General features: G+C 64.7%; 36 protein-coding genes and 1 riboswitch. Of the genes, 13 read left to right on the forward strand and 23 right to left on the reverse strand.

Annotated features, from left to right (window positions below; genetic code table 11):
* Together AB7E35_RS03870 and AB7E35_RS03875 are read right to left on the reverse strand one after the other, a co-directional pair.
* On the reverse strand, window positions 1–1,000 hold a 1,000-nt coding region (locus tag AB7E35_RS03870; RefSeq protein ID WP_428167117.1), incomplete at its 3' end, for a DUF1631 family protein.
* Between the two features lie 106 nt (window positions 1,001–1,106).
* A complete protein-coding gene (locus AB7E35_RS03875; protein WP_428163252.1) occupies window positions 1,107–3,191 on the reverse strand; it encodes a sodium-translocating pyrophosphatase in 2,085 nt (694 codons plus the stop codon).
* Window positions 3,192–3,461: 270 nt separating this feature from the next.
* Here AB7E35_RS03875 and ppa point away from each other — a divergent pair, with 270 nt between their 5' ends.
* Together ppa and AB7E35_RS03885 are read left to right on the forward strand one after the other, a co-directional pair.
* Window positions 3,462–3,992 carry an inorganic diphosphatase gene (ppa, locus tag AB7E35_RS03880; RefSeq protein ID WP_428163251.1) on the forward strand — a complete coding sequence of 177 codons (531 nt, stop codon included), beginning with the start codon at window positions 3,462–3,464 and terminating at the stop codon, window positions 3,990–3,992.
* A gap of 124 nt (window positions 3,993–4,116) precedes the next feature.
* Window positions 4,117–4,629 (forward strand): chemotaxis protein CheW, encoded by a 513-nt coding sequence (locus tag AB7E35_RS03885; RefSeq protein ID WP_428163250.1) that lies wholly within the window; start codon window positions 4,117–4,119, stop codon window positions 4,627–4,629.
* Between the two features lie 66 nt (window positions 4,630–4,695).
* On the opposite strand, the gene AB7E35_RS03890 is transcribed toward AB7E35_RS03885, so the two are convergent.
* A complete protein-coding gene (locus tag AB7E35_RS03890) occupies window positions 4,696–5,925 on the reverse strand; it encodes a GNAT family N-acetyltransferase (protein WP_428163249.1) in 1,230 nt (409 codons plus the stop codon).
* 165 nt (window positions 5,926–6,090) lie between these two features.
* Between AB7E35_RS03890 and AB7E35_RS03895 the strand changes: the two genes are divergently transcribed.
* On the forward strand, window positions 6,091–7,767 hold the full coding sequence (locus AB7E35_RS03895; RefSeq protein ID WP_428163248.1) for an NAD+ synthase: 1,677 nt from the start codon (window positions 6,091–6,093) through the stop codon (window positions 7,765–7,767).
* Between the two features lie 59 nt (window positions 7,768–7,826).
* Window positions 7,827–8,165 (forward strand): P-II family nitrogen regulator, encoded by a 339-nt coding sequence (locus tag AB7E35_RS03900; RefSeq protein ID WP_428163247.1) that lies wholly within the window; start codon window positions 7,827–7,829, stop codon window positions 8,163–8,165.
* Between the two features lie 72 nt (window positions 8,166–8,237).
* Here the strand turns inward: AB7E35_RS03900 and AB7E35_RS03905 are convergent, their stop codons facing one another.
* The 6 genes from AB7E35_RS03905 to AB7E35_RS03930 form a co-directional block, all read right to left on the reverse strand.
* Entirely contained in the window at window positions 8,238–8,831 is a 594-nt protein-coding gene (locus AB7E35_RS03905) for a TIGR00730 family Rossman fold protein (RefSeq protein ID WP_428167118.1), read from the reverse strand.
* Window positions 8,824–9,219 carry a diacylglycerol kinase gene (locus AB7E35_RS03910; protein WP_428167119.1) on the reverse strand — a complete coding sequence of 132 codons (396 nt, stop codon included), beginning with the start codon at window positions 9,217–9,219 and terminating at the stop codon, window positions 8,824–8,826. The genes AB7E35_RS03905 and AB7E35_RS03910 overlap by 8 nt, the downstream gene beginning before the upstream one ends.
* Before the next feature lie 82 nt (window positions 9,220–9,301).
* Window positions 9,302–9,877: an RDD family protein gene (locus AB7E35_RS03915; protein ID WP_428167120.1), complete on the reverse strand. Its 576-nt coding sequence runs from the start codon at window positions 9,875–9,877 to the stop codon at window positions 9,302–9,304.
* Between the two features lie 31 nt (window positions 9,878–9,908).
* A complete protein-coding gene (locus tag AB7E35_RS03920; RefSeq protein WP_428163243.1) occupies window positions 9,909–10,736 on the reverse strand; it encodes a DUF3106 domain-containing protein in 828 nt (275 codons plus the stop codon).
* Window positions 10,737–10,759: 23 nt separating this feature from the next.
* Window positions 10,760–11,221 carry a DUF3619 family protein gene (locus AB7E35_RS03925; RefSeq protein WP_428163242.1) on the reverse strand — a complete coding sequence of 154 codons (462 nt, stop codon included), beginning with the start codon at window positions 11,219–11,221 and terminating at the stop codon, window positions 10,760–10,762.
* Window positions 11,218–11,787 carry an RNA polymerase sigma factor gene (locus tag AB7E35_RS03930; RefSeq protein ID WP_428163241.1) on the reverse strand — a complete coding sequence of 190 codons (570 nt, stop codon included), beginning with the start codon at window positions 11,785–11,787 and terminating at the stop codon, window positions 11,218–11,220. Before AB7E35_RS03930 ends, AB7E35_RS03925 begins: the two co-directional genes overlap by 4 nt.
* A gap of 289 nt (window positions 11,788–12,076) precedes the next feature.
* Between AB7E35_RS03930 and AB7E35_RS03935 the strand changes: the two genes are divergently transcribed.
* The 7 genes from AB7E35_RS03935 (at window position 12,077) to AB7E35_RS03965 (ending at window position 21,324) form a co-directional block, all read left to right on the forward strand.
* On the forward strand, window positions 12,077–13,870 hold the full coding sequence (locus tag AB7E35_RS03935) for an acetolactate synthase 3 catalytic subunit (RefSeq protein WP_428163240.1): 1,794 nt from the start codon (window positions 12,077–12,079) through the stop codon (window positions 13,868–13,870).
* Window positions 13,871–14,057: 187 nt separating this feature from the next.
* Entirely contained in the window at window positions 14,058–14,549 is a 492-nt protein-coding gene (ilvN, locus tag AB7E35_RS03940) for an acetolactate synthase small subunit (protein ID WP_428167121.1), read from the forward strand.
* A 53-nt stretch (window positions 14,550–14,602) separates the two neighbouring features.
* Window positions 14,603–15,619 (forward strand): ketol-acid reductoisomerase, encoded by a 1,017-nt coding sequence (gene ilvC / locus AB7E35_RS03945; protein ID WP_428163238.1) that lies wholly within the window; start codon window positions 14,603–14,605, stop codon window positions 15,617–15,619.
* A gap of 174 nt (window positions 15,620–15,793) precedes the next feature.
* Window positions 15,794–16,627 (forward strand): CDP-diacylglycerol--serine O-phosphatidyltransferase, encoded by an 834-nt coding sequence (pssA, locus tag AB7E35_RS03950; RefSeq protein WP_428163237.1) that lies wholly within the window; start codon window positions 15,794–15,796, stop codon window positions 16,625–16,627.
* Between the two features lie 225 nt (window positions 16,628–16,852).
* Window positions 16,853–18,526 carry a 2-isopropylmalate synthase gene (gene leuA, locus AB7E35_RS03955; RefSeq protein ID WP_428167127.1) on the forward strand — a complete coding sequence of 558 codons (1,674 nt, stop codon included), beginning with the start codon at window positions 16,853–16,855 and terminating at the stop codon, window positions 18,524–18,526.
* Window positions 18,527–18,579: 53 nt separating this feature from the next.
* Complete coding sequence (locus tag AB7E35_RS03960) at window positions 18,580–20,121, forward strand: 2-isopropylmalate synthase (protein ID WP_428163236.1); 1,542 nt, start codon at window positions 18,580–18,582, stop codon at window positions 20,119–20,121.
* Between the two features lie 114 nt (window positions 20,122–20,235).
* A complete protein-coding gene (locus AB7E35_RS03965; RefSeq protein ID WP_428163235.1) occupies window positions 20,236–21,324 on the forward strand; it encodes a D-alanyl-D-alanine carboxypeptidase family protein in 1,089 nt (362 codons plus the stop codon).
* A gap of 14 nt (window positions 21,325–21,338) precedes the next feature.
* Here AB7E35_RS03965 and AB7E35_RS03970 read toward each other — a convergent pair whose 3' ends face one another.
* Both AB7E35_RS03970 and AB7E35_RS03975 read right to left on the reverse strand, forming a co-directional pair.
* Window positions 21,339–22,151 carry an IclR family transcriptional regulator gene (locus AB7E35_RS03970; protein ID WP_428163234.1) on the reverse strand — a complete coding sequence of 271 codons (813 nt, stop codon included), beginning with the start codon at window positions 22,149–22,151 and terminating at the stop codon, window positions 21,339–21,341.
* Between the two features lie 265 nt (window positions 22,152–22,416).
* A complete protein-coding gene (locus AB7E35_RS03975; RefSeq protein WP_428163233.1) occupies window positions 22,417–23,937 on the reverse strand; it encodes a 3-hydroxyacyl-CoA dehydrogenase in 1,521 nt (506 codons plus the stop codon).
* Window positions 23,938–24,021: 84 nt separating this feature from the next.
* On the opposite strand from AB7E35_RS03975, the gene AB7E35_RS03980 reads away from it, so the two are divergent.
* Window positions 24,022–26,154 (forward strand): type IV pilus assembly protein FimV, encoded by a 2,133-nt coding sequence (locus tag AB7E35_RS03980; protein WP_428167122.1) that lies wholly within the window; start codon window positions 24,022–24,024, stop codon window positions 26,152–26,154.
* Window positions 26,155–26,344: 190 nt separating this feature from the next.
* On the opposite strand, the gene AB7E35_RS03985 is transcribed toward AB7E35_RS03980, so the two are convergent.
* The 4 genes from AB7E35_RS03985 to AB7E35_RS04000 are packed head-to-tail and all read right to left on the reverse strand — an operon-like array spanning window position 26,345 to window position 29,413.
* Complete coding sequence (locus tag AB7E35_RS03985; protein WP_428163231.1) at window positions 26,345–27,265, reverse strand: thiamine phosphate synthase; 921 nt, start codon at window positions 27,263–27,265, stop codon at window positions 26,345–26,347.
* Window positions 27,266–27,267: 2 nt separating this feature from the next.
* Window positions 27,268–28,080 carry a thiazole synthase gene (locus AB7E35_RS03990; protein ID WP_428163230.1) on the reverse strand — a complete coding sequence of 271 codons (813 nt, stop codon included), beginning with the start codon at window positions 28,078–28,080 and terminating at the stop codon, window positions 27,268–27,270.
* 14 nt (window positions 28,081–28,094) lie between these two features.
* On the reverse strand, window positions 28,095–28,292 hold the full coding sequence (gene thiS / locus AB7E35_RS03995) for a sulfur carrier protein ThiS (protein WP_428163229.1): 198 nt from the start codon (window positions 28,290–28,292) through the stop codon (window positions 28,095–28,097).
* Entirely contained in the window at window positions 28,289–29,413 is a 1,125-nt protein-coding gene (locus tag AB7E35_RS04000; RefSeq protein ID WP_428163228.1) for an FAD-dependent oxidoreductase, read from the reverse strand. The genes thiS and AB7E35_RS04000 overlap by 4 nt, the downstream gene beginning before the upstream one ends.
* Window positions 29,414–29,465: 52 nt before the next feature.
* Window positions 29,466–29,572, reverse strand: a riboswitch (TPP riboswitch).
* A 109-nt stretch (window positions 29,573–29,681) separates the two neighbouring features.
* On the opposite strand from AB7E35_RS04000, the gene thiD reads away from it, so the two are divergent.
* A complete protein-coding gene (gene thiD, locus AB7E35_RS04005) occupies window positions 29,682–30,530 on the forward strand; it encodes a bifunctional hydroxymethylpyrimidine kinase/phosphomethylpyrimidine kinase (RefSeq protein WP_428163227.1) in 849 nt (282 codons plus the stop codon).
* A gap of 69 nt (window positions 30,531–30,599) precedes the next feature.
* Here the strand turns inward: thiD and AB7E35_RS04010 are convergent, their stop codons facing one another.
* The 8 genes from AB7E35_RS04010 to AB7E35_RS04045 form a co-directional block, all read right to left on the reverse strand.
* Window positions 30,600–33,443 (reverse strand): bifunctional diguanylate cyclase/phosphodiesterase, encoded by a 2,844-nt coding sequence (locus AB7E35_RS04010; protein ID WP_428163226.1) that lies wholly within the window; start codon window positions 33,441–33,443, stop codon window positions 30,600–30,602.
* A 187-nt stretch (window positions 33,444–33,630) separates the two neighbouring features.
* Window positions 33,631–34,698, reverse strand: coding sequence for an NAD(P)/FAD-dependent oxidoreductase (locus AB7E35_RS04015; protein ID WP_428163225.1), 1,068 nt, complete (start codon window positions 34,696–34,698; stop codon window positions 33,631–33,633).
* Between the two features lie 30 nt (window positions 34,699–34,728).
* Window positions 34,729–35,052: a ferredoxin FdxA gene (gene fdxA / locus AB7E35_RS04020; RefSeq protein WP_428163224.1), complete on the reverse strand. Its 324-nt coding sequence runs from the start codon at window positions 35,050–35,052 to the stop codon at window positions 34,729–34,731.
* Window positions 35,053–35,154: 102 nt separating this feature from the next.
* On the reverse strand, window positions 35,155–36,561 hold the full coding sequence (locus AB7E35_RS04025; RefSeq protein WP_428163223.1) for a sulfate adenylyltransferase subunit 1: 1,407 nt from the start codon (window positions 36,559–36,561) through the stop codon (window positions 35,155–35,157).
* Complete coding sequence (cysD, locus tag AB7E35_RS04030) at window positions 36,561–37,493, reverse strand: sulfate adenylyltransferase subunit CysD (RefSeq protein WP_428163222.1); 933 nt, start codon at window positions 37,491–37,493, stop codon at window positions 36,561–36,563. The genes AB7E35_RS04025 and cysD overlap by 1 nt, the downstream gene beginning before the upstream one ends.
* A gap of 60 nt (window positions 37,494–37,553) precedes the next feature.
* The gene (locus AB7E35_RS04035) at window positions 37,554–38,195 is read right to left on the reverse strand and encodes a phosphoadenosine phosphosulfate reductase family protein (protein WP_428163221.1); all 642 of its coding nucleotides are present in this window, start codon (window positions 38,193–38,195) and stop codon (window positions 37,554–37,556) included.
* Window positions 38,192–38,623: a DUF934 domain-containing protein gene (locus tag AB7E35_RS04040; RefSeq protein ID WP_428163266.1), complete on the reverse strand. Its 432-nt coding sequence runs from the start codon at window positions 38,621–38,623 to the stop codon at window positions 38,192–38,194. The genes AB7E35_RS04035 and AB7E35_RS04040 overlap by 4 nt, the downstream gene beginning before the upstream one ends.
* A 42-nt stretch (window positions 38,624–38,665) precedes the next feature.
* The gene (locus AB7E35_RS04045; protein ID WP_428163220.1) at window positions 38,666–40,459 is read right to left on the reverse strand and encodes a nitrite/sulfite reductase; all 1,794 of its coding nucleotides are present in this window, start codon (window positions 40,457–40,459) and stop codon (window positions 38,666–38,668) included.
* Window positions 40,460–40,475: the final 16 nt, after the last annotated feature.

Below are 40,475 nucleotides of genomic sequence, written 5' to 3' on the forward strand. Positions count from 1 at the left end.
CGGGCAGATCGGGCAGATCGGGCAATTGAAGCGCGTCACCGGACTCGAAGTCGCGCGCGAACTGCTCGCCAAAACTGGCCGCAGGGGCTGGCGATGGGTGCGCGGTTGTGGTGTGGCCGAGCTCTCCGGTCAACAGGCGGCGCAGGCGATCGAGCGTCAGCAGCGAATCAAGCTGACTGGTTTGTGCGGGCTGCCGTGCGGGCTGACCCGCGCCGGTAGCGCTGAACTGCTGGCCGAGATGTCCGCTGGCCTGCGCCAGAGGGTCAGGCTCCATGCCCGGGCTGGCGCCGCTGTCCGGTGGCGGCAGGTAAACATAGCGTCCATTGGGCTGGCGCAGGGCGTAGCCCAGGGGCTGCACGCCGCTGTGCCTGAGCTGCTGCAGCAACGCCAGATACAGCTTGCGCAATTCGTCGCCCAGCGCAGGCGCCATGTGCGCCATCCAGTCGTTGCGCATCTGGTTGGTGAGCTGCATTTGTGACACCACTACCTGCAGCGCCTGCACGAAGGTGATGGGGCGAAGGGGGTTTTTCTCCGGCTGCACCTTGGATAAGCCCTGGACTGCGCCCATCATTGCGTCGAGCTCTGCCAGCGGCCCCTCCACAGCAGGGGCCAGCGCCTGCAAGGCGCGGGCGCGTTCGACACTTTCGCTGATCTGCGTCTCGTCCATCAGCTCCAGCTCGTCGAATTGCACGCTGGACAGCGCTCGCCTGGTCTGATTTGTGTCGGCTTCCTGGTGGATCGCCACACGCAGCGCCGCGGGGTAGCGCTCGGTTAGCACGTCGCCCAGCCGGGCCAGCTGCTGGCGCGCCTGCATCATCGCGTAGTGCTCGCCTGCCGTGCGCGCCTGGTCTTCCCGGGCCTTCAGGGACAGGCGCGTGGCCTCCAGCACCAGTTCCAGCAGGTGCCTGGAGTTGGCCAGCACGTCGTGGATGAGGCGCTGACCGAGCTTGGCGTAGTGTTGGCCTGGGTCTGTGGAGGTGGTGGGTTTCGCTGTAATCATCGGGTCAACATAAACCGGTGTGCCCGGCATGGTACGGCACACAGGTTCTTGCAGCGGCACACTGGCTCGCGCACCGGCGCGCCGGTGCGCGGGCGACGCAGGCGTGTCAGCCTGCGTGGAACTTGACCACCAGCGGCACGATGAGCAGCGCCACGATGTTGATGATCTTGATCAGCGGATTGACGGCCGGGCCGGCCGTGTCCTTGTAGGGGTCGCCCACGGTGTCGCCGGTGACGGCCGCCTTGTGCGCCTCTGAGCCTTTGCCGCCGTGGTGGCCGTCTTCGATGTATTTCTTGGCGTTGTCCCAGGCGCCGCCGCCGGTGCACATGCTGATGGCCACGAACAGGCCGGTGACGATGGTGCCCATCAGCAGCCCGCCCAGCGCCTTCGGGCCCAGTGCCAGGCCCACCACGATGGGCACCACGACGGGCAGCAGGCTGGGGATGATCATCTCCTTGATGGCAGCGCTGGTCAGCATGTCCACGGCGCGGCCGTATTCGGGCTTGGCCGTGCCTTCCATGATGCCGGGGATGTCGCGGAACTGGCGGCGCACCTCCACCACCACGGCGCCCGCCGCGCGGCCCACGGCTTCCATGGCCATGGCGCCGAACAGGTAGGGAATCAGCCCGCCAATGAACAGGCCCACGATCACCATCGGGTCTGACAGGTCAAACCGTATGGCCTGGCCGAAGCTCTCCAGCTTGTGGGTGTAGTCGGCAAACAGCACCAGCGCGGCAAGGCCGGCCGAGCCGATGGCGTAGCCCTTGGTCACGGCTTTGGTCGTGTTGCCCACGGCGTCCAGCGGGTCGGTGATGTCGCGCACGCTGCTGGGCAGCTCGGCCATTTCGGCAATGCCGCCGGCGTTGTCGGTAATGGGGCCGTACGCGTCCAGCGCCACCACGATGCCCGCCATGCTGAGCATGGACATAGCGGCCACGGCAATGCCATACAGGCCGGCCAGCGTGTACGACACGATGATCGCCGCGCACACGAACAGCACCGGCCAGGCCGTGGAGCGCATCGAGACGCCCAGCCCCGCGATGATGTTGGTGCCGTGGCCGGTGGTGGAGGCCTGGGCGATGTGGCGCACCGGCGAATACTGCGTGCCGGTATAAAACTCGGTGATCCACACCAGCGCCGCCGTCAGCACCAGGCCCGTGGCGCAGGCGCCAAACAACCTGGCCTGCGCACCAGTGCCACCCAGGGCGTTGTCGGGGATCACCCAGGCGGTCACGAACCAAAACGCAACCAGCGACAGCACACCCGCCACGGCCAGGCCGCGGTACAGCGCCGGCATCACGTTGCGCATGCCCGGCCCGGCCTGCACAAAAAAGCAGCCGATGATGGAGGCGATGATGGACACCGCCCCCAGCGCCAGCGGATAGGCCACCGCCGCCAGCGGCGCCGCACCCACCAGCAGCGCGCCCAGCACCATGGTGGCGATCAGCGTGACGGCGTAGGTCTCGAACAGGTCGGCCGCCATGCCGGCGCAGTCGCCCACGTTGTCGCCCACGTTGTCGGCAATCACGGCGGGGTTGCGCGGGTCGTCCTCGGGGATGCCGGCCTCCACCTTGCCCACCAGGTCGGCGCCCACGTCGGCGCCCTTGGTGAAGATGCCGCCGCCAAGGCGGGCAAAGATGGAAATCAGCGACGAGCCAAACGCAAAGCCGATCAGCGGGTTGAGCAGCGCCGACAGGTTGGCCGTGGGCGTGAGCTGGCCGTTGCCGATCAGAAACCAGGCGAAGGCCGTCACCCCCAGCAGGCCCAGGCCCACCACCAGCATGCCCGTGATGGCCCCGCCGCGAAACGCCACCTGCAGCGCCGGGCCCAGCCCCTGCGTGGCGGCCTGGGCCGTGCGCACGTTGGCGCGCACCGACACATTCATGCCGATGAAGCCGCAGGCACCGGAGAGCACCGCGCCGATGACAAAGCCCACGGCCGTGGTGCCGTCAAGAAACACGCCAATCAGCACTGCCAGCGCCACGCCGACGATAGTGATGGTCTTGTACTGCCGCGCCAGATAGGCGGCAGCGCCGGCCTGTATGGCACCGGCGATCTCCTGCATGCGGGCGTTGCCCGCGTCCTTCGACAGAATCCAGCTGCGCGCCCACAAACCGTAGGCCACGGCAATCAGTCCGCAAACCAGGGCCAGGATGGCGGGGGCAGTCAGCGCCGAGGTGGATGCATCCATTCGTAATCTCCGTCGGTTGTCAGTTGCACGGGGTGCAAGCGGGGCGCTTCGGGGCGCCTGTGCGTGCGGGGCGTTGCCTGCTCGTGCGTCCGGCGCTGCGGGAGCCGATGGGCCAACGTGGTCATTTAACGCGAAACACCCGGTTGCAAGCAAGCAGCAAGAAGCCTGCGCCTAAAATCACCGGCCGCACCGCATTGCACCGAACCCATGGCCATCACCAGGCTGGCGGGGTGGCAGTCGTGTCATACCAACCACTCAATTCCCAAAACCATGTCGCTGAACAACGTCAAGCCCGGCAAGAACATTCCTGAAACTTTCAACGTGGTGATCGAGATTCCTGCGGAATCCGACCCCGTCAAGTACGAGGTGGACAAGGAATCGGGCGCTGTCTTCGTGGATCGCTTTTTGACCACGGCCATGTATTACCCCTGCAACTACGGCTACGTGCCCCAGACCCTGTCGGGCGACGGCGACCCGGTGGACGTGCTGGTGATCACGCCTTACCCGCTGCACCCTGGCGTGGTGGTGCCTTGCCGCGCGCTGGGCATCCTGAAGATGGAAGACGAAGCCGGCGTTGATGGCAAGGTGCTGGCCGTGCCCACCACCAAGATCCTGAAAATGTACGAGCCTTGGAAGACGGTTGAGGACGTGAACCCGATGCGCCTGAAGGCCATCAGCCACTTCTTCGAGCATTACAAAGACCTGGAAGAGGGCAAGTGGGTCAAGGTGCTGGGCTGGGAGGGTATCGAGGCTGCCCACAAGGAAATCCTGGACGGCGTGGAAAACTTCAAAAACGCCTGACCTATTGTCAGAATTGGTAACGGCGCACTGCTATGCTGCGCCGCACGCGCACCGCACGCGCACCGCAGGTGGCCGGCAGGTATCGATTGCGGTGCCTGCACAGGCCCAAGCTCCAGGAGTATTCATGTCGTCCTTCTCTTTTCAGCGCCCCACAACCGGCGCAGCCGCTGCCGCCGCCAGCAACGCAGCGGAGTACTTGACTTTCCGCCTGGGTCAGGAGGAGTACGGCATCGACATCTTGCGCGTGCAGGAGATCCGCTCTTACGAGCAGCCCACGCGCATGGCGCACGCGCCCGAGTTCATCAAGGGCGTGATCGACCTGCGCGGCGTCATCGTGCCGATCGTGGATCTGCGCCTCAAGCTGGGTTGCAGTACCGCTGACTACACCGACTTCACTGTGGTCATCATTCTGAATGTGGGCGGCACGGTGCTGGGCGCCGTGGTGGATGCCGTGGCCGATGTGGTGGCGCTGCCGGCCGACTCCATCAAGCCGGCGCCGCAGTTCCAGAGCCAGCTGGATTCTGCTTTTGTGCGTGGCATCGCCACGGTGGGCGAGCGCATGCTGATTGTGGTGGACATCGAGTCTTTGCTCAGCAGCTCCGAGCTGGGCTTGGTACAGGCGGTAGCGGCCGGCTGACCTGGCTGTTTTCTTTGCTTGAAGATGTCTAACGCGCCCGTCCGGGCGCGTTTTCGTTGGTGTTGGTCACGGGTGTTTTTGCCTGAACGGGCTGCGGCCGCGCAGGTCTTCCAGATAGTGGGCCATGCCTTCGCCCTCGCGGGCCAGAAAGCGATCCACCGCGTCGGCGAAGGCCGGGTGGGCCAGCCAGTGGGCGCTGCTGGTCTGCACGGGCAGCAGGGCGCGGGCCATTTTGTGCTCGCCCTGCGCGCCGCCTTCAAAGCGCTGCACGCCCTGGGCGATGCACCAGGCGATCGGCTGGTAGTAACAGGCCTCAAAGTGCAGGCAGTCCACCCGTTCCAGCGCCCCCCAGTAGCGGCCATAGGCGATATGTTGAATGTTGTTTTGGCCTGTAGCGCAGTCAGGGCGAGCGCTAAGCGCTATCAAACTGCTAGCAACACGGCGCCCTTCACGCTCGGCCACGAACAGCACCCAGGCCTCGGGCATGTGTTGCTGCATCTGGGCGAAGAAGGCGCGGGTCAGATAAGGCGGGTTGCCGTGCTCCAGGTAGGTGCGCTCGTAGCAGCGATAGAAAAAGTCCCAGTCGTCGGTTGTGATCTCGCGGCCGCGCAGCACGCGAAACACCACACCCGCCTGCTGCACGCGGCGGCGCTCCTGGCGGATTTTCTTGCGCTTGTCTTGCGCCAGAGAGGCCAGAAAGTCGTCAAAGTCTGCAAACGGAGCTGCATCAGCCGGGCGTTGGTTGTGCCAATGAAACTGCACCGTGTGGCGCAGCATCAGCCCGGCCGCGCGCGCGGCGGCCAGGTCATCATCAGACGCGAACAGCAGGTGCAGCGACGACAGGCCTGCTGCGCCCGCCCAGCCGACCAGCGCCTGCAGCAGCGCAGCGCGGGCGGGTTCGTCGCACGCCAGTAGCCGCGTGCCGGGTACCGGCGTGAAAGGCACGGCCGCCACGGCTTTGGGGTAGTAGGCCAGGCCGTGGCGCTGGTAGGCGTCGGCCCAGGCCCAGTCAAAGACATATTCGCCGTACGAATGCGCCTTCACATACACCGCGCAGGCCGCACACAGCGTGTCGCCCTGCCATAGCGTGACAAAGCAGGGCGCCCAGCCCGTGTGCGGCGTGGCGCTGTCGCTGATGTGCAGCGCCGCCAGGTAGGCATGGCGCATGAACGGTGTGGGCTGAGACTGCCGGCGCAGCAGCGCGTCCCAGGCGGCGGGGTCGATCTGGTGCGGGGAGTCCAGCAGCCGCAATGTGTAGCTGGGAGGTGGGGGGGGAAACACGGGCGTGGCGCGCATGTGCAGGGCAGGGCTTGAGGCGGGCAAAACGAGAGTGATCGGGGGCGCAAGCCGGGACAAGTGCAGTGCCGGCACCCGGCAGGCGCTCATCATGGCGCCAAAAGCGTTACCCGGAGGGGCATGGGGGCTACGGGCATAATCAAATGACTCTTTTCTCCTTGCCCTATGCCATTTGTCATCAGCATTGCACAGCTCAATTTCACGGTGGGCGACGTGCCGGGCAATGCCCAAAAGATCATCCATGCGGCGCGCCAGGCCCATGCAGCCGGGGCACGACTGCTGCTGACGCCCGAGCTGGCACTGTGCGGTTACGCGGCCGAGGATCTGTTCCTGCGGTCGGCCTTCCTGTCGGCCTGCGAGCAGGCGCTGGCCGAGGTGGCAGCCGCCACCGCCGCGCTGCCCGGGCTGACCGTGGTGGTGGGCCACCCGCGGCGACTGAACCACCTGGCCGACGAGGCCGCAGATGAGGCTGGACATGGCCTGTGCCACAACGCCGCCAGTGTGCTGCGCGCGGGCCGCACCGAGCACACCTACGCCAAGCAGTATCTGCCCAACTACGGCGTGTTTGACGAGCGCCGCTACTTTCTGCCCGGCGAGGGCAGCTGCGTGTTCGAGGTCGAGGGCGTGCGCATCGGTCTGCTGATCTGCGAGGACGCCTGGTACCCCGGCCCCGCCCGCCGCGCGCAGCAGGCCGGCGCGCAGATGCTGGTCACCCTGAACGCGTCGCCCTATCACCTGGGCAAGGGCGCCGAGCGCGAGCAGGTCATGCGCGAGCGTGTGCTCGAGACCGGCCTGCCCCTGGTCTATGCGCACCTGGTGGGCGGGCAGGACGAGGTGGTTTTTGAAGGCCGGTCGTTCGCCTTGAACGCCGACGGCAGCGTGGCGGCGCGCGCCCCAGGTTTTGAAGAAAAAATGCTGCTAGCCCAGGTAAGTCAAGCGCAGTCAGCTATCACTATTGAAGCAGAAGTGGCGCCACGCGAGAGCTGGGAGGCTGAGCTGTGGTCTGCCCTGGTGCTGGGTGTGCGCGACTATGTGGGCAAGAACGGCTTTCCGGGTGTGCTGCTGGGACTGTCGGGGGGTATCGACTCGGCCCTGGTGCTGGCGATTGCGGTGGACGCACTGGGTGCGGACAAGGTGCGCACGGTGATGATGCCGTCGCCCTACACGGCCGACATCAGCTGGATTGACGCGCGCGACATGGCCGCTCGCCTGAAGGTGCGCTACGATGAGATCGCCATTGCACCGCAATTCGAGGCCTTCAAGACCGCGCTGGCGCCGCAGTTCGCAGGTTTGCCCGAGGACACAACCGAGGAAAACCTGCAGGCGCGTATCCGCGGCACATTGCTGATGGCGCTGTCCAACAAGTTTGGCAGCCTGGTGCTGACCACCGGCAACAAAAGCGAGATGGCCACCGGCTATTGCACTTTGTATGGCGACATGGCCGGCGGATTTGCGGTCATCAAGGACGTGGTCAAGACCCGTGTGTTTGCACTGGCGCGCTGGCGCAACGCGCATGACCCCTTTGGCACCGGTGCCGGTCCCATTCCGGAACGCATCATCACGCGCCCGCCCAGCGCAGAGCTGCGGCCCGACCAGACCGATCAGGACAGTCTGCCGCCCTACGAGGTGCTGGACGCCATCGTCGAGCGCTACATGGAAAACGATGAGCCCGTGGGCGACATCGTGCGCGCCGGTTTTGCGCAGTCCGACGTGGAGGGCGTGACCCGGCTCATTCGCATCAACGAGTACAAGCGCCGCCAGGCACCGATCGGTGTGCGCGTCACGCGCCGCAGCTTTGGCAAGGACTGGCGCTATCCGATCACCAATAAATTCAAGGGCTGAGCCGCAATGTCCGTCCCGGCCGCGCCCGCAGTTTCATCCATATTCCAGGAGTCCACGTCATGCAAATGATCACCGCCGTCATCAAGCCCTTCAAGCTGGAGGAAGTCCGCGAGGCGTTGGCCGAGTGTGGCGTGACCGGGCTGACGGTGACCGAAGTCAAGGGCTTCGGCCGCCAAAAGGGCCACACCGAGCTCTACCGAGGCGCGGAATATGTGGTGGATTTTCTGCCCAAGGTCAAAATTGAGGTGGTGGTGCGCAGCCAGGATGTGGATCGCTGCGTGGATGCCATCGTGGCCGCGGCGCGCACCGGCAAGATTGGCGATGGCAAGATTTTTGTGACCGCCGTGGAGCGCGTGGTACGCATCCGCACCGGAGATCTGGACGACGCCGCCATTTGAGCGCTCTACTCCAGACGCCGTACCGGCTTGCGCGCCGGTACGTTCAGCGGTGCGTTGAATTCAGCGATGCGTTCAGATCACACTGCGCAGTGTGATCGTTTCGGCATTGACGCCAGCATCCTGCACCAGCGAGGCAAGCAGGGCGTGGGGCTCTGCGCCGGTGCGAATCAGATCCATCTGCCAGTCGCTCATGAGGCCGTTGTGCACGGCATGCTGCAAAAAGCCCAGCATGCTGCTGTAGTAGCCATCGATGTCCAGCAGGCCGATGGGCTTGTCGTGATAGCCCAGCTGGCGCCAGGTCCAGACCTCGAACAGCTCCTCCAGCGTGCCTATGCCGCCCGGCAGGGCGATGAAGGCGTCGCAACGCTCGGCCATCATGGCCTTGCGCTCGTGCATGGTGTTGACGATGTGCAGCTCGTCGCACAGATGATTGGCCAGTTCTTTGTCCACCAGCGCCTGTGGAATCACGCCCACCACACGCCCGCCAGCCTGGCGCGTGGCCTCGGCCACCGTGCCCATGAGGCCGCTGAGCCCACCGCCATACACCAGCTGTCCGCCGCGCTGTCCTATCCAGCGGCCCACGGCCACTGCGGCTTCGGTGAACAAAGGGTTGTTGCCCGGACGCGAGCCCAGGTAAACGCAGATTGAAAAGGCGACATCAGCCATGTGCAAACCTCTGGTAAATCGCAGCGGCCCACACGCCGGCGCATAGCAGTAGGCTCAGCAGCACGGCCGCGCTGCCCAGGTCTTTGGCGCGCTTGGACAGTTCGTGCAGTTCCGGACCGATGCGGTCGGTGGCTGCTTCGATTCCCGAGTTGAGCAGTTCGACCACCATCACCAGCACTACAGCCCCTGCCAGCACCGCCGTTTCTACCCAACTGCGGCCCAGCCAGAACGACAGGGGCAACAGTACCACTGCGGCCCAGACTTCCTGGCGGAACGCCTCTTCACTCCAGCCGAACCGCAAACCCTCCAGTGAGTAGCCGATCGCATGCCACAGCCGGCTCAGGCCGGTGCGCTGCTTGTGGGGGTGAGGAGTGGGCTGATTGGGCATGTGGCAAAGGTTTTCGGGGCAACCCGGTTGCAGGGCTGCGGGATTCGCGGTGGGGGTGTTCGCCTCGGACAGGCGATGTGGCTCATTTCTTTTTTTGCTGGCGCGGTGGCGGCTCGTGGTGTACCAGTCGGGTGCCCGCCAGAGCATCGTGCCAGAACTGGCCTTGCGGGTGAAAGCGGCTCAGCAACGCCCAGATGACCACCCAGCCCATGACCATCGCCGCCGCGCCGCTGCCGGACTGTTCCAGCACACGCACCAACGCCAGCGGCGGCAAAAACCAAAGCCAGCAAAGCACATAACGCAGCAGCGCGCGCGGCTGACTGAGAGGGCGGCCTTGCCGATCCACCACACGGATGTGCCAGGTTTTCATGGCCAGGGTGTGCCCGTGGGACCAGAACCAGACGAAATAAATGCCAAAAACAACGAACAGAAAAGCCTGAAGGGCGTGGCGGTTGTCCAGCGCGTGGCGTGTCTGCGTCAAGGTGCTGAAGAGGTAGGCGGCAACGAACACCACGCCGAACATCAGCATGCCCTCATAAAGCCAGCAGGCCATGCGTCGGCGCAACGCGGGCGCCAAGCCTTTTGCAGCAGCCACCGTGGGTGCGGACACGACTGAGTCGGTAGGCTGGCGAGGGTGTGGCGGGCTCGAGACGGGCATGCAAAAAAGTCGCGGTTGCAGTGCGCCGAGTTTACTGGGACGGGTACCCCGGCGTTGCCTGATCCTGGGTGGGGGCAGCCCAGGGTTCGGGCTCGGAGGCTGGTCGTAGCGGAGGCAGCGACGCAGCTACCGCAGAAGGCATGGAAACGGGAGCCGTCTCTACAACGGTGGGTGGCGCAACCGGTAGCGCCTGCGGGATGTGCGAAGGCTCAGGCACGACGATCTTGGGCGGATTGGGTACCGCTGGCGGGGTGTTGATGGCGGCCGGCACGCGCGCCAACTTCTTGGGGGATACGGGCCGAACCGCCGTTGCTGCGCCGGCAGGCTTGGGCGCCGCCTTGGCTGCCAGTCGTTTTTTCTCTTCGGCGCTAAGAGCCTGGTAGGCCTCCCACTGGGCACGTTTGCTTTCAGCGGGCAGCTTGGCCGCTGCGGCAAAGTTCAGTCGCGCCTGGCTGCGCTGCTGAGCGCTCAGGCTCGCCCAATCGGTGATGCGCTCGAGCATCTTCGTTTGTTCTTCGGGGGAGAGAGCATGAAAGCCAGCCGCAAGATGAAGCCAATTGCGCTTTTGCACCTCGCTGAGCAGGCTCCAGCGATTGGCTAGCGGATACAGGGCTTCCTTCTGAGGCGTGCTCAGCTCACTCCAGAGGGGCGAAGCCTCGGGCTGTGGCGTTAGCTGAGACTTGCCCAGGGCCCGGTGCGTGCCAGTACCCAGGGCCTGCAGTGGCACAGGAGTACTGGGCGCTACACGTGTGTACGCAGCAACCCACCAGCCCGCCAGTGCCAGCGTGCCCAACAATACAAAAGCCAGCACAAATGCTGGCATTGCGTGGCGTGGGGCTGGGGCGGATGTTGCGTGCATGCGGGCGTTGGCAGGAGCTGGGCTTATTGCGCCTGGTTCGCTGTTTTCAGGAACTGAAGAAAGCCCGGGTCAGCATAGGCGGAAGGAGGCAGGTCGTCCGTGAGCAATGCGGAGTCCACTTCCGCGATCTCGTTGGCCACGGTTTCGTCTTGCACCAGGTTCACGAACACCAAGCCCACGGCCAGTGCCGTCAGCGGTATGGCCGAAACCAAGGCGCGCCACCAGTTGCCGCCCTCGCTGCCCCAGCCTCCCAAAGTGGCGGTGGAGCCGCTCGAGTGCACTTGCTTGGCCACTGATGCGCGGCGCGCCGGTTGCGCCGCGGGCCGCTTGCGCCTGGCCAGCGCCTGGGTGCGCGCGGCGCGCAGGCGCTCGGTGATGTCGTACGGCAGGTCGGCGTTGCTCAGGGTGAGGCACGAGGCAATGCGGCGCGCATAAGCATCAGCAGCCTGAATGGTCTCTGTGGGGAGTTCTGGGGGTCGGTTCATAGCACGATTCCTTTGGCCTTCAGTGCCTTGCTGAGGGTTTGGATGGCGCGAAAGCAGTGTGTCTTGACACTGCCTTCAGAGCAACCCATGGCGGCTGCCGTCTCCGCGACGTCCATTTCTTCCCAGTAACGCATCAGGAATGCCTCTCGTTGACGCGCTGGCAATTGCTGGATCTCCAACTCGATGTCGCGCAGCACCTGTGATCGCCGCACGAGATCTTCGGTGCTTTGTACCGTCTCGCCCGCAGGCGTGCCGGAATGGACTTCGAGAAAATCGAAGTCTGCGCCATCTTCGTTCGGGCCCTCAAAGTCGCTCAGGCTGGAAAACAGCGCGTTGCGGGTTTTCTGGCGGCGAAACCAGTCCAGCGTGGAGTTGGACAGGATGCGGTGAAACAGCATGGGCAATTCGCCCGGCGGCTTGTCGCCATAGTGTTCGGCGAGCTTGAGCATGCTGTCCTGAACGATGTCCAGGGCTGCTTCCTCGTTGCGGACATGGTACAGCGTGCGCTTGAAAGCGCGCTTTTCCACGCTCTTGAGGAATTCGGAAAGCTCTTGTTCGGTTGCCAAAAGAAATAGGCCTGTGATGGACCGGCAAAAGTGCTGCGGCGAGACGGGCTCATGGCGCAAACTTCAAACAGCGGATTATGGCATTCAGATTGAATTTTTACGCTTGTGCCCGAAACACGGTGTTGCGGTGCAATAATCCGTGCTGCAATTCAAAAAGGCAAACGGGTCTCGATCCGGCGTAGCACTCCTAGCGCCTATGGTCGAGGCCTCAAGTCCCGAGTCGGCTTCACGAGAGCACGTTCGAGGGGCACCCAAGGTTTTTCGTTAGAGAAATTCGCAAAGGTTGATCATGGAAATCTCCAAAGCCGAACTCACTTCGGCCGCTGCCGCGACTCACGGCACTCCCTCACACGCAACAGGCCCTCAGGATCTGATGGGCGCTGAAATCCTTGTCAAGGCCCTGCAGGCCGAGAACGTCCAGTACATGTGGGGCTATCCCGGCGGGGCCGTGCTTTACATCTACGACGCGCTGTACAAGCAAGACACCATCCAGCACGTTCTGGTGCGCCATGAACAGGCGGCCGTGCACGCCGCCGATGGCTACGCGCGTGCCACAGGCGAAGTGGGTGTGGCGCTGGTGACTTCCGGCCCCGGGCTGACGAATGCCGTCACCGGTATCGCCACGGCCTACATGGATTCGATCCCCATGGTGATCATCTCCGGCCAGGTGCCCACTGCCGCCATCGGGCTGGATGCCTTCCAGGAGTGCGACACGGTGGGCATCACGCGCCCCATTGTCAAGCACAACTTCCTGGTCAAGGACGTGCGCGACCTTGCGTTGACGCTGAAAAAAGCCTTCCACATCGCGCGCACCGGTCGCCCCGGCCCCGTGGTGGTGGATATCCCGAAGGACGTTTCTTTCAAGAAGACCGCCTTTCACGGCTACCCCGCAAGTGTGGAGATGCGCTCCTACAACCCCGTCAGGAAGGGGCATGGCGGCCAGATCCGCAAGGCGCTGCAACTGCTGCTGACGGCCAAGCGTCCTTACATCTACACCGGCGGCGGCGTGCTGCTGGGTAATGCCACTGCCGAGCTGCGCACGCTGGTGGACATGCTGGGTTACCCGGTTACCAACACGCTGATGGGCCTGGGTGCCTACCCGGCGACTGATCGCAAGTTCCTGGGCATGCTGGGCATGCACGGCACCATCGAGGCCAACAACGCCATGCAAAACTGCGACGTGCTGCTGGCCGTGGGCGCGCGCTTCGACGACCGTGTGATCGGCAATCCCAGGCACTTCGCGCAAAACGATCGCAAGATCATCCACATCGACATCGATCCGTCGAGCATCTCCAAGCGCGTCAAGGTCGACATCCCCATCGTGGGCGATGTGAAAGAGGTGCTGACAGAGCTGATCGCCATGATCCGCGAAGCCTCGACACGCCCCGATGCCGGCGCCTTGTCGTCCTGGTGGGATCAGATCGAGGCCTGGCGCGGGCGCGACTGCCTCAAGTATGACCGTGGCAACACCGAGGTCATCAAGCCCCAGTACGTGATCGAGACGCTGTGGAACATGACCCGCGACGCGGATACCTACATCACCTCCGACGTGGGGCAGCACCAGATGTGGGCCGCGCAGTTCTACAAATTTGACGAGCCGCGCCGCTGGATCAACTCGGGTGGCCTGGGCACCATGGGCGTGGGCATTCCCTACGCCATGGGCATCAAGCTGGCCAAGCCGCAGGCCGAGGTGTTCTGCATCACCGGCGAAGGCTCGGTGCAGATGAACATCCAGGAACTGTCAACCTGTCTGCAGTACAACACGCCGATCAAGGTTGTGTCGCTCAACAACCGCTACCTGGGCATGGTGCGCCAGTGGCAGGAGATCGAGTACTCCGGCCGCTACAGCCACAGCTACATGGATGCGTTGCCCAACTTCGTCAAGCTGGCCGAGGCCTATGGCCATGTGGGCATGCTGATCGAACACCCCAAAGATGTGGAGCCAGCGCTGCGCGAGGCGCGCAAGCTCAAGGATCGCACCGTGTTCATGGACTTTCGCACCGACCCCACCGAGAACGTGTTCCCGATGGTGCAGGCTGGCAAGGGCATCACCGAGATGTTGCTGGGGTCGGAAGACCTTTAAGTGCAAAAAAGGCCTGTAGCCCTTGATTGTCGGGCGCTACAAGCTATCAATTAAATAGCATATTGACGAATCTATTGCCTGCCAAACCCGGGCATTACCGTGTGCGGGCGAGGGCAGCGAAAAACGGTGGTTTTCTGCGATCGTTCTTTGGATCGTGCTGCCGTCGCAAAAAGAGGAATCTGGACTTATGAAACACATCATTGCTGTCTTGCTGGAAAACGAACCCGGCGCGCTGTCGCGCGTGGTTGGCCTGTTTTCCGCCCGTGGCTACAACATCGAGTCGCTGACCGTGGCGCCGACGGAAGATCCGTCCCTGTCGCGCATGACCATCCAGACGCATGGCTCTGAAGACGTAATCGAGCAGATCACCAAGCACCTCAATCGCCTCATCGAGGTGGTGAAGGTGGTGGACCTGACCGAAGGCGCCTACACCGAGCGTGAGCTGATGATGGTGAAGGTGCGGGCCGTGGGCAAGGAGCGCGAGGAGATGAAGCGCATGGCCGACATCTTCCGCGGCCGCATCATCGACGTGACCGACAAGAGCTACACCATCGAGCTGACCGGCGACCAGACCAAGAACGACGCCTTTTTGCAAGCCATCGACCGCACGGCCATCCTGGAGACCGTGCGCACCGGCGCCAGCGGTATCGGCCGGGGCGAGCGCATCCTGCGCGTGTAAGACAATCCACCGCTTTTCAATCAACCAAACACACAATTTCAACCGGAGCGACCATGAAAGTTTTCTACGACAAAGACTGTGACCTGAGCCTGATCAAGGGCAAGACCGTGGCCATCATCGGCTACGGCTCGCAGGGCCACGCCCATGCACAAAACCTGAACGACAGCGGCGTCAAGGTCGTCGTTGGCCTGCGCAAGGGCGGTGCCTCTTGGGACAAGGTCGGCAAAGCCGGTCTGACGGTCAAGGAAGTGAACGACGCGGTCAAGGAAGCCGATGTGGTCATGATCCTGCTGCCCGACGAGCAGATCGCAGAGGTGTACAAGAACAACGTCGAGCCCAACATCAAGCAGGGCGCTTCGCTGGCCTTTGCCCACGGTTTCAACGTGCACTACAACCAGGTCGTGCCTCGCGCCGACCTGGACGTGTGGATGGTGGCCCCCAAGGCCCCGGGTCACACCGTGCGCAACACCTACACCCAGGGCGGTGGCGTGCCCCACCTGGTCGCAGTGCACCAGGACAAGAGCGGCAAGGCGCGTGACCTGGCGCTGTCGTACGCCATGGCCAACGGTGGCGGCAAGGCCGGCATCATCGAGACCAACTTCAAGGAAGAGACCGAGACCGACCTGTTCGGCGAGCAGGCCGTGCTGTGTGGCGGCGCTGTCGAGCTGATCAAGATGGGTTACGAGACCCTGGTCGAAGCCGGTTACGCCCCTGAGATGGCCTACTTCGAGTGTCTGCACGAGCTGAAATTGATCGTGGACCTGATCTACGAAGGCGGCATCGCCAACATGAACTACTCGATCTCGAACAATGCCGAGTTCGGTGAGTATGTGACCGGTCCCGAAGTCATCAACGAAGAGTCGCGCAAAGCCATGCGCAACGCCCTGAAGCGCATCCAGAACGGCGACTACGCCAAGATGTTCATCCAGGAAGGCCGCCTGAACTACCCGAGCATGACGGCCCGCCGCCGCAACACCGCCGACCACAGCATCGAAGTGGTGGGTGCCCAGCTGCGCGCCATGATGCCCTGGATTGCCAAGAACAAGCTGGTCGATCAGACCCGTAACTGATCTGCCTGCGCAGCCAGTGCACGCCAAGGCCACTTCGGTGGCCTTTTTTGCGTGGGGTGGCGCGGCTACACTGCCAGCTTTTTTTGCGCGCTGGCGCGCTGTCCGGCACGCTGTCGGTTACTATTTTTTTGATAGCTGCTTGCGCTTTACTTACGGGCGCTGGAGGTCGATTTAATGCATGATGGAAATGGCGACGCCGTAAACCCTGTCGCGGTGGTACACAAGCGGCGCAAGGGCATTTACGTCTTGCCCAACCTGATCACGCTGGCGGCTTTGTTTGGCGGGTTTTATGCCATTGTCATGGCCATGAACGGCCGCTTCGACTTGGCTGCGGCGGGCGTCTTCTGCGCCATGGTGCTCGATAGCCTGGACGGCCGTGTGGCGCGCATGACCAACACCCAGAGCGCGTTTGGCGAGCAGATGGACTCGCTGTCAGACATGGTGTCGTTTGGCGTGGCGCCGGCCCTGATTGCCTATGAGTGGGCGCTCAGCAGTCTGGGGCGCTGGGGCTGGATTGCGGCGTTTGTCTATTGCTCGTGTGCGGCGTTGCGCCTGGCGCGCTTCAATGTCAACACAGGGACTGTGGACAGACGCTGGTTTCAGGGCCTGCCGTCGCCCGCCGCCGCAGCGCTGGTCACCGGCTTCATCTGGCTGCTGTCCGATGCCGGGCTGGAGCAGGGCCAGGACGGGCTGCTGAGCTGGCTCCAGCTGACCTGGGTGATGTTTGCGCTGACGCTGTATGCCGGCCTCACCATGGTGACCAATGCCCCGTTTTACAGCTTCAAGGACTTGCGCCTGAAGAAAAGCGTGCCGTTTGCATCCATTGTGCTCATCGTGCTGGCGATCGCCATCATCAACATTCATGCGCCCACCGTATTGTTCTGCCTCTTTGTGATCTACGGCACCAGCGGCTACGGCGTGTACGCTTGGCGGCGCGCCAAGGGGTACCGTGCCAGCGTGATCAGCACCTCCACGGACGAACCTGAAGAGCGCGGGCTGCATGAGTGATCCCGCGTTGCAGTGCCCGGTGATCCTTTTGTGCTAGAGTCGTTTACATGAAATTTATGTCGCTAGCACTACTATCCTTTTTGTCCAACGGGCAGGCTTAGTAGCGCACGCGTACACACACCTACTTCCACGGCCCGTGAGCACCAGCGACGGGCCGTTTTTGTTTTGGGGGTTGCTGGGCACTGGCCACGTTCATTGACCTGTCTCACGAAAGAAAGAACCATGATGCTGCGCAACCCCTCTGTCAAATACCGTCCCTTTGCCCCCGTGCGTCTGAGCGACCGCACCTGGCCCGATGCAGTGATCGAAAAACCTCCTGTGTGGTGCAGCGTGGATCTGCGCGACGGCAATCAGGCGCTGATCGAGCCCATGGACATCGAACGCAAGATGCGCATGTTCGAGCAATTGGTGAAGATCGGCTTCAAGGAGATCGAGGTCGGGTTTCCGTCGGCTTCGCAGGTCGAGTTTGACTTTGTGCGCAAGCTCATCGAGGAAGACCGCATTCCTGATGATGTGACCATTCAGGTGCTGACGCAGGCGCGCGAGCCTTTGATTCGCAGCACCTTCGAGGCCTTGGCCGGTGCGCCCCGGGCCATCGTGCACCTGTACAACGCCACCGCGCCGGTGATGCGCCGCGTGGTGCTGGGCATGAGCGAGGATGAAATCGTGGAGCTGGCCACCAGCCACGCGCGCATGTTCAAGGAGATCGCTGCCCAGTATCCGCGCACCGACTGGACGTTCCAGTACTCGCCCGAGATGTATTCGGACACCGAGCTGCAGTTTTCCCTGCGCGTGATCGATGCGGTGACAGAGGTGTGGCAGCCCACGCCCGAGAAGAAATGCATCATCAACCTGCCCACCACGGTCGAGCATTCCACGCCCAACCTGTTTGCCGACATGGTCGAGTGGACGCATCGCCACCTGCAGCGCAGGGACGGCATCGTGCTGTCCGTGCATCCGCACAACGACCGCGGCACCGGCACGGCGGCGGCAGAGTTGGCCTTGATGGCTGGCGCCGATCGTCTTGAAGGTTGCCTCTTTGGCAACGGCGAGCGCACGGGCAACCTCGATGTGGTGAACGTGGCGCTCAACATGTACATCCAGGGCGTGCATCCGGGGCTGGATTTTTCTGACATCGACAGCATCCGCAGCACGGTGGAGCACTGCAACCAGTTGTCAGTGCATCCGCGCCATCCTTACGTCGGGGACCTGGTTTACACCTCGTTTTCGGGCTCGCACCAGGACGCCATCAAGAAGGCCTTTGCCGCGCGCCGCGAGGGCGACATCTGGGACATGCCCTACCTGCCCATCGATCCCAAGGATCTGGGGCGCAGTTACGAGGCTGTTATCCGCGTCAACAGCCAGTCTGGCAAGGGTGGCATCTCGTACCTGCTGGAAAGCGAATACGGCCTGCAGCTGCCGCGGCGCCTGCAGATCGAGTTCAGCCAGGCCGTGCAGCGCGAGATGGACGCCAGCGGCAAAGAACTGACAGCGGCAGACCTGTGGAGCCTGTTCGAGCGCGAGTACCGCGTCGAATCGGCCATCACGCCGACCTATCAGATGCACAGCGATAGCGGCGCAGTGTCGCTTAGCGCCGATCTGCAGTGGCAGGGCGCCAGCTTGCAGATTGAGGGCGAAGGCACGGGGCCTATCGACGCTTTTGTGCAGGCCGTGTCTGCAGCGCTTGACCGCCAGGTGCGTGTGCTCGACTACAACGAGCACGCCATCAGCGAAGGCGCCAGCGCCAAGGCCGTGGCCTATGTGGAGATGCGTGTGGACGAGCAGCACACGGTGTACGGCGTCGGCATGGACGGCAACATCGTCTCCGCATCGATCCGCGCCATTGTCTCGGGCCTGCAGCGCGCGCCACAGACACGGGAGCAGGCCGTCATGGCTTGAGCCCTTGGATCGTCAACACGCTCTCGCACACACTCCAACGACAGAGGCAAACCATGACTACCGACAAGCTCATCATCTTCGACACTACTTTGCGCGACGGCGAGCAGTCGCCCGGCGCTTCGATGACGCGCGACGAGAAGCTGCGCATTGCGCGCCAGCTCGAACGCTTGCGGGTGGACGTGATCGAGGCCGGTTTTGCCGCCAGCTCCAACGGCGACTTTGAGGCGGTGCAGGCGATTGCCCGTGCCGTCAGGGACTCCACCATCTGCTCGCTGGCCCGCGCCAATGATCGCGACATTGCCCGTGCGGCAGAGGCGTTGCAAGATGCCAACCGCGCGCGCATCCATACCTTCATTGCGACCAGCGAGCTGCACATGGAGAAAAAGCTGCGCATGACGCCTGACCAGGTCCTGGAGCAGGCCAGGCAGGCAGTGCGTTTTGCGCGCAATCTGGTGGATGACATCGAGTTCAGCCCCGAAGACGGCTACCGCAGCGACCCGGACTTTCTGTGCCGGGTGATCGAGACGGTGATTGCCGAGGGTGCCACCACCATCAACGTGCCCGATACGGTGGGTTACGCCGTTCCCGAGCTGTACGGCAATTTCATCAAGAACCTGCGCGAGCGCATCCCCAACAGCGACAAGGCCATCTGGTCCGTGCACTGCCACAACGACCTGGGCATGGCGGTAGCCAACTCGCTGGCGGGTGTGAAGATTGGCGGCGCGCGCCAGGTGGAATGCACGATCAACGGCCTGGGCGAGCGCGCGGGCAATTGCTCCCTGGAAGAAATCGTCATGGCCGTGAAAACGCGGCGCGATTACTTTGGGCTGGACGTCGGCATCGACACCCGGCAGATCGTGCCGGCCAGCCGCATGGTCAGCCAGACCACCGGCTTCGTCGTGCAGCCCAATAAGGCCGTGGTAGGGGCCAATGCGTTTGCGCACGCCTCGGGCATCCACCAGGACGGCGTGCTGAAGGCACGCGACACCTACGAGATCATGCGCGCCGAAGACGTGGGCTGGAGCGCCAACAAGATCGTGCTGGGCAAGCTCAGCGGGCGCAATGCGTTCAAGCAGCGCCTGCAAGATCTGGGCGTGCAGCTGGAAAGTGAAGGCGAGATCAATGTGGCCTTCGCCCGGTTCAAGGAACTGGCCGACCGCAAGAGCGAGATTTTTGACGAGGACATCCTGGCGCTGGTCAACGACGAGAGCGTCACTAGCGAAAAAGAGCACTTCGGCTTCGTGTCCCTGGCGCAGCACAGCGAAACCGGCGAGAGCCCCGAGGCCACCATCGTTTTCACCGTGGGCGGTAAAGAGGTCAAAAGTACCTCTGAGGGCAATGGCCCGGTGGATGCATCGCTCAAGGCCATTGAAGGCCGGGTGCAAAGCGGTGCCGAGATGGTGCTGTATTCGGTCAATGCCATCAGCGGGTCAACCGAAAGCCAGGGAGAGGTCACAGTGCGGCTGCAAAGCGCAGGTCGGGTGGTCAATGGCGTGGGGGCAGACCCCGACATCGTCGTCGCATCCGCCAAGGCCTATCTGAATGCGCTCAACAAGTTACAGAGTAAAGCCGAACGGGTGGCAGCGCAGGGCTGAGCACGCAAACTACAATTAAGACAGTTTTTAAAAGAGTCGTGCAAGATATTGATCTTGCGCGACTTTTTTGGGTTCTATACACTGTCACACAGTTTTTGCTGCTTGGAGCAATTGATGCACATGCGTTTTCGCATCGTCTCCCGTATTTCTTATGCCATGGCCGTGATGGCCGTTGGCTTTGCCTTGGCGTCGCCCGGTTTACATGCTGCCGAGCGCAAGCAGGTCGCAAGCAAAAAACAGGCGGCCTCTGCCGTCGCCAAGCGCACAGAAGCCAAATCGGCACAGAGGGCTTCCCGCAAAGCGGCGCCTGCCAAGGCGACCCGCATGGCCGCGCGCAGTGCCCGCGCTCCCGTGCGCGCTGCGGCTGCACCGGCGCGGTTGTCGTTCGGCCAGCTGGCGGGGCTGCACGAGGTGAGCGATCCGCTGGATCTCAAATCCAGCGTCGCCCTGGTGATCGACCAGGACACCAAAGAGGTTCTGCTCAGCAAGAATGACCACGCCGTGCTGCCGATTGCGTCGCTGACCAAACTCATGACCGGCCTGATCATCTCCGAGGCACGCCTGGACATGAACGAGAGCATCACCATCACCCAGGACGATGTGGACACTGAAAAAGGTAGTAGTTCGCGCCTGAGGGTGGGCGCCACGCTGACGCGCGGCGAACTGCTGCACCTGGCGCTGATGTCCAGCGAAAACCGTGCGGCCCATGCACTGGGGCGCACCTTTCCCGGCGGCATGGATGCTTTTGTGCAGCGCATGAATTTCAAGGCCAAGGTGCTCGGCATGACCGACACCAGGTACGTTGAACCCACCGGCCTGTCCAGCAGCAATCAGTCCAGCGCCCACGATCTGGCCACCCTGGTCAACGTGGCGCACGCCGATCCGCTGCTGCGCGAGCTTTCCACCTCGCCCAGCCATGAGGTGGCAGTAGGTGAAAGGGTGCTTCAGTACAACAACACCAATAGGCTCGTCAAAAGCCCCGCATGGGATATCGGCCTGCAAAAGACAGGCTACATCTCCGAGGCCGGCCGTTGCCTGGTGATGCAGGCCGAGGTGGCTGGGCGCAAGCTGATCATGGTGTTTCTGGACTCTGCCGGCAAATTCAGCCGTCTGGCCGATGCGGAGCGCGTGCGTTCCTGGGTGGAGCGACTGCCGTCAGGGGGTAGCGCATTGTTGCCATCCGGCGGGCGGCCCCGTAGCTGACGGCCTTGTGATGGCTAGGCTTTCTCCGGCCCGTTGAGTGCCGTGCGCAGGCCGGTCGAATAGCCTAGTGCCAGCGATATCTCATTGGCGGCTGCCTGCAGTTTGGGCAGCCAGCCGTCGTCGAGGCGATCGGCTGGTGCCGAGATGGACAGCCCGGCCACCAACTGCCCCTGGTCATCAAACACCCCGGCAGCCATGCAGCGCACGCCTAGCTCGAGTTCTTCGTTGTCGCGCGCCACTCCGTATTGCCGCGCCTTGCCCAGTTCACGCTCCAGGATGGGCAGTTGCGTGATGCTGTTGCGTGTGTGCCCCGGCAATCCGGTGCGTGTGGCGTAGGCACGTACGCGCTGCGGATCATCTGCTGCCAGGAACAGCTTGCCGGTCGATGTCAGATGCAGCGGCGCATGCCCGCCGATGGCGCGCACCACCTGCATGCCCGAACGCTCGCTGTAGGCGCGCTCGACATACACGATCTCGTCACCCTGGCGAACGCTGAGATTGACCGGCTGCTGGATCAGCTTGTGCAACTGGCGCATGGGCGCAATGGCGGCGTCGCGTACGGACAGGCGTGCCTTGACCAGGTTGCCCAGCTCCAGCAGTCGCATACCCAGGCGGTAGCTGCCGGCCTCAGGGCGATCCACGAAACGGCCAATGGTCAGGTCGTTGAGGATACGGTGTGCGGTGGACGGATGCAGGCCGGTTCTCTCGCTGATTTCCTTGAGAGAGATGGATTCTTCCCGCGAGGCCAGCACGTCGATCAGCTGGAACATGCGCTCCAGCACCTGAACGCTGGGCTTGGCGGGGGCATCCTGATGGCTTTTCTTCATGGCGATGGGAGGGCTTCCTCAAAACTCTGCATTTTAGGTAACGAAAATTTCCGGCGCAGTACGGTCGGCGGACGGGCGGAGACCGTCGCCGTCGACTGCACATGGGCCGTAGCGCACCGAGTCTTGCCAGTTTTTGACCCGATTGCAGGGTGGGGTCGCGAGTGCTGGCAACCCCGTCGGGGCGGGCCGGAGAGACGTTGCTGATGTTTCGGACAGCACGGAACACTGCGCCCGGGTGATGACGCGCTGGCGCGGTCACCCGCTCTCAGTCCTCCCGGTGCGTCAAGCTCAGGCCGATGGCGCCGCGCCGGCGCAGCCAGGGGCTGGGGCGGTAGCGCGTGTCGCCGTACACGGTCTGCATGTTGAACAGCACTTCCAGAATGTTGGTCGGCCCCCAGCGGTCGCCCATGGCCAGCGGGCCCAGAGGGTAACCCAGGCCCAGTGTGACGGCGGTCTCAAGATCCTTGGGGCTGCAGATGCCTTGCTGGCAGATGTCGGCCGCGATGTTGACGATGGTGGCCACCACGCGTTGCGTGACAAAGCCGCCTGAGTCGCGGATCACGCTCACGGCCTTGCCGTCGCGCGCGAACAGCGCGTGCGCGGCATCGCGCATGTCGGCTCGCGTGGCGGGGTTGGTAGCCAGCACGCGCCGGCGCGTGGCAGCGTCGTCTATCAGCATGTCGATGCCGATGGTGCGCGCGGGATCCAGGCGTTCCACCACGGCGACGGTGGTCACGTCAAAACCCAGCGGGGCGACCAGCGTGAGCGCATTGGCCGAGGCAGAGGTGCCTGTTTCGATGGTTGCGCCCAGGTTTTTCAGCAGCTGGTACAGCTCTGCACGCCGCGCGGCTCGCGTGGACACCCACACCGGGGGCAGGCTGGAGACTTCGGGCACCGGCGGCTCTGGCGCCACCTGGGCCGCACCATCCACGTAGCGGTAAAAGCCCTCGCCCGACTTGCGGCCCAGCAGACCGCCGGCCAGGCGTTGCGCGGTGATGACGTTGGGGCGAAAGCGCGGCTCGTCGTAATACTGGCGGTAAATGGACTCCATCACCGGGTGCGACACATCCAGCCCCGTCAGATCCAGCAGTTCGAAAGGCCCAAGCTTGAAACCCACCTGGTCGCGCAGGATGCGATCCACGGTGGCGAAGTCGGCCACGCCCTCGCTGACGATGCGCAGGGCCTCGGTGCCAAAGCCTCTGCCCGCGTGGTTGACGATGAAACCCGGAGTGTCCTGCGCCATGACGGGGGTGTGGCCCATGGCGCGGGCATAGTCGGCCAGCACATTGCAGACGCGGGCGTCGGTGCGCAGCCCGGCTACCACCTCCACCACCTTCATGAGCGGAACAGGGTTGAAAAAATGAAAGCCTGCCACGCGCTGCGGGTGCTGCAGCGGCGCAGCCACCGCCGTGATCGACAGCGACGAGGTATTGCTGGCCAGTACCGCCTGGGGTGAAACGATGGATTCGAGCTGCCGCAACAGATCCTGCTTGGCATCCAGCTGCTCGACGATGGCCTCCACCACCATGTCGCAGTGCGCCAGCTCATGCAGCGATGCCACCGGCACCAGCCGGTCGTGCAAGCCGGGCACCAGCGAAGCATCAAGGCGGCCTTTGTCTGCCAGCCGCTGCCATTGGTGGTGGATATGAGACTTTGCCGCATCAGCAGCGCCGCCGTGCGTGTCGAATAAATGGACTTTGCTGCCGGCTTGCGCTGCGATCTGTGCAATGCCACGGCCCATGGCGCCTGTGCCGACGACGCCTATCGATGTAAATACTTGATTCATGGCGAAATTATCCCTGTATCGTTTGCCGTGGGACTACGGAATGTTTATGTCAGAATTAATAAACAAGCTGAAATGGTTGTGAATATGCGTAACGTACTTCTGGGCATCTGGCTCGGTGCGGCGACCTGCGGCGCGCAGGCGGTGTCGCTGGGCGCGAGCCACGGCACGGTGGTACTGGGGTCCACCATTGATCTCGCTTTCGAGGTGCGTCCCGACGCCGATACCAGCTTGTCGGCTTCTTGCATTTCGGTGAGTCTGGTCTCCGGGGCTACGCCGATTTCTGATACCCGCGTTCATGTCACTCCCATGGAGAGCGGGCGGACGCCCCTGATACGCGTGCAGGCCTTCGTGCCGGTCGATGAGCCCATTTTGACCGCCACCGTGGCCGTCGGCTGCACCGGGCGCGTCTCTCGTGTTTACACCTTCCTCGCCGACCTGCCGACGGCGGTGCCTGCTCAAACGCAGTCTCCCATCGATGTGTCTCGCCTCGGCGCCAGCAACCTGCCCAGCCGCGATGACCGGGCATTGGCCCTTGATGCAGTTGCCGGCGCGGCTGCGGGCGGCACAGTGCCCGATGCTCGAGCACGCCAGCGCCGTGCATCCGCGCGCGCTATTGCCTCCGCCGTCGATTCGGGGCAGGCGGCCGCGCCCCGCAACACCAGGCCCGTTGCCGTGCCGCGCAAGCCGCGCACGGTCGATGCGGCTGCTGCTGGGCGCAACAAGGCGTCCGCGTCCGCCTCCGCAACGCCAATCGCAGCAAAAACTGCGGCAGCAGACACTTCCAGCCCGCGCCTGGTCATGGAGCCGCTGGATTTGTGGGGCGATGCACCAACCCAATTGCAACTGACGCGCGAACAGCCGCAGATGTCGGTGCGTCCCTCCGATGCCCAGCGTGCCGAATCGGCTGCGCTGTGGCAGGCACTCAACATGCCTGTTGCGGATGTGCAGCAATTTGAAGAACGTCTGAAAAAGCTGGAGACCGATGCGCAAGACCAGCGCAGGCAGCTCGATGCCGAGCGCGCGGTGGCGGCCGAATTGCGCCAGAAGCTGGAACAAGTGCAAGCAAGCAGCTTTTCTGCCACTTTGGTGTATGCGCTGGCGGGGCTGCTGCTGTCGGCGCTGGCGGGTATTGCCTGGCTGCTGCTGCGTACGCGCAATGAGGCGGCAGAGGCGTGGCGCAACTCGGTTGCGCTCACCGCCGAGCCTCACAGCACTGGTGCCGCACCGCAGCACTCGGGCGATGTGCATGACTGGCTGGCCGAGCCCGACGCGCCAGCCCCGTCACAGCCTGCCGATGCGGCAATCTCTGGTGCGCCTGCTTCATCGACCTCGGCGGCACCTTTTGCTGAAACCTCTGCAGGTTTTGCCGAAACCTTTCCTGCGCAGACGCCGGATGTGTTCGCGCGACAGGCAGTTAACTCTGGCGCAGTAGATTGGGGTGCAGGCGCCAAGGCGCTGCAGATATTGCCGGCCGAGGCCATGTTCGACATTCAGCAGCAGGCAGAGTTTTTCACCTCGATCGGTGAGCATGAGCAGGCCATTGCGGTGCTGCGCAAGTGCATCGCCGAGAAGGGCGAGGCCGCGCCTTTGGCTTACCGAGACCTTCTGCACCTTTTTTATGTGCTGGGCCGCACCGACAGCTTCAACCAGCTGCGCGACGAGGTTCACGCACTGTTCAACACCCGCGTGCCGGAATTTTCCAGGTTTCACCAGTGGGGGCACGGTCTGGAGGACTACCCCGAGGCGCTGGCGCAGATCGAAGCCTTATGGACGTCGCCCGAGGTTCTGGACTTGCTCGACGGCTTTCTGTTTCTGCGTGGCAAGGCCCCCGACGTGGCGCGTTTCGATCCGGCCGCCATCGACGACTTGCTATTGCTGCAGTCCATTGCACAGACCACGCCTGCACACCAGCGCGGCGCGCCGCCTCCACGGGCGCGCACCACGCCGCGGGCGCAAACAGTGCAACAACCAGCCCCAGCCATGGCAGCGCCCGAGTTCGATCTTGGCCCGCTGGACTTGCAGTTGCCTGTGGACGAGCCGGCGCGGCGGCCCGCAGCAAATCAGGCACCGCAAGACACACTCGACCTGGATTTGTCCGACCCCCAGCACCGGTTGACCGTTGACCTTTCAATTGCACCCGCCACGGCACCAGATGCTGCGGATGCCTCGGTGGCTCTGGACTTGGAACTGCAGCAGATCGACAAGAAGCGGCCGTAATCCGAATTGACCGGCAGGTGCGGTTTCGGTGCGTCGATTTTTGCCACTCTTCGTCGCATTTCGTCAGCGTTTTGCGCGGCTCCATCGACTCAAAACTGCCTCGCAACTGTCCTGGCTTCTGCCCAAGCCCGGATGGGTATTCCGGGTTCAACCCGAACGGCTGCGGCGCGGGTTGGGTTCCGGGATGCGGTTATGGCTTCAAGGCAGCCATCAGTTGTGCCGCTGCGGCCTCGGGCTGCTTGTCATTGACCAGGGCTCGCACCACGGCAATCGATCCCACGCCTGTGGAGAGTACCTGGGCAAACTGTGGCAGGCCGATGCCGCCTATGGCCACCAGCGGGTAGCCGCGCATCAGCCGCGTGTAGGCCGCCAGCCGTGCCACGCCCTGGGGTACCGTGGCCATTTTCTTGAGCGTTGTGGGGAACACCGCACCCATTGCGATGTAGCTGGGGCAGGCGGCATCGGCGCGCACCATTTCGGCATAGCCATGCGTGCTCACACCCAGGCGCAGGCCGCACGCGCGCAGGGCGTGCAAATCTTCGGGGTGCAGCGCGTCCAGGTCTTCCTGCCCCAGGTGCACGCCGTAGGCGCCGGCGTCGATGGCCTCGCGCCAATGGTCGTTGATGAACAGTAGCGCGGGTGTGCCTCGCACTGCCTGAACCGCCGCGCGTACCTCGCGTGCGATGGCGCCGGGGTCGTCGCTTTTGAAACGCAGCTGCACCGTAGGCACGCCGGCACGCGCCATGCGGCCCACCCATTGGGCATCGGGCAGCACCGCGTAAAGCCCAAGGCGGCTGGGGCAGGGCGCGAAGGGCCGTGCATGGGGCCTTGGCTGCAGTCCAAAGTCCGCCGGTTCGTCCGGCCAGTGCGCGGGGTCGAATCGGCCCAAGCGCAGCGTCTGCGCGGCCCATGCACGGGCCAGGCAATCGGCGTCATGGGCGATGAACCCCAGGGCGCTGCAGGCGGCCAGCGCCGCGCGGTACACCGGGTCTGCCGAGTCCGTGGTCGGCACCAGCTGGGCGGGAAAGTCGGCAAATGCTGCCGCATGGTGGTGGCGGATGGCGTGCTCCATATCGGCCGGTCCGGGCAAGGGCGCTGCGATGTGCGTCATGCTCAGTCCTGCGCGTGGTGCCAGAAGGGCGTGCCCAGCACGGGCGTGCTGGGCTGCGCTGCTTCTTGCGGCGTCATGGCTCCCGCCACGCGGGCGGCGCGGCCAGCGGCCACCGCATCGGCAAAGGCACCGGCCATCTGCACGGGGTCGGTCGCCAGGGCCACGGCGGTGTTGAGCAGCACGCCGTCATAACCCCATTCCATGACCTGGCAGGCATGCGACGGCAGGCCCAGTCCTGCGTCCACCAGCAGCGGTACATCCAGACGCTCGCGCAGCAGCTGCAGGCCGTAGGGGTTGACGGGGCCGCGGCCGGTGCCGATGGGCGCCGCCCAGGGCATGACGGCCTGGCAGCCCACGTCCACCAGGCGCTGGCACAGCACCAGGTCTTCGGTGCAATAGGGCAGTACGTAAAAGCCTTCGCGTATCAGTTGCTCGGCGCCCTGTACCAGGTTCAGCGTGTCGGGCTGCAGCGTGTAGTCGTCGCCGATCAGCTCCAGCTTGATCCAGGGCGTGCCGAACACCTCGCGCGCCATGTGGGCGGTGGTGATGGCTTCTTGCAGGCTGTGGCAACCCGCGGTGTTGGGCAGCACGGGCACCTGCAGGCGCTTGAGCAGCTCCCAGAAGCTGCTGCCCGACTCGGCCGGGTTGCTGCCCTGGCGGCGCAGCGACGCGGTGACCATGGCAGGGCGGGCGCGTTGCACTGCGGCTTCGAGCACGGCGGGCGAGGGATAGCGGGCGGTGCCCAGCAGCAGGCGGCTTTGGAAGGCCTGGCCGTAGAGCACCAGTGTGTCGGACGGGGATGCAAGACTGTTCATGGGCAAACTCGGGGTCAGCCGCCGGTGACCGGCGCAATGATTTCGATCTGGTCGCCGGGCTGCAGCGCGTGCGCTGCGTAGCGGGCGTTGGGCACAAATTGCAGGTTGACGGCCACGGCGAATGGGGGCTTGGGCGCCAGATGGGCCACGGCGTCGGCGACGGTGGCGCCCTCGGGCAAGTCCACGGCTTTCTGGTTGATGGATACGTTCATGGTTGTGGCGCAGCTTCGCGCTCGAGCTGCAGCAAAAGGTCGAACTGTGGGGCGAGCGCGGATTGTCCGGTGTTCAGCACCTGCATCACCACATCGAGCATGGCCGGCGCGATCATGAAGCCGTGGCGGTACAGGCCGTTGACCTCCAGCACGCGCTCGTGCACCAGGCGCACGGCGGGCAGGTTGTCGGGCAGGGTGGGGCGGCACTGCACGGCAATCTCCAGGATGCGCGCCTCGCCAAAACCGGGATGCACGGCGTAGGCAGCGCTCAGCAGCTCCAGGGTGGAGCGCACGCTGGCGGGCGACATGTCGTCGGACTCGATCTCGGTGGCGCCAATGACGAACACATGGTTTTCCTTGGGCGCGATGTAGATCGGGTAGCGCGGGTGCACCAGCCGCGTGGGGCGCTGCAGCGTCACGTCGGGGGCATGCAGGCGCACCACCTCGCCGCGCAGCCCGCGCAGCTGCGGCCATTGGCCGCGCGCGCCCAGGCCGCGGCAGTCCAGCACCCAGTCAGGCTGGCTGGGGCTGCCGGGGGCAAAGTCGGCCGGCGCGCGCGCGCTGTTCCAGTGCGTGACCACGCCCAGCTGCTGCATGCTGCTGGCCAGCACGGCCAGCAGCTGGCGGTTGTCCAGCTGACCCTCGCCCGGCAGGTACAGGCCCTGGTGAAAGCGCTGCGCCACGGCGGGCTCCAGGGTGGCGACACCGGCGCTGTCCAGGGCCTGCATGTGCGGCAAGTCCGGTATCCGCTCTTGCGTCTGCTCCAGCTTCAGGCGCAGGCGCGCGGCTTCGGGCGCGTCCTGACGGTGCCACAGGATCAGCGTGCCGTTGTGCTGCAGGTACACGGGCGCGGCCAGTTGCGCGATCAGCTGGGGCCAGCGGGTCAGGGAATGCATGCCCATGCGCACCACGCCGGGCTCGGTCACCGCGGACTCGGCCAGCGGCGCCAGCATGGCCGCGGCCACCCTGGCGGCGGCGCTTTCTGCATCGGGGCTGCCGGCTTCAAACACCTCGACCTTGTGGCCCAGGCGCGCAAGCTCCACGGCCAGCAGGCGCCCCATGAGGCCCGCGCCGAGGATGGTGATGTGGGAGGGTGAGCGAAGGGTGGGAAAGGAATGCATCGTGTATCAAAGCCCCGGCAAGCCAAACAAGAAGGACAAAACCGGGGCGTGACACCACTGTGCAGAAACTCCCCACGCCAGCATGACCTGGATCGGGTGCAGAGGGTATTTCTCAGTCGCCCGCCTTGATTTGCAGCGGGGACACCCCTGTTTCGTCCGTGGCGGGCATTACAGCACAAGGGCCGAGCCCCTGTTGTTGACGTGGCGCAGGCTCCCGCATGGTTGGCGTGCCGGCGGCCCGCAGGCATGTTGGCCGATAATTTTTGCCATGAACCAACACACACCTATGCCCGGCGGCACCCGGCGTTACGCGCGCGTGCTGACCATTGCGGGCTCGGACAGCGGCGGCGGCGCCGGCATTCAGGCCGACCTGAAAACCTTCTGCGCGCTGGGCTGCTACGGCATGACGGCCATCACCGCCATCACGGCGCAAAACACGCGCGGCGTGACCGGCATCCATGGCATACCACCCGACATGCTGCGTGCGCAGATCGATGCCGTGGTCGAGGACATTGGCGTGGATGCCGTCAAGATCGGCATGCTGCACTCGCCCGAGGTGGTGCAGGTGGTGGCCGATGCGATTCGCCGCTACAGCCTGCCCCATGTGGTGCTGGACCCGGTCATGGTGGCGACCAGCGGCGACCGGCTGATTGCCCAGGAGACTGTCGGCACGCTGGTGCGCGATTTATTTCCGCTCGCCTTGGTGGTCACCCCCAATCTGGATGAGGCGGGCTGGCTGCTGGGCCGCACGATTGCCGACGAAGGCGCGCTGGACGCGGCCGCGTCCGACCTGCTGGCGCTGGGCGCGCGCGCCGTGTTGCTCAAGGGAGGCCATCTGCCGGGCGACCGCGTGGTGGATGCGCTGGCGCTGCCCGGCGGTGAGCGCCACCATCTGCAGTCGGCACGTATCGCCACCCGCAACGGCCACGGCACGGGCTGCACCCTGTCATCGGCCATTGCGGCGCACCTGGCGCTGGGTCAGCCGCTGGTGCGGGCAGTGCAACTGGCGCGCCAGTACATCCTGGGCGCCATTGCCGCCGGGGCCGACGTGCGCACTGGCCACGGCCCCGGGCCGCTCAACCATGGCTATGCTCCGGTGGTGCAGCGGGTCTTTTAGGGGCTGGAATGTTTTTTGGGCTTCAGCCCTTTACGAGTATGCGCTGGCAGCTATTATTTCAGTAGCGTATCAGCGCATCCATTCTTCCATCGGCACGGGACGCCCAAACAGGTAGCCCTGGAAGCTGTGGCAGCCGCCGCGCGCCAGGTGCTCGCGCTGTTCATGCGTTTCCACGCCTTCGGCAATTACGCCCATGTCCAGGTTGTCCGCCAGCGTGACGATGGTGCGCACGATGGCCGCGGCACGCGGGTCCGTCACCAGGTTGTGCACAAAGCTCTGGTCGATCTTCAGCTGGCCCAGCGGCAACTGGCGCAGCAGCGCCAGCGAGGAGTAGCCCGTGCCGAAGTCGTCTAGCGAGAAGCCCACGCCGTGCTCCTTGAGGGCCTTCATTTTGCTGATGGCGTCTTCTGGGTGTTCCAGCAGCATGCTTTCGGTCAGCTCCAGCTTGAGCCGGTGCGCCGGCGCGCCGGTGTGCGCCAGCGTCTGCAGTACCTGGGTGACAAAGTCCTTTTGGTGCAGTTGCCGGCCGCTGACGTTGACGGCCAGTGTGAGGTGTTCGCGCCCGGGCTCTCGCGCCCAGCGCGCCAGCTGCTCGCAGGCCGTATGCAGCACCCACTGGCCCAGGGGCAGGATCAGTCCGCATTCTTCGGCCAGCGGGATGAATTCGCCGGGCGAGATCATGCCGCGCTCGGGGTGCAGCCAGCGCGCCAGCGACTCGGCGCCGATGACCTGGCCTTGTTCGTTCACCTGCGGCTGGTAGAACAGGCGCAGCTGGCCGTCTTGCATGGCGGTGCGCAGATCCTGCTCCAGGGCCATGCGCTTGACCACGGCGGCATGCATCTCGGGGTCAAAAAAACGCACTGCGTTGCGTCCTGACTCTTTGGCCTGGTACATGGCCAGGTCTGCGTGCTTCATCAGGTCTTCAGGGCGCGTGCTGTCGCCATTGAAAAGCACCACGCCGATGCTGCAGGAGATTTGAATCTCCTGGTCGTCCAGCATCAGGGCCGATGCCAGGGACTGAAGCATTTTCTCGGCCACTGTCTCGGCCTGTCGCGCGGCCACGGTGTCTTCGGGGTTGAGGTCTTCCAGCACCACCACGAACTCGTCGCCGCCCAGGCGCGCCACGGTATCGCCCTGGCGTACGGTTGCCACCAGGCGCCGGCCCATCTCCTGCAGCAGCAGGTCGCCCCGGTCGTGGCCCATGCTGTCGTTGACCAGCTTGAAGTTGTCCAGGTCGATGAACATCAGCGCGCCCCGGTGCTGCGTGCGCCGGCAGGTAAGCAAGGCATGGCGCAGGCGGTCGAGCAGCAGGCGCCGGTTGGGCAGGCGGGTGAGCGGGTCGTAGAACGCGAGGTGGCGGATTTCTTCTTCGGCCGCCTTGCGCAAAGTGATGTCGGTCAGGGTGCTGACGTAGTGCGTGACCTCGCCCGCGTCGTTCTTGACGGCGGTAACCGTCAGCCACTCGGGGAAGATCGTGCCGTCCTTGCGGCGGTTCCAGATCTCGCCCGACCATTGCCCGGTGGCCTCCAGGGCAGAGCGCATGGCGCCATAAAAGTCCGGGCCGTGGCGGCCGGATTTCAGCAGCGCCGGGGTCTGGCCGATGACCTCGTCAGCGCTGTAGCCGGTGATGTGGGTGAATGAACCGTTCACGCGCAGGATCTTGCCGGTCACATCGGTGACGAAGATGCCCTCTTGCGACTCGAAGGCGGTGGCGGCAATGCGCAGGTCTTGATGGGCGCGATCAAGCTCGCGGCGATAGCGGGTGAACAGGCGGCGCGACCAGCGCGAGAAACCGAACGAGCCAGCCAGGCCCAGTGCGAGGGCCGCAGCCAGCATCAGCGCCAGCTCGATGCGCCGCCGGGCCTGCCCCTGCTGTTCGGCCTCGGTCAGCGTGTGCAGGGTGGATCGCAGCTCGTCGTTGAACATCGTCACCACCAGTGACCATCCCCAGGGCGCGTAGGTGCTGACCAGGGCAGTTTTGCGGCCCGGCGGCGCATTCGCGTGCTCGCCCGACCGGGGCCATTCGTATTCGACGATGCCCCCGCCAGCCTGCGCTGTAGCCCGTATTTTTTCCAGGGCCTGCCGCTGCACCCGCGGCACGTCGGCGGGCAGCAGTCCCTGCAGGGCGGCGTCGTTCGGGCTGAGCAGCAAGCGGCCGTCGCTGTCCATCACACCGATGGCGCCACTGGCGCCGAAGCGCAGCGCGCGCAGGCGCTGCAGGGCCATGTTTTGCTGCAGCCTCTCCCATTCGTACAGGTAGTCGCCCGCGCCGATCAGCCAGTCGAACGGCGCGAAATACCGCACGTAGGCAATCTTGTCGGCCATCACCGAGGGCATATCCGGGCGGTACCAGCGGTAGCGGTGAAAACCCGTGCCCTGGGGCTGGCGCGCGGCGTCGATCAGGCCGCGCATGATGTAGGTGCCTTGGTCGTCGCGGTTGTCCAGGACGGTGCGCCCTTCCCATTCGGGGCCGATGGGCAGCAGCACAAAGCGGCCCTGCATGTCGTCGATGAAGAAATAGCCCCGGTCGTCAAAGAAGCGAACCGGGCGCAGGGTCTCGATGATGAGTTTTTGCACCTGCTTGGGCGGGTGGCGGCTGCTTTCGTGGTCGTAGATGGCCTGGGCCACCTGCAGGGCCGAATCGACTTGCTCGACCGCATTGCGGCGCAGCGCCTCTTCGGTGCGCAGCCGCAAGAATTCGAGATAGTCCATCGCCGACTGCATCTCGGCGCCAAGCCGCTCATTTTGCTGGCGCGTGATGACGCTTTCGATGCGCTCGAAGGCGCTGCGCTGCTCGCGCTCGTTTTGCCACGAATAAAACCCCGCCATGGCCAGCGTGACCACCAGCACCAGCGCCAGGGTGCCGATCAGATGCAGCCGCGGCATGGTGGCTTCGTTGGCGGTGAGGTGCATCTGATTTGTACCTTTTTGTTATGAATGTTACGAAAACAATTTTATGCCTCTGGCTTCTCTGGTCGCGCCATGTGTGGCGCAATCTCCATGGGCGTTTTCCCACGGCGCAGCGACGGCCCGGCGGCGGTAACCGCGGCGCTCAAAAAGGGGGGAGGCAATCGGGCGAGTGCTGGAGTTTCCGTGCGTTTCAAGCCTGGGGTCGCACGCCCAGGCGCTGCTGCTGCAGTGCGCTGCTGGTGGTGTATTCCAGAGGAAGCCTGTGCCCCGCCAGCCGCTCGGCACAGGCCCAGGCGGCCAGCGTGGCTTCGTGAAAGCCGCTCACGATGAGCTTGCGCTTGCCGGGGTAGGTGACGGCGTCGCCCACTGCGTGGATGCCGGGCACGCTGGTGGCGAAGGTGGCCGTGTCCACCACCAGCTGCTTGCGCTCGAGCTGCAGGCCCCATTCGGTGATGGGCCCCAGGCGCGGCACCAGGCCCAGGCGCACCAGCAGCAAGTCCAGCGGCAGGGAGAGCGGCTGGCCATCGGGCGCGGTCAGCTCCAGGGTTGTCAGGCGGCCCTGTTCTTCGGCGATGCCGCTGGGCACGCCGATGGCGATCTGGATGCGGCCTGCCGTGCGCAGGGCTTGCAGCTCTTGCAGCAGGGCGGGCGGCGCGTCAAACACGTCGCGGCGGTGCTGCAGCGTGGTGCTTGCGGGGCGCAGCGGCTCGGGGGCTGTGGCGCAGGCAATGGCCTGCTGCACGGCAGCCTCGCCCCCGCCATGCACCACCACGCGCTGGCCGGCCAGGCTGGCGCCTTCTTCAAGGTGGTAGCGCAACTGACCGCCCTCAAAAGCCTGCAGGCCGGGCAAGTTGAGCGCACGCGGCACGAATGCGCCCACGCCACTGGCGATGAACACGGCGCAGGCCTGCAATTGCGTGCCGTGTGCGGTGCCCACCATCAAGCCGCCGCCGGGCAGCGGCTGCACGGCGTCCACTTGCTGGCCCAGGTGGAACCGGGGGGCAAAAGGTTCGATCTGCGCGCACAGGCGCTGCACCAGCTCATGCCCGGTGCAGGCCTTCAGGGCCGGAATGTCGTAGATGGGTTTGTCGCCGTACAGCTCGGCGCACTGGCCGCCCACATGGGGCAGGGCGTCGATCACATGCGCCGCAATGCCCTGCAGTCCCAGCTGAAACACCTGGAACAAACCCACCGGCCCCGCGCCGATCACGACGGCGTGCGCGGCCTGCGGCGGGCGATCGCTGGACGGTGCGGGCATGCGGGGTGTGCCTGGGCAGCCGCTTGGCTGTCAGCGCTCCAGGTGCTGCAGTTTGCCGGGCTTGCCGTTCCACTCGTCGGCGTCGGGCAGCGCGGCCTTGCGCTTGGTGATGCTCTTGAACTTGGGCGTCAGCTCAGCGTTGAGCTTGATGAAAGCCAGCTGATCGCTGGGCAGGTCTTCCTCGGCAAAGATGGCGTTGGCCGGGCATTCGGGGATGCACACGGCGCAGTCGATGCACTCGTCGGGGTCGATCACGAGGAAGTTGGGGCCTTCGCGGAAGCAGTCCACGGGGCACACATCCACGCAATCGGTGTATTTGCACTTGATGCAGTTTTCGGTGACGACGTGAGTCATGAGAGGTGATGTTCTGATTTGCGGTAAGCCCGCGATTTTAGGCCGGCCGCCGTACCCGCAGGCCGGCCAACCCTGCCTGCGGCGCGGAAACACGGGCGTTGATCAAGCCGCGCGCACGGGTGCGTCGGGCGCATTCGGTGTGTTCACCAGCACGGCGCCTGCCGTGGCGTGGCTGGCCGTGTCCACCAGGATCAGCGAGCCGAGCACGCGCGCCTGGGCGAACGGCGCGGTCGGCAGGGGCTCTTGCAGCAGCAGCTCGATGTGGCCGATGGCGTTGGGCTCGAGCTGGCTGGCGTCTTCCTCGGCCAGGGTGTTGATGTCCAGGCGGTGCACCACGCGGCGCACCTTGGCCTTGACCCAGCGGTGGCCGTGCAGCGCCCAGTACGCACGCCCGGCCACCAGCGGCTCGTTGTCCATCCAGGCAACGGTGGCGCTGATCTCGCGCTGGCCGGGCCAGGCGGGTTGGGCCGCAGGGGTGTCGAAGTCGTCGTCGGCGGGCGCGCCGGGCACCGGTGCCGCCACGATCCAGTCGCCGCGCGACACATCCACCTCGCGGTCGAGGACGATGCCTGCACTCTGTCCTGTGTCCACGTCCACGGGGCGGCGCGTGTGATCGAGCACCTGGGCCACGCCGGCCAGCTGGCCGCTGGGGAAGATCTGCACCGGCATGCCCGGCTGCACGCTGCCCGCAGCCACGCGGCCCCAGAACACGCGGCGACCCTGCGAGGTGTCGCTGGATGCCGAGAATTTCTCCACCCATTGCACCGGAAAGGCCAGGGGCAGGCCGGTGTCGGCGGGGGTGTTGGGCAGCAGCTCCAGAATTTGCAGCAGGCTCGGGCCGGCGTAGCCGCACCAGCCGGGTTGGGCATCCACCACGTTCCACCCCTTGAGGGCCGACACCGGCACCGTGGCGGCCACCTGGATGCCAGCGTCTTGCGCAAAGCGCGCCAGCGCGGCTGCGATGTGCGCGAAGGCGCGTTGCGGGTCGGGCACGGCGTCGAGCTTGTTCACGGCAAACACCAGCGAATGCACGCGCAGCAAATGCACCAGCAGGCTGTGGCGGCGCGTTTGCGGCAGCAGTTGCAACTGCGGGTTTTGCCAGTCGAGCTTGGTGGCATCCACCAGCACCACGGCGGCGTCGGCCTGCGAGGCGGCGGTGACCATGTTGCGTGTGTACTGCTCGTGGCCGGGCGCGTCGCCGATGATGAACTTGCGCTCCTCGGTCGCGAAGTAGCGATAGGCCACGTCGATGGTGATGCCCTGTTCGCGCTCGGCAGACAGGCCGTCTGTCAGCAGGGCGAGGTCGGTTTCGCCCTGGCGCTGCACTCCTGCCAGGTGGTCTTGCAACACGGCTTTGCTATCGACCAGCAGGCGACCAATCAGCGTGCTCTTGCCGTCGTCCACGCTGCCGCAGGTGATGAATTTCAGTGCAGAATAATGATCGTTTTTGCCTGAATTCATTGCTGGATAAGCGCTGGAAGCTATTGAATTGATAGTGTTGGTAGTCATCAGAAGTACCCATCTTTCTTGCGCTTTTCCATCGACGCGTCGCTTGTCTTGTCATCCATGCGCGTGGCGCCGCGCTCGCTCACGTTGGCGGCCAGGGTCTCGATCACGATGTCGGCAGCCGTGGCGGCGGGGCTCTCCACCGGGCAGGTGCAGGTGATGTCGCCCACGGTGCGAAAGCGCACCTGGCGCGTTTGCACCACTTCGCCGTCCTTGGGCGGCGTCAGCGGCGTGACGGGCACCAGCAGGCCTTTGCGCTCCACCACCTGGCGCGGGTGCGCGTAATACAGGCGGGGCAGGGCGATGGCCTCGCGGTCGATGTACTGCCACACGTCCAGCTCGGTCCAGTTGCTGATGGGGAACACGCGAAAGTGCTCGCCCGGCTGCAGGCGGGTGTTGAACAACGTCCACAACTCGGGCCGCTGCGCCTTGGGCTGCCATTGGCCAAAGCTGTCGCGGTGGCTGAAGATGCGTTCCTTGGCGCGGGCTTTTTCTTCGTCGCGGCGCGCGCCGCCGATCAGCGCGTCAAAGCGCAATTCCTCGATGGCCTCCAGCAGCGTGACCGACTGGTGCACGTTGCGGCTCTCGCCGGGGTGCGCCAGGCGCACGGTGCCGCGCGCCATGCTGTCCTCGACGCTGCGCACGATGAGTTCTGCGCCCAGTTCCCTGGCGCGCTGGTCCCGGAAGTCCGTCACTTCCGGGAAGTTGTGCCCGGTGTCGATCATCAATAGCGGGTAGGGAAGGCGGCCTGCGCCAAAGGCCTTTTCAGCGCACTTGAGCATGACCAGCGAGTCCTTGCCGCCCGAGAACAGCAGCGCGGGGCGCTCGAAGGCGGCGGCCACTTCGCGCAGGATGAAGATGGTTTCTTCTTCCAGCGCATCGAGGTGGCGGTTGCTGAGGTGGCTGAGCACTTGGGTGTCAACTCGGGCGTTCATGGGGGGGTCCAGTCAAATTCGGCTCCAGCCCTTATTTAATAAGCGCTGGCAGCTATCGTTTTAGTGAGTCAGGTGCAGACCGCATTCGCGGTTGTCTTCGCCCTTGGTGGGGTCCACGTAGTCGAAGTTGTTGGGCAGGCCGTGCTGTTGACAGTAGTCGTGCAACTGCTTGGATGACCAGTGCAGCAGCGGCGCCACCTTGATCAGCCCGTCGGGGTTGATGCTGACGGGCTCCATCTGCGCGCGCACGGCGGTGTCGGTGGCGCGCAGCGCGGTGAACCACACGCGGGGCGCGGTCTCGCGCAGGGCGCGGGCGAAGGGCTCGAGCTTCACCTCTTCGGTGAAGGCCGCGTGGCGCGGATCATGAAGCGCGGGCGTCGGGCCTTCCACGGCCTCGCGGTGGGCGCGCGAGCGGCGCGGCAGGTAGATCTTCAGGTTGAGGCCCAGCTGGCGGGTCACCGCGTCGGCAAAGCGGTAGGTGGCTGGCGTGTTGTAGCCGTTGTCCATCCAGACCACGGGCACGTTGGGTTGCACGCGCGTGACCAGGTGCAGGATCACGGCCTCGAAAGGCCGGAAGTTGGTGGTGACGATGGCTCGCTGACCCAGCCCCAGCGCCCAAGACACCAGGGCGGCGGCATCGTGGCCGTGCTCGGCGTTGACGCGGGCAAGGTCGGCGGCGCTGACGGCGTGGGCGGCGCTCATGCGGCCTCCGGGGGCGTTTGGTGGGCGGTGTCGCGGTCGGTGTCGCGGGCGAACAGCGGGCGCGGCTGCAGCGCGTCGCCCTGGTAGAACGCGCTGTAGCGGTCCAGCTGGCGCTGCGCTGTCACGGGGTTCTGGCCATCGGCCAGCACGGCGCTGGTGAAGCCGCTGCGCTGCATTTGCACCAGCTGGTCAATCAGCACGTCGCCCGTGGCGCGGATGTCGCCAGTAAAGCCGTAGCGCCGGCGCAGCAGCACGGCCTGGCTGAAGGCGCGCCCATCGGTGAACTTGGGAAAGTGCAGCTCGATGCGTTCGGCGCCCTGCAGCGCCCCGCTGGCGGCCAGGTCGGCCAGATCGGCGTCGTTGGCGATTTGCAGCAATTTTTGGGCATCAGCGCTTGTATTGACTGCGCTAGCAGCTATTATTTTCATAGTAATTTCGCGGGTTTTCATGGCGGCCGGGTGGTTGGCGGCTTATTCGGTGAGGGCTTCTTCCAGGGCCTGCCTGGCGTGGCGTGCGGCATTGGCGGCGGCCTTGAACGGGTCGTGGCCCACGCGGCGCAGCGTGTCGATGAAGAACTCGCCGCCATGGCGCTGGGCGCGGTAGGTCGTGAGCAGGGCCTCGATCACGTCCGGCACTTCGGCTGCCGAGAACGAGGGGCCCACCACCTTGCCGCCAATGGCCGGGCCCGACAGCTGCGCGCCGTCCGAGCCGCCCAGGGTGATCTGGTACCACTCCTTGCCGTCCTTATCGACCCCCAGGATGCCGATGTGGCCGCTGTGGTGGTGCCCGCAGCTGTTGATGCAGCCGCTCATGTGCAGGTCGATGGGGCCGATGTCGAACAGCTCGTCCAGATCCTGGTAGCGCTCGGTGATGGCCGCGGCAATGGGCAGTGAGCGGGCGTTGGCCAGGGCGCAAAAATCGCCGCCCGGGCAGGCAATCATGTCGGTCAGCAGGCCAATGTTGGGCTGGGCCAGGCCCAGCTGGCGTGCAGCTTCGTACAGCGCGGGCAGGTCGCTCTCGAACACCCAGGGCAGCATCAGGTTTTGCTCGTGCGTCAGGCGCGCCTCGCCAGCGCTGAACTGTTCGGCCAGCTGGGCCAGCGCCTCCAGCGTGCTGGCGTCGGCATCGCCGGGCGCAAAGCCCACGCGCTTGAATGACAGGGTTACCGCCTTCATGCCGGCCAGCCGGTGGCCACGCACGTTCTGCTGCAGCCAGCGCTGGTAGAGCTGGCCCTGCGGGTTGACATTGGCGGTGCGGTTGGCGGGCTGCAGCGTAGGCACCACGAAGCTGGCGGCCACGCGGTCCAGTTCAGCCTGGGTGATGGTGTGGGGCGCGCCGTCTTGCTCCACGATGGACTGGTACTCGGCCTCCACCGCATCGATGAACTGCTGGCCTTCGCTCTTGACCAGGATCTTGATGCGTGCCTTGTACTTGTTGTCGCGCCGACCAGCCAGGTTGTAGGCGCGGATGACGGCTTCCAGGTAGTTCAGCAGCTGGTGCCAGGGCAAAAACTCGCGCACCACGGTGCCGATGATGGGGGTGCGGCCCATGCCGCCGCCCACCTTCACGGTGAATCCGACTTCGCCAGCGGCGTTTTTCACTGCTTGCAGGCCCACGTCATACCAGCCGGTGGCGGCGCGGTCTTCGTGGGCACCGTTGAAGGCGATCTTGAACTTGCGCGGCAGGAAGGCGAACTCGGGGTGCAGCGTGCTCCACTGGCGCAGGATTTCTGCAAAGGGGCGCGTATCGACGATTTCGTCCTCGGCAATGCCGGCATAGGCCTCGCAAGTGATGTTGCGGATGGCATTGCCGCTGGTCTGGATGCCGTGCATGCACACGCTGGCCAGCAGCTCCATCACCTCGGCGGCCTGGGTGATGGGGATCCAGTTGAACTGCACGTTGGTGCGCGTGGTGAAGTGGCCGTAGCCGTACTGCAAAGGCGCAGCGGCCAGCGTCAGTCCGGGCTGGGCGGCTTGCAACTGGTCTTGCGTGGCCTGGGCGTGCGCCAGCAGCTCGGGCGTGGGTTTGTCATAGTCGCGGGCAATGCGCGCCAGCATGCGCAGCTGGGCGCTGCTGATTTCGCCGTAGGGCACGGCAATGCGCGCCATGGGCGCATAGCGCTGGATGTACCAGCCGTTTTGCAGGCGCAGCGGCAGCAACTGCTCGTCGGTCAGCTCGCCGCGCTGCCAGCGTTCGAGCTGGTCGCGGAACTGCTGCGCGCGCAGTAGGACGAATTGGCGGTCGAAATCGGTGTATTGGTACATGAACGGGCTTCTGGTC

Origin of the sequence: Diaphorobacter sp. (assembly GCF_050251835.1) — a bacterium.
In the GTDB taxonomy this organism is placed as follows: domain Bacteria; phylum Pseudomonadota; class Gammaproteobacteria; order Burkholderiales; family Burkholderiaceae_C; genus JBFXIE01.

Excerpts from the sequence above, each read along its gene's own strand:
- AB7E35_RS03895 (WP_428163248.1), top strand. The coding sequence starts at position 6,091 with ATGCCATTTGTCATCAGCATTGCACAGCTCAATTTCACGGTGGGCGAC.
- AB7E35_RS03975 (WP_428163233.1), bottom strand. The coding sequence starts at position 23,937 with ATGAATCAAGTATTTACATCGATAGGCGTCGTCGGCACAGGCGCCATG.
- AB7E35_RS04040 (WP_428163266.1), bottom strand. The coding sequence starts at position 38,623 with ATGAAAATAATAGCTGCTAGCGCAGTCAATACAAGCGCTGATGCCCAA.
- AB7E35_RS04015 (WP_428163225.1), bottom strand. The coding sequence starts at position 34,698 with ATGCCCGCACCGTCCAGCGATCGCCCGCCGCAGGCCGCGCACGCCGTC.
- ilvC (WP_428163238.1), top strand. The coding sequence starts at position 14,603 with ATGAAAGTTTTCTACGACAAAGACTGTGACCTGAGCCTGATCAAGGGC.
- AB7E35_RS04010 (WP_428163226.1), bottom strand. The coding sequence starts at position 33,443 with ATGCACCTCACCGCCAACGAAGCCACCATGCCGCGGCTGCATCTGATC.
- AB7E35_RS03885 (WP_428163250.1), top strand. The coding sequence starts at position 4,117 with ATGTCGTCCTTCTCTTTTCAGCGCCCCACAACCGGCGCAGCCGCTGCC.
- fdxA (WP_428163224.1), bottom strand. The coding sequence starts at position 35,052 with ATGACTCACGTCGTCACCGAAAACTGCATCAAGTGCAAATACACCGAT.
- AB7E35_RS03965 (WP_428163235.1), top strand. The coding sequence starts at position 20,236 with ATGCACATGCGTTTTCGCATCGTCTCCCGTATTTCTTATGCCATGGCC.
- AB7E35_RS03990 (WP_428163230.1), bottom strand. The coding sequence starts at position 28,080 with ATGAACAGTCTTGCATCCCCGTCCGACACACTGGTGCTCTACGGCCAG.
- AB7E35_RS03925 (WP_428163242.1), bottom strand. The coding sequence starts at position 11,221 with ATGAACCGACCCCCAGAACTCCCCACAGAGACCATTCAGGCTGCTGAT.
- AB7E35_RS03960 (WP_428163236.1), top strand. The coding sequence starts at position 18,580 with ATGACTACCGACAAGCTCATCATCTTCGACACTACTTTGCGCGACGGC.
- AB7E35_RS04000 (WP_428163228.1), bottom strand. The coding sequence starts at position 29,413 with ATGCATTCCTTTCCCACCCTTCGCTCACCCTCCCACATCACCATCCTC.
- cysD (WP_428163222.1), bottom strand. The coding sequence starts at position 37,493 with ATGAACGCCCGAGTTGACACCCAAGTGCTCAGCCACCTCAGCAACCGC.
- AB7E35_RS04025 (WP_428163223.1), bottom strand. The coding sequence starts at position 36,561 with ATGACTACCAACACTATCAATTCAATAGCTTCCAGCGCTTATCCAGCA.
- AB7E35_RS03980 (WP_428167122.1), top strand. The coding sequence starts at position 24,022 with ATGCGTAACGTACTTCTGGGCATCTGGCTCGGTGCGGCGACCTGCGGC.
- AB7E35_RS04045 (WP_428163220.1), bottom strand. The coding sequence starts at position 40,459 with ATGTACCAATACACCGATTTCGACCGCCAATTCGTCCTACTGCGCGCG.
- AB7E35_RS03935 (WP_428163240.1), top strand. The coding sequence starts at position 12,077 with ATGGAAATCTCCAAAGCCGAACTCACTTCGGCCGCTGCCGCGACTCAC.
- AB7E35_RS03890 (WP_428163249.1), bottom strand. The coding sequence starts at position 5,925 with ATGCGCGCCACGCCCGTGTTTCCCCCCCCACCTCCCAGCTACACATTG.
- AB7E35_RS03985 (WP_428163231.1), bottom strand. The coding sequence starts at position 27,265 with ATGACGCACATCGCAGCGCCCTTGCCCGGACCGGCCGATATGGAGCAC.
- AB7E35_RS03970 (WP_428163234.1), bottom strand. The coding sequence starts at position 22,151 with ATGAAGAAAAGCCATCAGGATGCCCCCGCCAAGCCCAGCGTTCAGGTG.
- leuA (WP_428167127.1), top strand. The coding sequence starts at position 16,853 with ATGCTGCGCAACCCCTCTGTCAAATACCGTCCCTTTGCCCCCGTGCGT.
- AB7E35_RS03905 (WP_428167118.1), bottom strand. The coding sequence starts at position 8,831 with ATGGCTGATGTCGCCTTTTCAATCTGCGTTTACCTGGGCTCGCGTCCG.
- AB7E35_RS04035 (WP_428163221.1), bottom strand. The coding sequence starts at position 38,195 with ATGAGCGCCGCCCACGCCGTCAGCGCCGCCGACCTTGCCCGCGTCAAC.
- AB7E35_RS03910 (WP_428167119.1), bottom strand. The coding sequence starts at position 9,219 with ATGCCCAATCAGCCCACTCCTCACCCCCACAAGCAGCGCACCGGCCTG.
- AB7E35_RS03920 (WP_428163243.1), bottom strand. The coding sequence starts at position 10,736 with ATGCACGCAACATCCGCCCCAGCCCCACGCCACGCAATGCCAGCATTT.
- thiD (WP_428163227.1), top strand. The coding sequence starts at position 29,682 with ATGAACCAACACACACCTATGCCCGGCGGCACCCGGCGTTACGCGCGC.
- AB7E35_RS03875 (WP_428163252.1), bottom strand. The coding sequence starts at position 3,191 with ATGGATGCATCCACCTCGGCGCTGACTGCCCCCGCCATCCTGGCCCTG.
- ilvN (WP_428167121.1), top strand. The coding sequence starts at position 14,058 with ATGAAACACATCATTGCTGTCTTGCTGGAAAACGAACCCGGCGCGCTG.
- thiS (WP_428163229.1), bottom strand. The coding sequence starts at position 28,292 with ATGAACGTATCCATCAACCAGAAAGCCGTGGACTTGCCCGAGGGCGCC.
- AB7E35_RS03900 (WP_428163247.1), top strand. The coding sequence starts at position 7,827 with ATGCAAATGATCACCGCCGTCATCAAGCCCTTCAAGCTGGAGGAAGTC.
- pssA (WP_428163237.1), top strand. The coding sequence starts at position 15,794 with ATGCATGATGGAAATGGCGACGCCGTAAACCCTGTCGCGGTGGTACAC.
- ppa (WP_428163251.1), top strand. The coding sequence starts at position 3,462 with ATGTCGCTGAACAACGTCAAGCCCGGCAAGAACATTCCTGAAACTTTC.
- AB7E35_RS03915 (WP_428167120.1), bottom strand. The coding sequence starts at position 9,877 with ATGCCCGTCTCGAGCCCGCCACACCCTCGCCAGCCTACCGACTCAGTC.